This is a genomic window from Cobetia sp. QF-1 (genome assembly GCF_002213105.1).
Taxonomy (GTDB): Bacteria; Pseudomonadota; Gammaproteobacteria; order Pseudomonadales; family Halomonadaceae; genus Cobetia; species Cobetia crustatorum.
The window spans coordinates 402,025-459,695 of sequence record NZ_NBVS01000001.1 but is presented as its reverse complement, the minus strand read 5'-3'; the positions used below and the strand labels follow the sequence as shown (position 1 = coordinate 459,695).

Sequence of the window (57,671 nt, the reverse complement as noted above, 5' to 3'; positions counted from 1 at the left end):
CGCACCAACCAACTGCTGTATCAGGCTGAGCTGTTGTTAGCACAGTCGGCGGTGACGGCGGGAGACGAGCACGACATGGCGCGTCGCATGGCAAATGAGGAGGGCGCGCTGGTGCTGTTGGAGCTGGCGCTGTCCTCGTTGCTGGACGAGTTCGCTGTGGTGGCGCGTTGGCCGCAGGACGGCTGGCGCGAACGTTTGACAGCTCCCCCGACACCCGTTGCCGAGATTGAGCAGCTGCGTATTCTGCTCGAACGTCCCGATAGCTGGCTGAGCCAGCTGGTGAGTGACATTGACCGCTTGCATGCTGAGACGGGTGCTGCGCGCCGAGAAGAAGGGCGTGTACGTGGCGATGGTTTGATTATCGCGGCTGCGGCCAATGCCTCATTGGTTGAGCGTCTCACAGAGGTGCTAGCGGCATTCAAGGCCATATTGCCGGGGCTACGCGAGTCGAGTGTCGAGTGGTAGTGATGTCAAGCGGATGACGCTTCGGTATCGCGGGTGCTAGACTGAGCCCATTGTGGCAAGCCCCGCATTCTCAATAGTACGACCATGGCTCTGGCTGTGGTCGTACTTTTTTCTGCGCTGCGTGAGGCCTGTCCACCGTCAAGCTGACGATCACAACGACGCCGGCATCTCAAGAGATGCCGTGCAGGAGGAATGACGTGTCTGATCCCGCCGTACTTGAAATTGTGCAAATGGAAGATGGTGAAGTGATTCTGCGCGCAGCCGAAAGCGAAGGTGAGCCGCTGCTCAGCATTCGCATCTCGGATGAGGCGGCTGATCTGCTGCGTGACAATCGCTTCGAAGTCGCGCGTGAAATGATTGACCATGCCATCACGCGCACGCGCCTGTGGGATGGTGAGGAAGATGAAGATGAGCAGTCAGAAGGTATGGTGCACTGAAGCACTGGCTGCCCATCATTGTCGCTAGTCTCTTAAGCGTTCAGACACGAAAAAACCGCCAATTGGCGGTTTTTTCGTGTCTGAACGCGAGTGAACATCTCGAGAGGCGTATCAGTGAAGACCGCCGTCGCGGATAACGCCAACGCCAAGGCCTTCAATTTCCAGGCTTTCGCTGCGCAGGTCCACCTTGATGGGGGCGAAGTCGGTATTTTCAGCTTCGAGCCATACGTAATGACCATCGCGACGGAAACGCTTGACGGTCACTTCATCCCCGAGACGTGCCACTACTATCTGGCCATCGCGGACATTGGTGGTGCGGTGTACTGCCAGTAGATCACCTTCCAGGATACCGGCATCCTTCATGGAAACACCGCGAACACGTAACAGGTAATCTGCTGCCGGTGAGAAGTAGTCGCTAGGCAGAGGGCAGTGGCGATCGATGTGCTCACTGGCGAGTATCGGGCTGCCTGCTGCGACTTCACCGATGACTGGTAGACCCGGATTGTCATTTTCCTCAGCGTCGGCCAGCGATGGCACGCGAATGCCGCGTGACGTGCCGGGCACCATTTCAATGGCGCCCTTGCGCTTCAATGCGCGTAGATGCTCTTCGGCAGCATTGGGGGAGCGAAAGCCCAGCGCCTGGGCGATTTCGGCACGCGTCGGCGGATAGCCGGAGGATTTGATGGTCTTGATGATGAAATCAAAGACGTCCTGCTGGCGCGGAGTAAGCGGCTGGGTCATGGGCATTGCCTTTGGCCTGGGCGGCATCTTGAGCTGACGGCACGGGGTGTGCATCCATACAACTGTCATTGTATCCAGTCATGGCGGTCATGCAAGGCATCTTGCGAGGTATTCAGCAGGTGTGTGGCTTGATTATGGTAATGAGCATGCGCTTTTAACGTCTTCTCGTAGACCCTTTCTTTTAGCAAACGTCATTCAATACCCATCGGTATTGCGTTCACTGGAAACGCTTGAGTGGTGGAGGCTTAGTTGACCAGACTGAATATCAGCAAGTCCTGAAGCGTTAGGTGTTTGAAACACGAAGAATTGTCAGTGGTAGCATGGCAGGCTAGAATCATTGTGTTTCAAACGAATGTTCGTCAATGGTGGTGTTCGGGTTATCTTGCCTCTCTTCCGCTATCCCCGCGAACCGGTCGTTTGCAGCATGACATGAGAGAGTCGGCACGAGGGACTATCAATGCTCACGTGACTTACGATTCCAGCATTTCATTACGACCACCTGATTAAGGCTTCCGTCCATGGCCCAGACTGACACTGTCACCCGCATCCTTGATACCGCCGAAGTATTGTTTGCCGAGCGCGGATTCGCCGAAACCTCTCTGCGTAATATTACCAGCAAGGCCAAGGTCAATCTGGCGGCGGTGAATTATCACTTCGGTTCCAAGAAATCGCTGATTCAAGCGGTGTTCGCGCGTTACCTCGACCCCTTCAGTGAGCGTTTCCATGCTGCTCTCGACAGTGTCGAGCAAGAGTATGCTGGTCATCAGGTTCCGCTTGAGGTGCTATTGGAAACCATGGCGCGCACCGTGCTTGAAGTGCCTGCAGAGCGGAATAGCCTGCGTACTTTCATGCGCCTGTTGGGGCTTGCCTATACCCAGGGGCAAGGCCACATGCGCCGTTATATTCGTGAGCACTACGGCACGGTCTTCAGTCGCTTTGCCGATCTATTGAAATTGGCCACGCCGGAACTGCCGGACAACGAGCGCTTCTGGCGTCTGCACTTCATGCTCGGCAGTGTCATCTTCACTTTCTCAGGACTTGATGCCCTGCGGGATATCGAAGAGGCCGAGTATGGCCACCACACCTCGGTGCGCGAACTGATTCAGCACATGCGCCCGGTCGTGGTGGCGGCGATGGCAGCGCCGCTGCCAGCTGCCATCGAGCAAAGTGACATGGTCACCCAGGCGGCTAGCTGATGGTCTGTTGGGTTCGGGTCGATCTGAAGCGGCAGTGGCTCGAGATTCGCAGCGATGCTCCGACGGGAGACCGTCGTTCGCCACCGGCAGAAGCGGTGGGTGATACGTTGATCTACGCTTGCGCGATTTCCAGTGGCCTTAATGGCAGTGGCGAGGTGGAGGGCAGCGGGTGCACCCCCACGGGGTGGCACGTCATCCGTGCCGCCATTGGTGGTGGTCATCCGGAAGGTGCGGTCTATCGTGGTCGTCGCTTCACGAGGGAGGTTTTCTCATCTGAGCTGGCCGCAGAGCATCCAACTCGTGACTGGATTCTGACGCGTATTCTATGGCTCAGCGGACGTGAATCCGGCATCAATCGTGGTCGTAATGCCTCTGGCGAGCGAGTCGATAGCCTACGACGCTACATCTATTTTCACGGTACCCCCGTGTGGGAGCCGATGGGGGTCGCCGCTTCGCATGGTTGCATTCGCCTGCGTGATCCCGACCTTCTCTGCCTGTTTCAGCATGCGTTGCCCGGCACACTGGTGTTACTGCACGATTGACGGCGTCATTATTTGCTGATTGGTTAGCTTTGCAGACCTCTTGAGCGGCGCTGTTATTCACGAGAAAGAGACACGACTGTCTCCGACTGTTCGAGTTGCCTTCAGTCGGCTAGAATTGCGCCTTTCCTCGCGCTGGTAGCCGGTCTTTCTCATTGGTTAATGGCTGCCGTGCTTCGCAAAGACATGAAATCCTGTGTGCTGGTGCTGTGTCTCCTGAGACATGGCTCGCCGCAGGCCATGGATAGGAAGGATGTCATGACACAGCCACTGGGCTCCGTAATGGTCGACGTTGCGGGGCTGACACTCGCCCGCGACGAACGTGAACTACTGGCACGCCCCGCCGTTGGTGGTGTCATCCTGTTTGCGCGTAACTGTGCTTCTCCTGAGCAAGTACAGGAGTTATGCCACGAAATTCGTGGTGTCAATTCGCATTTGCTGATTGCCATTGATCAAGAAGGCGGGCGTGTACAGCGTCTGCGTGAAGGTGTCACCCGGCTACCGCCGATGCGTACTCTCGCGCAATGCTGCCTGGGCCGTGACTGCGCTGGTTGTGGGGATGAAGCACAAGCGGCGGGGCTAGGCTTGGCGCGCGATGCTGGCTGGTTGCTGGGTATGGAAATGGCGGCCATTGGCTGTGATGTCACCTTCGCGCCGGTACTCGACATTGATGTTGCAGGCTCGACCATCATTGGTGATCGCAGCTTTGGCGCGACGCCAGACGAGGTCATTGCGGTCGCGGGTGCCTTTATCGAAGGGCTTCACGAAGCTGGCATGGCAGCGATAGGCAAGCATTACCCCGGTCACGGTGGCATTGCGGCAGATACCCATCGGGAGCGAGTGGTTGATCCACGTCCCTTCCGTGAGCTACGTGAGCACGACCTCAAACCTTTTTCCGCACTTGCCGATCGTCTCGGTGGTGTGATGCCAGCGCATGTGATCTACCCCGACTTTGACGCACGACCGGCAGGCTTTTCGCCCAGCTGGCTGGGTCTGTTACGTGAGGAGTTTGGCTTCAAGGGTGCCATCTTCTCGGATGACCTGGGGATGGCTGCTGCCGTTGCGGAAGGTGCACCGGCCGAACGTGCACGCCTGGCACTGGATGCCGGTTGTGACATGGCGTTGGTCTGCAATGATCATGTCGCGGCTCGCGAAGTGCTCGATAGTCTTGAGGGTGACGAGCAGCGTAATAGCGGCAAGCGCCAGGCGCGTCTGCGCTATGGACGCGCGCGTCCGACGCTCGAAGGGTTGGCTGGACTGTCCCGCTGGCGGCGCACTCATGCACGCCTTGAGGCATTGGCGGCAAGTCAGGCCAGCGAGCAGGCGGCGATGCTCTCTGGTACGCAAGCCCCTGAGTAAGTGACCGCCACGATCGCATGGCCGCTTGCCTGCGATTTTGAGTAGATGACGGGCAAGGAATCAACATGGCTAAGCAATCTGCCACACAGGCCGCCGCAGATAAGCTGGCTGCCCCCGCAGAAGACATGATTCATGACTGGATCGATCCGTTGCGCAGCTGGGTCGAGCAGACGTTCGGCTTGCCATTATGGGGCATCAATCTGGTGCTGGTACTGGTAGCTGTCCTGGTGCTGCATCTGCTCGAGCGCGTCGTGCTGATACGGCTCGCTGCGCATGCCAAGAAGAGTCGCAATCTATGGGACGATGCGCTGACGCACGGCTTGCGCCATTCGCTTTCGTTATGGCTCTACTGCATGGGGATGCTGGTCGCCCTGGATATCATCGCTACCCAGTTCACGCTGGGTGGGGTTGAGGACTATCTTGGGCCGACGCGTCATGTGGTAACGCTATTGGCGCTGGCCTGGGCCTCTATTCGCATGATCAAGCGTTTTGAGGCGCTGCGGACCATGCCGCCACCCGGCACTAACGTCAATGCGATGGATGCCACTACGGCATCCGCCATCAGTAAGCTGTTACGTGCCATGGTGGTCATTCTGGTCGGGCTCGCCATCTTGCAAAACCTTGGCGTTTCCTTGTCCGGGGTGCTGGCGTTCGGGGGGGTGGGTGGTATTGCGGTCGGCTTCGCTGCACGCGATCTACTGGCCAATATCTTCGGTGCCTTGATGATTCATCTTGACCGACCGTTCAAGGTCGGGGACTGGGTACGTTCACCTGATCGTGAGATCGAAGGCATTGTTGAGGATATCGGCTGGCGGCTGACACGTATCCGTACCTTCGACATGCGTCCTCTGTATGTACCCAATGCCATCTTCACCAGTATTTCGGTAGAAAACCCCTCGCGCATGTATAACCGGCGTATCTTCGAGACTATTGGTCTGCGCTATGAAGACGCGGTACAGATTGCCCCGATCATGGCGGCGATACGCGAGATGCTGGAAGGCCATGACGAGGTGGACCAGACCCGCACCCAGATTGTCAATTTCACGCGCTATGGTGAACATTCGCTGGATTTCTTCATCTATCTCTTCACCCGAACGACCGATTGGGTGAAATACCACGGCATCAAGCAGGATGTGCTGTTGCGCGTGCATGACATCATCCACGAGCACGGCGCCCGTGTGGCTCTTCCTGGGCAGCGCCTGCATTTTGCCGATGCGCTGACGCTCGAAGGGCTTGGCGAGATGGCCGATAACGCACCTGCTGCCAGTGAGCAGCCTCGTCAGGACGCCCATCAACAACATGACGAATATGACGCCGAGGCGACTACTGCCGTGGCGTCATCAGAAACGCAGGCGCACACATCCCGTCGTCGCGCTGCTTCACCCTCCGCTGCTACATCCTCTGCCACGCCTGTCCGGCGTGGTGATGAGGCCAGTGATACCCAGGAAACTTCCGATGCTGACTCCGACGCCTGACACCCTGAGCGCTTTGCATGCTGAAATGCGAGATGTGATGGACAACGCCGATTGCCTGATCCCACAGGTAGAGCTTGAAGTGGCACTGGATCGCATGGCTGTTGAGCTGACTCTCAGTCTTGGCGACCGCATGCCGATCTTCTATTGCGTGATGAATGGCGGCCTGATTACTGCGGGGCAACTGTTGACTCGCCTCAGTTTCCCGTTGGAAGTCGATTACCTGCACGCGACTCGTTATCGCGGTGCCATGCGTGGCGGTGAGCTATTCTGGCGGGTCAATCCTGAGCTACCGATGGCAGGTCGTGATGTCGTGATTGTCGACGACATTCTTGACGAGGGTGGCACGCTGGCAGCTATCATCGAGTATTGTCGCGAGGCGGGGGCGCGTAGCGTCTCCAGCTGTGTGCTGGTCGACAAGAAGCATACCCGTAAAGCCTATCCTGGCTTCAAGGCTGACTTCTGTGGTCTTGATGTGGAAGACCGCTTCCTGTTCGGCTTTGGAATGGACTACAAGGGCTTCTGGCGTAACGCGCCGGGGATCTACGCGCCCAAGGGGCTCTGATACCTTTGATGCAGCCTTGAGATGACGTGATCAGCTTGTTGAGTCGAAGTCACGCAACAACGCCCGCCCAGGACACTGGGCGGGCGTTGTCGTTTTTCGCGTGATGCATGTGCCAGTCTTGTGCGTGAGTAGATAGTGCTTGTCGTCTATTACCTGAGAAGAGTAGCGTTCCCATCAGGGCTGATGATGCACTGAGATGGGTATGGCAGTGCAATGGCACCAGGGTGACAAGGGGGCGGGGCAATGCTGGCAATCATTGGTGGAACTGGCTTCGGAAGCTGGCAAGGCATGGATGTGCTCAAGCGTGGCGGGCAGGAAACACCGCTGGGAGCCGCCTCATGTGGCGTAGTAGAAGGGCGGCTCGATGGGCAAGCATTGCTGTTTCTGGCGCGTCACGGTCAACCGCACAAGGTGCCGCCGCATCGTATCAATTATCGGGCGAACCTATGGGCGTTGAAGCAGGCAGGTGCTACGCATATCGTTGGGGTGAACTGCGCGTCGGGCATCGACCCAACTCTGACGCCCGGTACGCTGGTGGTACCGGATCAGTTGATTGATTACACCACTGGCCGTGATGGCACCTTCTTTGATGGCCGCTTCAAGCCATTTCGACATGTCGAGTTCGCCTGGCCTTATCATCGTGTCTGGCGAGAGGAGCTGCATGCTGCTGCCAGCACGGCAAACATGGCCCTTCACGCAGGTGGCGTGTTGGGAATCGTGCAGGGGCCGCGATTGGAGACAGCTGCCGAGATCCGCCTGATGGCGCGCGATGGCAATACGCTGGTCGGGATGACGGGGATGCCGGAAGCTATTCTGGCCCGCGAATTGGAGATGGAGTATGCCAGCCTGTGTTTGGTGATCAGTCATGCTGCCGGGGTAGGTGAAGAGGAGCCGACTCGCGCTGGTACCGAGTCTGTCATCGAGATAGGCATGCCGCGTATTCAGACGCTATTGGCGGCGCTGAATCAACGACACATTGCCAGTCTGTCGTAGCGCTCGATGTGCCGGGCATTCGGCTGGTGGTATGACTTTTAATAGAAACGGCCTGCATCAATTGATGCAGGCCGTTTCTATTTCTCTATTGGGTGTGATCTATGCGACGCGCGCCTTGGCATTGAGCAGATCGAGCAGCGTCTCGCAGAAGCTGAAGCGTGTTTCGGCGTCTTCCATGTCGGTGGCAAAGCGCAGAGTGTCAGCACCTTCCAGTTTGTAGATATCTGATTGACGCTGAATGAGGTTGACCAACGTCAGCGGGTCGACCGGCGTCTGGGCGCCGAAGATGATACGACCTCGTCCTGCACCGGCTTCCAGCTTGGTGATGCCCAGCGCCTGGGCGCGTTGGCGTAGGCGGGTCTGCCGGAACAGGGTCTTGACCGGCTCTGGCAGCAGCCCGAATCGGTCAACCATCTCCACCTGTAACTCTCGCAATCCATCGGCGTCCTCGGCGTTACTGATGCGCTTGTACATCATCAGACGCTGTTGGACATCATGTAGGTAGTCGGCTGGAATCAGTGCTGGCAGATTGAGGCTGACTTCGACTCCGTCGTCTAGTGGCGCTTCGATGTTGGGTGTCTTGCCTGCCTTAATAGCCTTGACCGCACGATCAAGCATTTCCATGTAGAGCGAGTAGCCGATGGTTTCCATCTGACCAGACTGCTCATCACCCAGCAGTTCGCCCGCGCCACGAATCTCCATGTCGTGTGAGGCCAGTGTGAAGCCTGCGCCAAGATCCTCCGCCTCGCTGATGGCTTCCAGACGCTTGACGGCATCACGCGTCATCGACTTGGGATGTGGTGTCAGCAGGTAAGCATAGGCCTGATGATGCGAGCGACCGACACGTCCCCGCAGCTGATGCAGTTGGGCGAGGCCGAACTTGTCGGCACGCTCGATCAAAATGGTATTGGCACTCGGTACATCGATGCCGGTTTCGATGATGGTCGAGCAGACCAGCACGTTGAAGCGCTTGTGATAGAAGTCCGACATGCGTCGCTCAAGGCTACGTTCTGGCAATTGGCCATGAGCAACGCCAATGCTGGCCTCTGGCACCAGCTCGGCAAGGCGAGCTGCCGTTTCTTCGATAGTCTTGACTTCATTATGCAGGAAGTAGACCTGACCACCGCGCAGTAGCTCACGCAGAATGGCTTCCTTGACCACGCCATCGTTGCGTTGCTGAACGAAGGTCTTCACTGACAGGCGGCGCGCCGGGGGCGTGGCAATGATGGATAGGTCGCGAATGCCGCTCATCGCCATGTTCAGCGTGCGCGGAATGGGTGTGGCGGTCAGGGTCAGGATATCTACCTCGGAGCGTAGGCTCTTGAGGCGTTCCTTCTGGGAAACTCCGAAGCGATGCTCCTCATCAATCACCAATAGGCCCATGTTGGGTAACTGGAGAGATTTGGACAGTAACTTGTGGGTGCCAATCACGATATCAGCCTGACCATTCTTGATGCGCTCAAGTGACGCCTCTTGCCCCTTGCCGCTGGTGAAGCGCGACAGCAGTGCAATCTCTACCGCGGTATCGGCGAAGCGATCACGGAAGTTGTCATAATGCTGCTGGGCCAGCAGCGTCGTCGGTACCAGTACGATGACTTGACGTCCGGAATTGACGGCGAGGAAGGCGGCGCGCATGGCGACTTCTGTCTTGCCGAAGCCGACATCGCCACACACTACGCGGTCCATCGGTTGTGGGGAGCACATGTCCTGGATGACCGCGCCGATGGTCTGGGCCTGATCCGGCGTTTCCTCAAACGGGAAGCTGGCGGCGAAGCGGGCGTAATCCTCGGCGGGGAAGTCGCAGGCATGGCCGACGCGCGCTTCGCGGCGTGCATAGACATCCAGCAATTCTGCCGCCGTATCGCGAATCTTCTCGGCGGCCTTGCGCTTGGCCTTCTCCCATTGCTCCGACCCTAGTCGATGCAGCGGAGCCAACTCGTCGCTGGCACCAGAGTAGCGTGAGATCAGGTGCAGGCTATCGACCGGTACATAAAGCTTCGCACCATCAGCATATGCGAGCGCCAGGAACTCGGCTTCTTGACCGCCAGTATCGATGGTCTCAAGTCCCAGATAGCGCCCTACGCCGTGCGTATGATGGACGACCGGTGCGCCATTGCGCAGCTCTGAGAGATGGCGTACAGCCAGCTCGTTATCATCGGTGGCGCGTGCTTGACGGCGGCTCTGGCGGACCACTTCACCGTAGAGCTCTGTCTCGGTAATCACCACCAGTCCTTTGCTGGCGACACCGGTCTCTGTCTGGGCGGTGCTGGTGATCCAGGCGCCCTCGTTCAAGCCGCCCACGACAAGGCCTACAGCTGCGTTACTAGCGAGGAAGGTATCGAAGTTCGCGAAATCATCCAGCGTACGCAGCCCGAAGCCGCGTAACAGTGGAGATAGCTGCTCTTCCACCACCTCGCGGCGGCCCTGAGTTTCCGCCACAAACAGGACACGCTGGGCTTCATCGCCACTTAACCGCTGGCTCAGGAAACTGGCCAGTGCCTTGGTCGGGTCAGTGCTACGTGCATCAATGGCGAGTGTCGGCAGTGGCTGATGACCAAATTCGATGGCGTGCTCGTGGCTATCACGCAGCAGTTCGATGCGCTCATGCTGCTTGATCAGTCCGAACAACTCGTTGACCGGCACGAAGGCACGGTGAGGCGGTAGTAGCGGACGTGTCGGATCGACGCCGAGGTTGGCATGGCGCGTAGTGATGGCGTCCCAGTGATGCTCAGCGGCTTCACGTACGCCAGGCAGCATGGCGATACGCAGGGTCTCACCGAGATGGTCGAACAGTGTCGCGGTTTCTTCGAAGAACAGTGGCAGGTACTGCTCAAGACCCGGTGAGGGAATACCCTTGAGTGCATCGTTGTAGAGGATGCACTGACGCGGATCGATATCAAATAGCGTCTCGAAGCCTTCGCGGAAGCAGGCAATTGCGCCGCGCGTCAGCGGGTATTCGTGTGCAGGCAGAATCTCGATGGATTCCACCTTGTCGCCACTGCGCTGAGTATCAGGATCGAAGGCGCGGAGGGTATCGATCTCCTCATCGAATAGGTCAATGCGTAGCGGCTGCTTGCTGCCCATCGGGAACAGATCAATCAGTGCGCCACGCAGTGCGTACTCGCCGGGTTCGTAGACCGTCTCGACAGCGCGATAGCCGGCACGCGAGAGGCGCGAGCGAAAGTCTTCACGATCCAGGGTGTCGCCACGATTCAGACTGAAGACCTGCCCTGCGATGTAATCCACTGGGGCAAGGCGCTGCATCAGCGTGTTGACGGGTACCGGTACGATGGCTCGACGGCTGATCTGCAACATGCGCAAGGTGCGCAGACGCTCGGAAACGATATCCTGATGCGGCGAGAAGCTGTCATAGGGCAATGTTTCCCAATCAGGGAAGGGTAACAGGCGTTCAGGGTGGCGCGTGTAGAAGCGTAGATCAGCCTCAAGGCGCTGGGCACTGGCGGTATCAGGGGTGATCACCATCAACGGGGCATCATCAGCATCGGCCAGACGTGCCAATGCCAATGCAGCAGCGCTGCCGCCATCCAGTGTCCAGTAAGTGGTTTCGCGGCTAGGGCGCGGCAACGGGGGCGTCAGCGGAGTCTCGAACATGGGCTCTGTATCTTGTGTCCTGGGGCTTGGGCGCTCGTGGCCGGGCGACGGTAGGTGCGAGGAAAAGGGCGCGACCGCCGAAGGTATGCATGATCATAGCAAGTCAGTTGTGTTGATGGGGGCGGGTGGAGCGCTTTTACAGTAATGGGCTGCTGTAGGGCAGAAGATGATGCATGCACGGCGTTGTTATGGGGCATGGCAAGAGTGGGAGAAAATGCTGTCTGCTCTGCAATGGGGTAAACGGTCTTGTAGTCAAATCGTTGATTCTGTAGCACTACTACCCCCAGTGCGACCATCCTTTCATTGTCCCTCACCGGCCCGTTGCGCATACTTGCCTGGCCTTGTCCTGCGTTGCAAGTCTACTTGCTGCGCCCGTTTTCAGATCGTCCGTCAGAGGAAAGCATCCGTGAGCCAAGAGAATCTCGAAGCCTGTTTCAAGCAGTGGCAGGACAATGAAGCCCTCGCCGAACAGATGATTCCGTTGTTGGGTGATCTCTATCGTCGCTTCAATGTCGTGCCCTCCATCTATGGGCGTTCGCTGATCAACCGTTCGATGGTGCGCATCCTCAAGAATCATCGTTGGGTTCGCAAGGCCGAAGGCGTTGAGCTGTCGGTCGAAGATACCTTCCCGCTGGTGCGCGCGATGATTGCGCTTAACCTCGGTCCTGCGCATATCGATATCGGTAAGCTGGCGGTCGCGTTCAAGCGCTCCGGTGAGACGGATATCACTGCTTTCCTCACACGTGAGCTGGCCGAGATCGTCGGTGGTCACGTCGAAGGCGGCATGGGCGGCGAGCCGAAGGATGTCGTGCTGTACGGCTTCGGTCGTATCGGTCGTCTGCTGGCGCGCATCATGATCGAGAAGGCAGGCGGTGGTAATCTGCTGCGTCTGCGCGCCATTGTGGTACGTGGCGATGGTGATGATCTGGAGAAACGTGCCAGCCTGCTGCGTCGTGACTCCGTGCACGGGCCTTTTGAGGGCAGTATCACTGTTGATCAAGAAAACTCGGCGCTGATCGTCAATGGCAACTACATCAAGATCATCTACGCCAGCTCACCGGCCGAGATCGATTACACCGTGCACGGTATTGATAACGCCATCGTGGTGGATAATACCGGTAAGTGGCGTGATGAGGCCGGCCTTGGTCAGCACCTGGAATGTAAAGGTGTCGCCAAGGTACTGCTGACCGCTCCGGGCAAGGGCGATCTGAAGAATATCGTCTATGGCGTCAACCATGCTGACATCAATGACAGTGACCGCATCATTTCTGCGGCGTCCTGTACCACCAATGCCATCGTGCCGCTGCTGAAGGTATTGAACGATGAATACGGTGTCAGTCAGGGGCACGTCGAGACGGTGCATTCCTATACCAACGATCAGAACCTGATCGATAACTTCCACAGTGGTGATCGCCGTGGTCGCGCTGCAGCGCTGAACATGGTGCTGACCGAGACTGGCGCTGCCAAGGCTGTCGCCAAGGCGCTACCGGAACTGGAAGGCAAGCTGACCGGCAACGCCATCCGCGTGCCGACACCGAACGTTTCCATGGCGATCCTCAACCTCACGCTGAACACGGCAAGCGATGCTGAACGCATGAATGACTTCCTGCGTACCGCGTCACTGCACTCTTCACTGCAAAAGCAGATCGACTACGTCGATTCCTGTGAGGTCGTGTCGTCAGACTTCGTCGGTAACCGTCACTCCGGTATCGTCGATGGTCAGGCGACGATCGTCACTGACAAGCAGGCCGTGGTCTACGTCTGGTATGACAACGAGTTCGGCTACAGCTGTCAGGTCGTGCGTATCCTGCAGCACATGTCCAACGTGCGTTTCAGCTACTTCCCGACGCGCTGAGCTTGAAAACCAAGTTTGAAGGCCAAGCTGATGGAAATTGAAGGCTGAACTCGATATCTGACCTTGATCGTTGAGCTTGTGTGTTGGCAAGCGTGCTGCACATTTCCTCAACAGGAATCGTCGGCTATCGCAACGGTCGCCAAAACAGCCTCGAAATGGTCCTCAAGACAATGCCCTCGCCATCCATGATGGTGGGGGCATTGTCATTTTGGCGGATCGCACCACTTTAGTGTCGTATGGTCTTTCCGGCCTCGCATCTTTATAATGAGGCGGATTTTTTGGGCCGGCCCAGTCTCTGGGTCACACCTCCAACCGTCTGATAAGAAAAGCATTCATATATCGTGACGCTAGCTATTCTTGGGGCTGCCTGGCCATTTATCGGCCTCTAGTCGTGTCATCGACGCATGATCTTTCTTTAATAACATCAGATCCGACAATTGGGCGAGTCTATGATCGAAGTCAAACGTGGCCTGGATCTCCCCATCGCTGGGGCTCCGGAGCAGCGTATCGAGGATGCGCAGCCCGTTCGTCGCGTAGCGATCCTGGGTGTTGACTACGTCGGTATGAAACCGACGATGGAAGTCAGCGAAGGGGATAAGGTGAAGCTGGGGCAACTGCTCTTCACCGACAAGAAGACTCCCGGTGTGCGATACACCGCGCCTGCAGCTGGTACTGTGGTAGAGATCAATCGTGGCGAGAAGCGTAAGCTGCTGTCTGTAGTGGTCGAAATTGATGAGCAGGGTGGCGCAGAGGAATTCACGGCGCACGGCGAGACAGCTCTCGCCACGCTCGAACGTCAGGTGATGGTCGACCAATTGGTCGAGTCAGGCCTGTGGACGGCACTGCGTACCCGCCCGTTCTCACGCGTTCCGGCGCTCGATGCCAAGGCGGCGGCTATCTTTGTCACTGCCATCGATACCCATCCGCTGGCTGCTGATCCGGCCGTTGTGCTCAAGGGGCAGGAAGTTGCGTTCCGTCAGGGGCTTGTCGCACTGACACGCTTGACTGAAGGCAAGGTCTTCCTGTGTCAGGCACCGGGTGCTGATATTCCGGGTGGCGACGTTGCAGGTGTGGTCAGCGAGTCCTTCAAGGGTCCGCATCCGGCCGGTTTGCCGGGTACGCATATCCATCATCTGGCACCCGTCAGCCTGAAACGTCAGGTGTGGCATGTCGGTTATCAGGATGTCGTCGCCATCGGTACCCTGCTGGCGGAAGGCCGTCTGGATACCCGTCGTGTGGTCGCTGTTGGTGGCCCGCGTGCGAGCAAGCCGCGCCTGTTGCGTACGCGTCTGGGTGCCAGCACTGTTGACCTGCTCAAGGGTGAAGTGGAGCAGGCCGAAGACACGCGCGTGATTTCCGGTTCGGTGTTCTCCGGGACCACCAGTGAAGGCGCATTGCGTTTTGTTGGCCGCTACCACACTCAGGTGAGTCTGCTCGAAGAAGGTAACAAGCGTGCCTTCATGGGCTGGCTGTCCACGGGCGCCAACCGTCACTCGGTACTGGGTATCTATCTGTCGAAGCTGACAGGGCTGCGTGATTATCGTCCCAACACCTCGACCAATGGTTCCGAGCGAGCCATGGTGCCGGTGGGTGCGTACGAGAAGATCATGCCGCTGGATATCCTGCCGACGCAGTTGCTGCGTTCACTGATTGTCGGCGATATCGAGACTGGGATGCAGCTTGGCTGCCTTGAGCTTGATGAAGAGGACCTCGCGCTGTGCACCTACGTGTGCCCGGGCAAGTATGAGTACGGTCCCATCCTGCGTGACAACCTCACCACGATCGAGAAAGAGGTCTGATGATGGGCATTCGACAGACTCTGGATAATCTGGAGCCGCACTTCCACAAGGGTGGCAAGTACGAGAAGTTCTACGCGCTCTACGAAGCCGTGGACACGATTTTCTATGTACCGGCGAGTGTCACGCGCACCACGGCACACGTGCGTGATGGTATCGATCTGAAGCGGATCATGATCACGGTTTGGATGTGTACCTTCCCGGCCATGTTCTTCGGTATGTACAACGCTGGTCTGCAGGCCAACGACGCGATCGCGGGTGGCTTCAGTTCACTGGGTGGCTGGCGTGAAGCGATCGTCATGCTGCTGGCAGGAAGCCATGATGCCGGTAGTGTATGGGCCAACTTTATCCTTGGTGCCACCTACTTCCTGCCCATCTATCTGGTGACCTTCGCGGTCGGCGGCTTCTGGGAAGTGCTGTTCGCCATGCGTCGTGGCCATGAAGTCAATGAGGGCTTCTTCGTCACTTCCGTGCTGTTCGCATTGACGCTACCGGCGACGATTCCGCTATGGCAGGTCGCGCTCGGTATCACCTTCGGTGTGGTGATCGGCAAGGAAGTCTTCGGCGGTACTGGCAAGAACTTCCTCAACCCGGCGCTGTCTGGTCGTGCCTTCCTGTACTTCGCGTATCCGGCCAGCATTTCCGGTGACGCGGTCTGGGTGCCGGCTGATGGCTATACCGGTGCGACGGCACTGTCTACCGTAGCGCAGGATGGCATGAGTACCCTGATGCAGCAGATGAGCTGGTCCGATGCCTTCCTGGGCTTCATCCCGGGTTCCATGGGTGAGGTCTCGACGCTTGCGATCTTCATTGGTGCGGCCGTTCTGCTCTGGACGCGGATTGCCTCGTGGCGAATCATGCTGGGTGTGTTGTTAGGCATGATCGCGACATCAGCCCTGTTCAATGCCATCGGCAGTGATACCAATGCGATGTTCGAGATGCCGTGGTATTGGCATCTGGTGATCGGTGGCTTCGCCTTCGGTATGGTCTTCATGGCTACCGATCCGGTCTCGGCCTCGATGACCAACAAGGGCAAGCTGATATTCGGTGCGCTGATCGGTGTGATGACCGTCCTGATTCGCGTAGCCAATCCGGCCTTCCCGGAGGGCATCATGCTGGCGATTCTGTTCGCCAACCTGTTCGCCCCGCTGATCGACCACTTCGTCGTGCAGGCCAACATCAAGCGCCGTATCAAGCGCGAGACTGCCGGCATCACGAACGAGGAGACCGTCTGACATGGCCAGCAATAATTCCATCAAGAAAACCCTCGGTGTCGCGCTCGCGCTGTGTATCGTCTGCTCGGTGGTCGTTTCCACCGCAGCGGTCGTGCTGCGTCCGCAGCAGCTGACCAACGCCGAGCTTGACCGCAAGAGCAACATTCTTGCGGTCGCCGAGCTGCTGCAGTCGGGCGAAGATGTCGGCCAGCAGTTCCGTGACAAGGTCACCGCCAAGGTGGTTGACCTCAATACTGGCGACTATGTCGACAATATTGATCCGGAAAAGTATGACCAGGCCAAGATGTCCAAGGATCCGGCGACTTCACGCACACTGTCTGGTGATGAAGACCTACCTGGCATCAAGCGTCGTGAGCAGTATTCCGTGGTCTACCTGGTCGGTGATGCCAAACAGCCTGATCAGATCATTGTCCCGGTGCGCGGCAATGGCCTGTGGTCGATGATGTACGGTTATCTTGCCCTCAAGGGTGACGGCAATACCGTCGTCGGACTGTCCTTCTATCAACAGGGGGAAACTCCTGGGCTTGGCGGCGAAGTCGACAATCCGAAGTGGAAGGCTCAGTGGGATGGCAAGAAGATCTATCCCGAAGACAGCATGGATCCGGAAGTGCGTCTGAAGAAGGGCGGTGTCAATTCGTCCTCTCCGGATGCCCAGTACCAGGTCGATGCTCTGTCTGGTGCTACCCTGACCAGTAACGGTGTGACCAACCTGCTGCAGTTCTGGATGGGTGAAAATGGCTTTGCCAAATACCTGACCCAGTTCCGCGACGTCAAAGGAGCGTAACGATGTCTGCCGAAACTCCTAAAGGTGTCCTGACGACGCCGATCTTCAAGAACAACCCTATCGCGTTACAGATCCTCGGCATCTGTTCCGCGCTGGCGGTGACCAACTCGATGAACACCGCCCTGATCATGGGGATTGCGGTGTCGCTGGTAACAGCGTTCTCCAGCATGTTCATCTCGTTGATTCGCAACCATATCCCGTCGTCTATCCGCATCATCGTGCAGATGACGATCATTGCCTCGCTGGTCATCGTGGTCGATCAGTCGCTGAAGGCTTTCGCCTTCGAGACCTCCAAGCAGCTGTCGGTCTTCGTCGGTCTGATCATCACCAACTGTATCGTCATGGGTCGCGCCGAAGCTTATGCGATGCAGAACGGCCCGGTGATGAGTTTCATCGATGGTATCGGCAATGGCTTGGGCTATACCGTGATCCTGCTGGTGGTTGGCTTCGTGCGTGAACTGTTTGGTTCTGGCTCTCTGTTCGGCATGACCATCCTGCAAACCGTCAATGACGGTGGCTGGTACATCCCGAATGGCCTGATGCTGCTGCCGCCGTCTGCGTTCTTCGTCATCGGTCTGTTCATCTGGATACTGCGTAGCGTCTATCCAGAACAGGTCGAGAAGGCGGAGTACAAGATTACCGCCAATACCAAGATCAAGGAGGCCGTGTAACATGTTCGAACACTATCTGAGCCTGTTCATCAAGGCCGTGTTCGTCGAGAACATGGCACTGGCCTTCTTCCTGGGGATGTGTACATTCCTGGCGGTGTCCAAGAAGATCCAGTCCGCGATCGGTCTTGGTGTGGCGGTTGTCGTGGTGCTGGCGGTGACGGTGCCGGTCAACAACCTGATCCTGAACTACCTGTTGCGTGAAGGCGCGCTGACCTGGACGGGTCTGGAAGGGGCCGAGAGCATCGATCTGTCCTTCCTGGGTTATCTGTCCTACATCGGCGTCATCGCGGCGATCGTGCAGATCCTCGAGATGTTCCTCGACAAGTTCGTGCCTGCGCTCTACAACGCGCTGGGTGTGTTCCTGCCGCTGATCACGGTCAACTGCGCCATCCTCGGTGCTGCACTGTTCATGGTTCAGCGTGACTACACCTTCGGTGAGTCCGTGATCTATGGCGTGGGTGCAGGCTTTGGTTGGGCGCTGGCGATCGCTGCACTTGCCGGTATTCGCGAGAAGCTCAAGTACTCCGACGTGCCAGCTGGCCTGCAGGGTCTTGGCATCACCTTCATTACCGTTGGCCTGATGTCGTTGGGCTTCATGTCCTTCTCCGGCGTCCAGCTGTAACGCAACCGAGCATAAGGAAACCGACATGGTTGATATTTCCATCATCGTGCTCGGCGTTGTCATGTTCACCGTGGTCGTTATCGGCCTGGTGCTCGTGATCCTCGCAGCACGCAGCAAGCTGGTCTCGAGTGGCGACGTCCAGATCGAGATCAATGGCGATCCTGCCAATACCCTGACAACCCAGGCCGGCGGCAAGCTGCTGCAGACCTTGGCAGCCAATGGCATCTTCCTGTCCTCCGCCTGTGGCGGCGGCGGTTCCTGTGCCCAATGCAAGTGCCGGATCTCTGAAGGCGGCGGCTCCATCCTGCCGACAGAAGAGTCCCACTTCACCATGGGTGAGAAGAAGGAAGGCTGGCGTCTGTCGTGTCAGGTCCCGGTCAAGCAGGACATGAAGGTCGAGGTTCCGGAAGAGATCTTCGGCGTCAAGAAGTGGGAAACCACGGTCAGCGCCAACCCGAACGTCGCGACCTTCATCAAGGAGTTGAACCTGGAACTGCCGGAAGGTGAGGAAGTCAACTTCCGCGCCGGTGGTTACGTTCAGCTGGAAGCGCCGGTTTACGATATCAAGTTCTCCGACTTCGACATCGATGAAGAATATCGTGGCGACTGGGAGAAGTTTGGCCTGTTCAACATTCAGCACAAGAATGAAGAGCCGGTGATTCGTGCTTACTCGATGGCGAACTATCCGGAAGAGTACGGCATCCTGAAGTTCAACATTCGTGTCGCGACGCCGCCGCCCAACAGCCAACATCCTCCGGGTCTGATGTCCACCTATGTCTTCTCTCTGAAGCCGGGCGACAAGATCACCGTGATGGGGCCGTTTGGTGAGTTCTTCGCCAAGGACACTGATGCTGAGATGGTCTTCATCGGTGGTGGTGCTGGCATGGCGCCGATGCGCAGCCATATCTTCGATCAGCTCAAGCGTCTGAACTCTACGCGCAAGATCTCGTTCTGGTACGGCGCGCGCTCCATGCGCGAGTCGTTCTATAACGAGGAATACGACCTGCTGGCCGAAGAAAATGATAACTTCGAGTGGCATCTGGCGCTGTCTGATCCGCAGCCAGAGGACGACTGGGAAGGAGCAACAGGCTTCATCCACAATGTTCTCTATGAGAATTATCTCAAGGATCACCCAGCCCCTGAAGATTGCGAGTACTACATGTGCGGTCCGCCCATGATGAACGCCGCGGTCGTCAAGATGCTGACTGACCTGGGCGTGGAGCCGGAGAACATCCTGCTCGATGACTTCGGTGGTTGATCGATGATGTCACGCGTCGCAAGACGACTGGCAGGGCCGGCCCTCATGGGGCTGGCCCTGCTGGTTGCAGGCTGTGAAAATTCCAGCAACCCTGAGTTGCACCGTTTTGCCGGGCCCATCTTCGGCACCGGTTTCCACGTCAGTGTAGTGGGGGATCTGGATGCGGATGAGGTGGCAGACCTCAAACAAGCCAGTGTCGAGGCGCTGAATAAGGTCGATTGGCAGATGTCGACCTACAAGGACACCTCGGAGCTCTCGAAACTGAATCAGGCACCGGTGGATGTGCCCGTCACGCTGTCTGATGATCTGGCGCATGTGCTCAGTGAGGCGCAGGATGTCGGTAACCGTTCGGATGGTGCCTTTGATGTCACGGTAGGTCCTGCGGTCAACCTGTGGGGCTTCGGACCGGATGCACGTCTGGACAAGGCGCCCAGTGATGCGCAGATTGCCGAAGCCTTGGCCAAGGTCGATCACCTGGCACTTGAGCTTGATGGTAATACGGTGATCAAACGCAAGCCGGTGTACACCGATCTATCGGGTATCGCCAAGGGCTTCGGTGTTGATCGAGTGGCCGATGCGCTCGAGGCAAAGGGTATCGAGAATTACCTGGTTGAGGTCGGTGGCGAGATTCGCGTCAAGGGCGAGAAACCTGGTGGTAAACCATGGCGGATCGCTATCGAAGCGCCGAAGTCATTCGAGCGTTCCGTGCAGCGCATCATCAATCCGGGCAATGCGGCGGTGGCCACTTCTGGTGATTATCGCAACTACTTCGAGCAGGATGGTGTGCGTTACTCGCATACCATTGATCCACGTACCGGTCGGCCCATTCAGCATCGTCTGGCCTCCGTTACCGTGATCACGCCGAACTGTTCGACGGCTGATGCCTGGGCCACGGCACTTAACGTGCTGGGCGCTGACAAGGCCATGGCGACGGCAAAACGTGAGAACATTGCGGCCTACTTCATTGTCAAAACCAAAGATGGCTTCGAGCAGTCCTGGAGTCCGGCATTCGCGCCTTACCTGAAGGATGCGCCGGTCGCAGGAGCTGACAAGTCTGCAGGCAAGACGGTTCACTAAGCAGTTCTGAATCGTTGCCTGTGTCTGATGTATGACGGTGCCTATCCTCATGATGCTCTATCACGAGACACAGGCCCGTTCCGTAGGGGGATAACCCCGGGAGAAACTGACATGACTATCTGGTTACTGGTGTTCGCGGCCATGCTGCTGCTGATTGCAGCAATGGCTGTCGGGGTATTGATGGGTGGCAAGCCGATTGCCGGTTCTTGTGGTGGACTCAATAACCTCGGGCTCAAGGATGGCTGTGATATCTGCGGTGGCAAGGACGAGGAGTGCGAGAAAGAACAGGATCGTCAGCGCTTGATGGCACAGAGCGGTGGTAAGCCGGCCAGTGATCTGGCTTACGAAGCTCCGCGTCGCTGATTTGCTATACGTGACTCTACGCATGGCTCAATGCCTGCCGGCCTGACGACTGGCCAGCCGCCGGTTCTGCTATGACGGAGTTGCTCTCAATGAGAGTGACCTGTGGTAGCAGGGCCGGCTCACGAACAATCAAGGAGCAAATCGAGTCTCATGGCAGTCTATAACTACGATGTGGTCGTGATCGGTACCGGTCCGGCGGGGGAAAGTGCTGCCGTCAATGCAGCCAAGCATGGCAAGCGCGTCGCAGTCATCGAGGCGCAGTCTTCGGTGGGTGGCAACTGCACCCACAAGGGCACCATTCCCTCCAAGGCGCTGCGTCACGCGGTCAAGCAGATCATCGAGTTCAACACCAATCGCATGTTCCGCGACATTGGTGAGCCGCGCTGGTTCTCCTTCCCCAAGGTACTGGAGCGCTCGCGCCGTACCATCGAACAGCAGGTCGAGATGCGTACGCGCTTCTACGCCCGCAACCGCATTGATGTCTTCTTCGGGACGGCGCGTTTCAAGGACGAGCACACCGTCGTGGTGCGTGATGCCCATGAGGGTGTCGAGGAGCTACATGCCGAGAAGGTCGTCATCGCGACGGGCTCTCGCCCTTATCGTCCGGCTGACGTCAATTTCCGTCATCCGCGCATCTATTGCTCCGACACCATCCTGGGTCTGTCGCATACGCCACGCACGCTGATCATCTACGGTGCTGGTGTTATTGGCTCTGAATATGCCTCTATTTTCTCGGGTCTTGGCGTCAAGGTTGATCTGATCGATACGCGTGATCGTCTGTTGTCGTTCCTGGATAACGAGATTTCCGATGCGCTGTCCTATCACCTGCGTAATAACGGGGTGCTGGTACGCCACAACGAGGAATATGAGCGCATCGAGGGCGATGAGTCCGGTGTGGTCGTACATCTGAAGTCAGGCAAGAAGCTGCGTGCAGATGCCTTCCTATGGGCCAATGGCCGTACAGGCAATACTGATAGTCTTGGCCTCGAGAATGTTGGCCTGCAGGCCAATGGCCGTGGCCAACTGACAGTGGATGAGCAGTACCGTACCAGCTTGGACCACGTCTATGCTGTGGGTGATGTGATCGGTTGGCCGAGCCTGGCCTCTGCTGCCTATGATCAGGGGCGTTATGCCTCTGCCAATCTGCTGGGCGAAGACTTCAAATTTGTCAGCGAAGTGCCGACCGGCATTTATACCATCCCCGAGATCAGTTCGGTGGGTCGTGGTGAGTCGGAGCTAACGGAAGCACGTATTCCCTATGAAGTCGGGCAGGCGTTCTTCAAGGACACTGCGCGTGCTCAGATCACCGGCGATACCGTCGGCATGCTCAAGATTCTGTTCCACCGGGATACGCTGGAGATCCTGGGCATCCACTGCTTCGGTGATCAGGCCTCCGAGATCGTGCACATCGGTCAGGCCATCATGCAGCAGGAAGGTGAGGCGAATACGCTCAAGTACTTCGTCAATACCACCTTCAACTACCCGACGATGGCGGAAGCCTATCGTGTGGCAGCCATGAATGGATTGAATCGTCTGTTCTGATGATGGCCTGTCAGTGATAACGAGCGATAAAGGCCTCGGCACTTCTGGTGCCGAGGCCTTTTGGTATTGGCACGGTGGTTTGGCAAAGATAGGGGAATAATGCATGAGTCAGCATACGGCGTACGATACGCAAGACACACTTGAAGACGATCCGGCAACGGACTTGACCTTCCGCCTCGGCCGCGAAGAGTTGATTATCCACCGCCGCTATGAACTGGCCAGCATCATCAATGAGCTGGTGTTAGGAATACTGTTCACCGTGGGTAGTGTGTGTTTCTTCTGGGAGCAGTGGATGACACTTGGCGTCTGGCTCTTCGTGATTGGCTCCGTGCAGTTGACCCTCAAGCCAATTATCCGCCTGGCGCGCCGCATGCATCTCAAGCGATTGCCCGAGTCGGCACTGGATCTCTAACACTCTGTCCCATCAGCCTCATCTCGTCTGCCAGCTGGCTTGAGCAACCGTCAGCGGTAACGATGTACACGCAAGCTCTTGAGGAACGGCTCATCCTCAATGCGAACATCGCCACGCCGTGCGCGCGTACGCTCTGTCGGTGGCGTGCTCGGCGGTTGATTGAGGGAGGGCAGGCGCAGGTCATCGTGAGGCAGGAATAGCGGTAACGACACGTTCAATGCACGGCGTGTACGAGGCGCTTCTCCATCGTCACGCAGTACCGGCTCACGATAGAACAGGTTGGCGCGCATCAGCGGTGCCTGTGGCTGTATGCGTGTCAATATCTCATCCGGAGGTAGGCCCGCGAGCAGGCGTAGCTGCAAGCGAACATGCTCGGCCTCAGTATCCAGCTTCATCAGCAGTGCCTCGCAATCTGCCACGCTGATGCGCTGGATGGAGCGTCCAGAACTGTACCAGGCAAAACGTACGCGAGCGACAGAGGCTTCTGCGACTGGCACGCGTCGCCAGCATTGTTTTAGGTGCAGTCGAGCAAGGCCATCACCCCTGAGGTGCTGGTTCAATCCTGGATGGCGGAAAGGCAGAATCGCCTTGAGCTCCGACAGTTGCTCAGGGTACTTCTCGCGAAGTTCAGCGAAAAGTCTAGCGAGACGTTCCTTGGCCAGGTTGAGCTCGGCCACTGCATCTATCACCGCAGATCCAGCTGCTACCACCCCGAGGTAGGGGCGAGTCACGCGGCCATCCTGACCGTCTTGATACCAGACATCTTGCAGAGCCAAGCGCAGCCAATCGATGTCGGCAGTACCACCATCCATTCGCCATAATGGTGAATCTTCCTCGCTGACCGCAGTAATGACCTGTTCTGCAGCGATTATTTGCTCATCAAAGGCCGCTTCGATGCGGGCCATCAACTGGTATTCGGGCATGGTATGCGTCCTGATGTCGGCAGGCCTAAGCTGATTATTGTTATCGCGTTATATTGTTTAGCGTAGCTCGACGCCAATGGCAAGTCACCATAGGTGACAGAGGTGGGTCGACAGGTGAAGTGGCAAAGCGATAAATGATGCAGTGGTCATGTTACTGAGAAACTTGAGTATCAAGCAGCAAGGGCGCCTCGAGAGGCGCCCTTGTGGTGTGTGGTGAGCATGACGCTAGGGACTAGCGGTCGCGATAGCGTTCAGTGAGGTCGCCATAGGCATCGATGCGGCGATCACGTAGATAGGGCCAGATGCGGCGTACGTCTTCACTCCGTGCCAGGTCCACCTCGACCAATAGCTCTTCGGCCGCAACGCCGCCATGCGCGAGCAGCTCTCCCTGCGGCCCGCAGATGAAGCTCCCTCCCCAGAACTGGATGCCATCGCTGACGGCAGAAGGATCTGCCTCATGACCGACGCGATTGGCAACGATCACCGGCACGCCATTGGCGACGCCGTGACTACGCTGGATCAGTGTCCAGGCATCTTTCTGACGTGCCTTCTCGGCCTCGTCATCACGCGGGTCCCAGCCAATCGCGGTGGGATAGAGCAGCAGCTCTGCACCGGCGAGTGCCATCAGGCGTGCGCCTTCCGGATACCACTGGTCCCAGCAGACTTGTACGCCAAGGCGCCCCACGGAGGTATCGATGGGCTCGAAACCACGTCGTGGCACTTGCAGGCTCGGGGCATCGCCCGGCGTGAAGTAGAACTTCTCGTAGAAGCCGGGATCATCCGGGATATGCATCTTGCGGAACGTGCCTACCAGTCCAGAGGCCTTGTCGAGCACGACTGCTGTGTTGTGGTAGACGCCCGCTGCGCGTCGCTCGAAGATCGAGCCGACGATGACCAGCTCAAGTTCAGCAGCAAGGTCTGCCAGACGCTGAGTCGTCGGCCCATCGATGGCCTCGGCGAGGTCGAAGAGGTCAGTGTCTTCGGTCTGGCAGAAGTAGTGACTGGCATGCAGCTCCTGCAGCATTACAAGCTCAGCACCGTCTGCTGCCAGACGGCGGATGGCCGCCTCGCTGGCCGCCAGGCTTTTGGCCTTGTCAGGCCAGGCCTGCTGCTGGACAACACCGACCTTGAGCGTACGGCGAGAAGCAGGCATCAGTAGTCTCCTTGATGAGATGACACGGCGACATCGGCAAGCGTGCCACGCGGCAATTGCATGGTCATGCAGTGCAGGCTGCCATGTTGGCGAATCACGGCGCGACAGTCGACAGGAATGATGTCGCGTTTCGGGAAGGCGCTCGCGAGGGCTTTCAGAGCAGCCATATCGTGACGGTCGGCATAGGTCGGTACCAGTACCGCGCCGTTGATGATCAGGAAGTTGGCATAGGTCGCGGGAAGGCGGTGGCCATCATCGGGATCAAAGCAGGCGTCAGGCCATGGCAGCGGCACCAGGAAGTAGGGGTCGCCATTGGCATCCAGCATGCCTTCAAGCTCGGCTTCCATCGCCTTGAGCGCCGGGTAGTGCGGGTCCCGCGTATCGTTACAGCGCACGTAAGCGATGGTACGTGGGTCGCAGAAACGCGCCAGTGTATCGACATGACTATCCGTGTCATCGCCTTCGAGATGGCCGTGGGTCAGCCACAGAATGCGTTCAACACCGAAGTCGGCCTTGAGCTGGGATTCGACCTCTTCACGACTCAATCCAGCGTTGCGATTGTCGTTGAGCAGGCAGGCTTCAGTGGTCAGCAGTGTACCCTGGCCATCGCTTTCGATCGCGCCGCCTTCGAGAATGAAGTCACGGCTTTCCACTGGGCAGGCAAAGACACCTTGCTTGGCCAGCGTGCGTGTCAGTGCGTTGTCTCGCGCCGCTTTGAACTTGCCGCCCCAGCCGGTAAAGGTGTAGTCGAGCAATACTGGCTTGCCATCACGTTCAATGGCGATCGGACCGTGATCACGCACCCAGGTATCGTCCAATGGCGCGACATACAGATGGAGGCGCTCGGCTGACATGCCAAAACTTGCAAAACGGGACGCCAGGCGCTCGCGTGTTACTTCATCGCAGACGCTGATCAGTACTTTTTGATAGCGACTGATGGCAATCGCCATGGCTTCACAGGTGGCTTCAATGCTCTCGAGCATTTCGTTCCAGTCGCTGTGCGGGCTGGGCCAGCTGAGCTGGATGGCGTCCTGTGGATGCCATTCGGCGAACAGTCGGGTGGCCATGGGCATCTCCCTGATGGCTGAAACATGAATAGGCGAGCGGTTGGACAACGTACGGCGCGCGATGATAGCAGAGCCATGCGCAGGTGCTAGCCTTCTGAGAATTACCTGCCGATTTCTTTATCCTTCATGCCTCCACGTGGTTCATGCTGTCCTCATATGAGGGCTGGCAAACTGCATTCGATTGTGGCCCCATGCGCCGAGCACGCGGAATGCGTATCATGACCCGCGACCCTGACCCAAGGAATCGACTTCGATGCTGCTGGATCGCTTACCCTTTCTTATTGGCCTGCGCTATACCCGCGCCAAGCGCCGTAATCACTTCATTTCGTTCATTTCCCTGACCTCGATGCTGGGCCTGTCGCTGGGCGTCGCCGTGCTGATTCTAGTGTTGTCGGTGATGAACGGCTTCGACCACGAGTTGCGTACGCGTGTATTGGGCATGGTGCCCCATGTACGTGTCGAGGCGCGCGATAGTGTTACTGACTGGAAGACACTTGCCGGTCAGTTGCGTGAAAAGCCGCACGTCGTCGGTGCTGCGCCCTATATCGAGCAGCAGGGCATGTTTACTGCCAATGGCCGCAACAAGGGCGCGCTGGTGACGGGGGTTGATCCGAAGGCGGAAGACCAGGTCTCCATCATCAGTGATCATATGGTACACGGCAGTCTCGCGGATCTGACGCCCGGTAGTTGGGGCATCGTGATGGGAGAGTTACTGGCGCGCAATCTTGGCGTTGGCGTGGGTGATCGCGTCACGTTGTTGGTGCCTGAGGCCTCCATTACGCCAGGCGGTATCTTTCCGCGTCTCAAGCGCTTCACGGTGACCGGTATCTTCAAGGTCGGCGCCGATGTGGATGCCAGTCTGGCCTATACCGATATCAGTGATATGGCCAAGCTTGCACGCTTCAAGGAAGGCGATGTTCAGGGTATTCGCCTCAAGCTGGATGACCTGTTCAGCGCAGATCAGGTGACGCAAGATATTGTCAGTCAGCTTGGGCCGCAATATCGCGGCATGGATTGGAAGCGTACACATGGCAACTTGTTCGCGGCAATCCAGATGGAAAAGAACATGATCGGCCTGTTGCTGATGGTGATCGTTGCTGTCGCGGCCTTCAACATCGTCTCTACACTGGTGATGATGGTGACTGACAAGCATGCCGACATCGCGATACTGCGAACGTTAGGCGCGAAGCCCGGCACCATCATGGGTATCTTTATCGTACAGGGGCTGACTATCGGGGTAATGGGCATCGTGATCGGCGCCATTGCCGGGGTGGCCTTGGCGTTGAGCGTGTCTGACATCATTGCCTGGGTGCAGGCGACCTTCGGTATCCAGTTCCTTGATCCCAATGTCTACTTCATCAGCTATCTGCCTTCGCGCCTTGAGGCCAGTGATATGGGTGTGATCATCGGCTCTGCGCTGGTGCTCAGCTTCCTGTCGACGCTGTACCCGGCCTGGCGTGCCTCGCGCATTCAGCCGGCAGAGGTGCTGCGCTATGAGTAATATGCCTTCTTCCTCTGACGTGACACCCCGTACTGCTGCTGGAGAGATTGCCATGCCTACGCCGGCGACTGACATGCCTGCCTTTGACCGTTCTCAGGGTGAGCCAATGCTGATCTGCGAGAAGCTTAGTCGCAGCTACGATGAAGGCCCGCAGAAAGTGCAGGTGCTGGAGAATCTGGAGCTGTGCGTGCGTGCCGGTGAGCGAGTCGCGGTGGTCGGCAGCTCCGGCTCTGGCAAGACGACATTGCTCAATCTGCTCGGCGGGCTTGACCACCCGAGTCAGGGCGTGGTCAAGGTGGCAGGCCAGCGTCTCTCCACATTGAATGAGGCGGCCCTTGGCAGCTTCCGCAATCAACACATCGGGTTCGTTTATCAGTTTCACCACCTGTTGGCGGAGTTCAGCGCCGAAGAAAACGTGGCGATGCCACTGATTATTCGTGGCCAGAAGCGTGCTGAAGCCGCCATCAAGGCGCGTAAGCTGTTGGAGCGAGTAGGCATGGGGCCGCGTGCCAATCACAAGCCTGGTGAGCTGTCAGGGGGGGAGCGTCAGCGTGTGGCAATTGCACGAGCACTAGTCACTGACCCAAGCCTGGTGCTGATGGACGAGCCGACTGGCAATCTGGACCAGACCACTGCCGCGCGCATTCTGGAGTTGATGGACGATATCGCGCGTGAGGCGCAGGCTGCCTTCATCGTCGTGACTCACGACGTAGGCTTGGCGGCGCACCAGCACCGTGTGCTGCGCCTTGACGGTGGCAAGCTGCACGAGGATTGAGTCGCGCTACCGTAACGCTTGGATAAAAAACGCCCCCGCCATCGAAAGATGGTGGGGGCGTTTTTTGTGCGCGATGGCTGAGCGTGTCGATCAATTATTCAGGCAGTAGTCAGCAGCAATATCAGGTTTTCGATTTTTCGCCACGGCGAGCGGCGGCTCGCGCCTTGCGGCGACTGCGCCAGCTACGTACGACTTGATAACGCCACAGCAATCGCACCAGCAGGTTACCGAGTACGGCGATCACGATAGCGCTGACCAGCGAGCCGAGCGCCAATGCAGGAAGAATATCCTCCAGCTGACTGGCAAACCAGGCCGTGGAGACTTGGTCTGGCATCGCTCGTGTCGGAGTATCCAGCATCCAGGCACCCACGCGATAGGTCGCGTAGAAGACGACCGGCATGGTCAGTGGGTTGGTAATCCACACCAGACCGACCGACAACGCGAGGTTGCAACGCAGAGCCCAGGCGCCAAAAGCCGCCAATACCATTTGAAAGGGTATCGGTAATAACGCACAGAACAGACCCACCATGAAGGCATTGGCCACGGTTCTCCGTGACAACGCCCACAGTGCGGGATCAGCAATCAGGTGATGCATGAAGCGCAGAGACTTCTTGCGCCTGAGGGCATCGGGTTCTGGCATGAACCGTTTGAGTAGACGACGAGGCATGACTTGGCCATTTGGCATTCAACGCCGGCCATTATCCATACATGACTGCAGGACTGCCATGCTGTGTGTGCAGTAAAGCGGTCCGTCATGCGCAACCAGCGTCTTTTAATCCGGCACCGAGCACAAGGAAGAGCCCGCTATGCCCGATGGCACGCGGCATGTGTCACCTCCAAGGGTGTCGAGTGGCATGTCGGAAGTCACCTTGAACAACTCCCATCATTTGCCACTGTTTCGGCTATCGCCAACCTGTCTGGCGCAATGGCTCATCGGTGTCATGGCAGGTCTGTGGTTATCTCGTCATGGTGAATGGGCTGCAGATTGGCAGGCGCGCTCGACGGAGGGGCTGACGCCTGATGTCACGTTGAGCCCCGATGCGTGGCTCACGGATACCATGTTGCTGCCAGGCCTGATGCTTAGCTTCATGTTGCTACTATCGCTGTTCAGCACAGTCAGGTTTGATGTCGGCGGTTCTCGTGAGTCTTTCCGTGGTAGGCGATTGAGGCATGTTCTGAAGCGTTGTCAGTTGAACGGTATGCGAAGTCTTGGTGCGCTGTGGCTGGGCATCATGCTCGGGCTTTTGCATCAGCCGTTGCTGATGCCAGAGGCACTATCGCGCGAGCAGGTCTGGTTGGAAGGGCGCGTTGCGCAGGCGAGTCAGGCAGCGCCTTCGCCGAGGGAATCGGCGCGTATGGTGCTGAAGGTTACGAGTTGCCGACCCTTTGCACCTTCGACGGCCAACGCTCCTGATACTTTTCGTTCAGTAACTTTGGAAAAAAATTCCTCGGCGAAACTGTCGGGCAAGCGCTTCGCTTGTCAGCGTCTTGAAGGACAGCATATTCAACTACGGCGTTATTGGCCGCGCCGAGCGGGGGCCGACCACGCTCCTGAGCGTTGGCAGGTCGGTGAGCGCTGGAAATTAGTGGCGCGGCTAGTGCCGGTAAGTGGTAGCAGCAACCCTGGTGAGCGCGACGCGTTCGATCGTGTCGGCTGGCTGTGGCGCGAAGGCTTGGTCGCCACGGGATATGTGAGGCATGAAGAGAGAGCGCAGCGACTGTCATCGCCTCAAGGGTTATCAGTTCTGCGCTTACGAGCGGAGCAGACGTTATGGCAACGTTGTGAAGGGGATACCGACCGGAGCATTGAGGACAACATCGAGAGGGGAGATGAGAAAGGCGCTGAGATGATTGAATGGGCCACCAGCCCCTGTCGCTGGCTGGCCGCCTTGACGTTGGGGCGTGCGTCGGCGCTGACACGCGAAGACTGGAATACGCTCAATGCCACGGGGCTGACGCATCTGGCGGTAGTGTCTGGCTTGCATGTCGGTTTGATGGTCAGCCTGACGCTACTGCTCGCTTTCGGTAGCTTGCGACTGCTGCGGCCGGCTGATTGGCGTTTTAGTGCAGCGCCTTGGTGGCTAGCGTTCGTGGCAGCCTGGAGCTTCGCGTTACTTGCCGGGCTAGCCCCTCCAGCACTGCGAGCTGCGCTGATGGCAAGTGTCGGGCTATGGATGGCCAGCGGTCGCAGTGGTCTGGGAGTCTGGCAGGTGTGGATGCTGGCCTTGATCACGGTATTGGTACTGGACCCATTAGCGCTGTGGCGACCGGGCACCTGGTTATCTTTTGTGGCGGTGGCTGTGCTGTTGCTGGCATGGCAGGGACGAGCACGCCCACGCGGTTTGATGGGCTGGTGTCTCGCAACCTTGCGCAGCCAGTGGCTGTTGTCGTTGGCAATGGGCGCGGCCTTGCTGGTATGGCGTGGGCAGTTGTCACTGCTCTCGTTACCGATGAATCTGGTCATGGCGCCGCTGGTGACTCTGCTGGTCGTTCCGCTCGGCATGTTGGGCTGGGCGCTGGCAGGCATCGAGTATCTACTGGCGGCGAGTGGATTCATTCCAGAGGAGATGGCAGGTATAAGCGGAGCTGGATTGAGTGGAATGCTGTGGCAGTGGTTAGCACACGGAGTGGCGCTGGGAGTCGCAACACTGACGCCCATCGCCGAGTCGTACGGTATGTGGCCATCCTGGGATGTATCGACAGGATTGGCAGAGTCGTGGGTGTTGGCTGCCGCATTGGTCACGCTGCTATCAGCCTGGTTGGCAAGCGGAGTGCCGGGAATCGATGCGAACATGAGGCGTGTCTGCAGCGTGGTAGCGGTGATATGGGGACTAGCACTTGGAGGCACGCTGCTGATGCCTTCTTCTTTCATTGAGATGAAAAGCTCACGGCCGTATGCATCACGCTCGTCGCATGATCCCGCGCTCAGCGTAACGGTGCATGATGTTGGACAAGGACTGGCCGTCTCGCTGGTGATCGGGGTGAGTTCGGAGGATGCATTGCAGTTCTTGGCCACGCCGTCCGTTCCTCGCCTTTGGCGCTATGATCTCGGCGCTGGCTCAACCTATGGTGCACCGCGGATCGCCTCATTGTTGCCATCGCTATCATCTGAGGGCGCGTCACAAGGTGTCATCATCAGCCATGCCGATGAGGACCATGCGGGAGGCGTCTCGGCGCTATCGGCCGCAGATATTGTTGAACTGTGGGTGCCAGATGGGCAGCGTACCCGACTCCTCAAAAAGGCCGGCGGGCTTGCTTCAGTGCCTCTCAAGGCATGTGTGGCAGGGCGCAAGGTCGTACTCGGTCACGTTGAAGGCAAGTCTCTGATGATGGAAGTACTGTGGCCTTCCCAAGGGCTGAAAACACGCAATGATAATGCGCATTCTTGCGTCGTGTTGATTCAGCACGGAACGCGACCCTTGGCACTGTTGACAGGAGATATCCGCCAACAGGAAGAGCGCCGGATCATTGCGCAGTTGAGGAAACGTCTTGCAGGGAAGTCGCTACCGCTGCTGATCGTCGCGCACCACGGCAGTCGCAGCAGCAGTGGTGATGCATGGCTTGAGGCCCTGTCGCCGCGCCATGCGATCATCAGCGCTGGACGCTACAATCCGCACGGCCATCCTCACGACGATGTGGTGGTTCGTCTGGCGGATCACGCTGAATGTCTATGGCATAGCGGGTTGGATGGTGCGCTGCGTTGGGAGTGGTCGCCCGCGGGTGAACACTTGATACCTGCACGTGGGGCTGCTGGTATCAGTGCGGGGTGCCTTGGGGTAAAATCTGCTGATTGATCAGATGCATGGCGTATTTATGCGCTTTACGCGGCAGGGATGACGCGTACGACATCTGACGACGATAATAATGATTGCCTCCCGGTAATAGAGGCATCGAGACCAAGGGAGAGGTCACATGCTGGAAGCCTTGTACGCTGGGGGAGTCTTGATGCTCCCGATTCTGGGATGTTCGGTCGTTGCACTGGCCATTATCTTCGAGCGCCTGTGGACATTGCGCACGCGACGCATTGCACCGCGTGGGCTAGGGCAAAAAGTGTGTGAACTGATCAGCCAGGGCCAGGTCAATGTCTATTGGCTGGAGAGTCACTCTCCGTTGGGCAACGTGTTGGCGGCCGGATTGCGCAATGCGCGGCTGGGGAATGAGCAGGTACGCGCAAGAATGCAAGAGTCAGCTGTGGCAGTGATTCATGACATGGAGCGCTTCTTGAGCCCGCTGGGCACGATTGCTGCCATCACGCCGTTGCTGGGGTTGCTGGGCACCGTGGTGGGCATGATTGATGTGTTTGCCGTGATCGTGGATGCCGGCAGTGCCGAGCGTGCTCAGGAGCTGGCAGGGGGGATTTCTCAAGCCCTGGTCACTACCGCGTCTGGACTGACGGTCGCGATTCCGGCGCTGATGTTTCACCGCTATTTCCAGCGTCGGGTGGAAGACATCACCGTCAACATGGAAGAGCAGGCTGGGCAGGTAGTGGAATACATTTCCCATCATCAAGGCGAGCTGGGTCTGGCCGAGAGTCACGATGGTATTGATCGCCGTAACGGTCAGGATCGTCGCGAGACGACACCGAGTGACATGCCTGCCTATATGCGGCGCGATGCGGATGACCCGTTCGGTGATGATGGCCGTGCGGATGGCGCCGGTGACAAGGGGGCAGGAATCGGGAGGCCATCATGAGGTTCCCCAGGCGCCAGCGCGAGTCGGTGGAGGTCAATCTCACACCACTGATCGATGTGGTCTTCCTGTTGCTGATTTTCTTCATGGTATCGACCACGTTTGATTCTCGGCGTGCGCTGGATTTGATTCTGCCTCAGTCGAGTCAGGCCAGTGCCGTTGAACAAGCCCCGCTGATCTTGAGTATCGCGGCGGGCGGAGACTTTACGCTCGGGGAGGAGTCCCTCGCCGAGTCTGAGCTAGGAACGCGTCTTGCCGAGTACAAGGATCAGGCTGATCGCTTCGGGTTGATCCTCGAAGCAGATGGCCGCACCCCACATGCCAAGGTGGTGAAGGCATTGGATGCCGCCGCCGCAGTGGGTATTACCCGAGTGCGTATCAGTACGCGTACCGGGACGGATATATCACCACCGGATACCCCCTGAGGGTGCCGCCAAAGTCAATGGAGACCCCGTGAGTCGCGACTCCTCCTGGATTCATTACCGCCGCTTGCTCGGCTATGTTCGTCCGTACTGGAAGATGTTTCTGGCCGCGATTGTGGGCTACATCATCTACGGTGCCTCAAGTACGGCGCTGGCCGAGATGATGAAGCGCCTGATTGACGGCATTCAGAATCCAGATGCTCAGTTCCGACTGTTTCTCCCTCTCTTCGTCATCGGCATGTTTGCGGTGCGTGGTGTGGGTACCTTCCTTGGCACCTACTGCATGAGCGACGTGGCGCGTAACGTCGTGCATACGCTGCGTACCACCGTGTTCAATCACATGCTGCATCTGCCGGGGCGTTATTTTGACGAGAATTCCACTGGCCACCTGATTACCCGTGTGACTTACCATGTCGAGCAGATTACTGGTGCCGCCACCAAGGCGTTAACCATCATCATGCGCGAAGGCTTTTTCGTGCTGGGGCTGCTCAGCTATCTGTTCTGGACCAACTGGAAGCTGACACTGGTCTTCATCGCGGTGACACCGCTGATCGGTTGGGTCGTCAGTTATGCCAGCAAGCGCTTCCGCAAGCTTTCCAAGCGCATCCAGGGTTCCATGGGAGAGGTGACGCATGTCGCCTCAGAGGCCCTTTCCGGGCATCGCGTGGTCCGTACCCACGGTGCGGAAGATTTCGAGAAGGCGCGTTTTGCCGCGGTTAGTGAGTACAACCGTGAGCAGAAGATGAAGGAAGCATTGACCAAGGCCACGGCGACTCCGGTTATCCAGCTATTGATTGCCATCGCGTTGGCAACGTTGGTATGGCTGGCGATGGCCCCGGAGCTGATGGCTGGCATGACGGCAGGCGAATTCGTCGGCTTTATCACCGCCGCTTCGATGATGGCTAAGCCGGTACGTCAGCTGACGGAAGTCAACGGCGAGATCCAGAAAGGCATGGCTGCCTCTGAGGAGCTATTTGGTCTGCTTGATACTCCTCCTGAACCTGACAATGGCACCCTCGTTCCTGACGGACGTCTGGCAGGTCGTGTGCGCTTCGACAACGTGTACTTCCGCTATGCTGCACGCCAACCCGATGTGCTCAAGGGGATTGATCTGGAAGTGAAGGCTGGCCAGATGGTGGCTATCGTTGGGCGTTCCGGATCTGGCAAGTCAACGCTGATGAGCCTGCTGCCGCGCTTCTACGCGCCTACCGAAGGCCGCATTCTGATCGATGATGTCGCGATTGAAGACTACCAGCTGCGTCCGATGCGTCAGCAGATTGCACTGGTTTCGCAAAATGTCACGCTGTTCAATACCAATCTCACTGCCAATATCGCTTACGGCACTGGTGAGGTGGATGTTGAGCGAGTCGAGCAGGCGGCGCGTGCGGCTTACGCACATGAATTTATCGAACGCATGAGCGAAGGTTACAACACCGTTGTTGGCGATAACGGTGTGATGCTTTCCGGTGGTCAGCGGCAGCGCATCGCGATTGCACGTGCTATCTACAAGGATTCGCCGATTCTGGTATTGGATGAGGCAACCTCGGCGCTGGATACTGAATCCGAACGTTATATTCAGCGCGCGCTGGAAGAAGTCTGCCAGGGCCGGACCACCTTCGTGATCGCCCACCGTCTTTCTACCATCGAGAAAGCCGATCGCATCCTCGTGATGGATGACGGCGAGATCATCGAAGACGGTACCCACGAGGAGCTAATTCAGCAGGAGGGCGCTTATGCTGCCCTGCATCGCATTCAGTTCCGGGAGTCAGTCGACGCATGAGTGAACGACTGGTAGACGCCTGGTATCGCGGCGCCACGTGGTTGCATCTATTGCGCCCGCTGGAATATGTCTACAAGGGCGTAGTCGCACGCCGGCGTCAGGCATTCCTCAGCGGCAAGCGTGAGGTATGGAAGGCACCGGTGCCAGTGATCGTGATTGGCAATATTACGGTGGGCGGTACCGGCAAGTCACCGTTGGTGGCTTGGTTGGGCCGCTGGCTGAGTGAGCAAGGCTGGCGGCCGGGCATCATTTCACGCGGCTATGGCGGGCACTCATCGCGTTATCCACTGTTTGTGCAGGCCGATACGGACCCTCAGCACGCTGGCGATGAGCCCGTGATGCTAGCTCAGCAGACCGGCTTGCCGGTGGCGGTCGATCCGGACCGCCCGAGTGCAGCGCGCCGCCTGATTGCGGCGGGCTGTGACATTCTGCTATCCGATGACGGACTCCAGCATCACGCACTGGGGCGCGATATTGAATTGGTCGTCGTGGATGGCGAGCGCGGCTTTGGCAATCAACGTTGCCTGCCTGCCGGACCACTGCGTGAGCCACTGTCGCGTCTGGCCAGTGTTGATGCAGTGATTTCCAATGGCAATATCGACTGCACGTTGCTGCCGGTGGAGTCGCACTGCATGACGCTGACCCCCGTGCATTGGCGTCACCTGATCGACGATGTACGTTATCCGGCCAGCCATCAGCCGTTCAGCGGCTCGGTACATGCATTGGCCGGTATCGGTAATCCTCAGCGCTTCTTCCGTACCTTGACCACGTTGGGGGTGGAGCACATTCCCCATCCACTGGCGGACCATCATCGCTTTACGCCGACGGATCTGCGTTTTTCCGACAACTTGCCGGTGGTGATGACTGCCAAGGACGCCGTGAAATGTCGTCGCTTTGCCAATGAGCGTTGCTGGGCGTTGGACGTTGAGGCGCGCCCGGATCAGGCATTGGTTGAATGGCTCACCAAGCGCCTTGAAGCGCTCTGATACGATAATGATGAGCTGCTCGACACTGTATCGAGCGGCTCGGTCGTCACTTTTTCACGTTATGCTGCTTCTTAATCATTCCCCTGCTATTACCTCGGAGACGTCTCGATGGACAAGGAACTGCTGGCGCTGCTGGTCTGCCCGCTATGTCAGGCCAAGCTGACCTATGATGCAGCAAATGCCGAGCTCAAGTGTTTCTACGATGGCCTTGCCTATCCCGTGCGTGACGGTATTCCCGTCATGTTGGAAGAGGAGGCGCGTGAGATGGATGTCGATGAGAAGCTCAAGGGGAGCCGCGGCTGATGAGTGATCTTCCGCAGGACGTGACACTGTCGTCAGATGCGCTGCTCAACGCCACAACGGATGGCTTTGTGGTGGTGATTCCCGCGCGCTTCAACTCTTCACGCCTCCCGGGCAAGCCGCTGGCGGACATTCACGGCCAGCCGATGATCCAGCATGTCTGGCGTAACGCATGTGCCAGCCAGGCATCGCGTGTCGTGATTGCCACGGATGACGAGCGTATTCGCCAAGTATGCGAAGCCTTCGGGGCGGAAGTGGTGATGACGCAGGCGGAGCATCCCAGCGGTACCGACCGTTTAGCCGAAGTGGTCAGTCTACTTGAGCTGGCGCCCGAGACGCTGGTGGTCAACGTGCAGGGCGATGAGCCACTGCTGCCAGCAGCATTGATCGATCAGGTGGCCGTGCGCTTGGAAGAAGATGCCGGTGCATCAATCGCGACGTTAGCCGAGTCGATCGCGAGTGTCGATAGCCTGTTCAATCCCAATGTGGTCAAGGTCGTGCGTGACCTGCGTGGGCGCGCACTGTACTTCTCGCGTGCGCCGATTCCTTGGGATCGTGAGCAGTTCACCACTCCCCCGACAGTGCTGGCGACTGACTCCTGGCTTCGCCATATCGGCCTCTATGCCTATCGTGCCGGTTTCCTGACCGAGTATGTCGACTGGCTGCCGGCGCCACTTGAACAGCTTGAGCAGCTTGAACAATTGCGTGCGCTGCATCACGGGCATGCCATCCAGGTAGCGATTGCCTGCACTGCGCATCCGGCGGGTGTCGATACCTCAGAGGATCTTGAGCGGGTGCGCGCATGGCTGGCGAGCCATGCAGGAGACGTGTGATGAACGGGGATATTTCTCATGCCTCTCAGACGATTCGTGAGCAACTCGCCGCACGTGACGTGCCGGTTCAGCGCATTCTCATGGTGTGCTTGGGCAATATCTGTCGCTCACCGAGCGCAGAGGGTGTATTGCATGCCGCGTTGGCGCATCACTGGCTAGGTAAATGTATCGAGCTTGATAGCTGCGGTACCAGCGATTGGCACATGGGCGAGCCCCCAGACAGGCGTGCCATCGTGCATGCCGCCAAGCGCGGCCATGATATCAGCGGATTGCGGGCGCGCCAGTTGGCTGTGAGCGACTTCAGTGACTTTGATCTGATTCTGGTGATGGATGATGCCAATCTTGCCAATGTCACGGCGTTGGCACCGGCTGACAGCCCAGCGCTGATCTGTCGTCTGCTGGACTTCTTGCCGTCACCGCTGCCAGCGTTGGCCGAAGGCAGCCGAGAGGTACCTGACCCCTATATTGGCGGTGCTGATGCGTTCGAGCGTGTGCTGGATCTGATTGATAGCGCCTGTGCAGAGCTGATCTTGCTGCTCGCGTCACAGGGTCAGTCACACTCTGGGCACGCGCCACGAGGCCAGATGTGAGCGTTATGCGAGGCGCAAGTATTGGGCGAGGAGAGCCGAGTGGGCCGGCATCCAGTGTGTCGTTGGCCGCGTGCAATACGCTGGGTTTCGCGGCGCGCGCGCGCAGCTTCAGTGAGCCTGACAGCATTGAGGCAGCCCGCCAGCAGGTGCTGGCAGTACAGACAGCCAATGAGCGCCTGATAGTGATTGGCGGCGGTAGTAACCTCGTGCTGCTCCCATGGCTTGATGCACATGTCATGCGGCCTGCCTTCGATGCGTTGACGATAGTGCCGTCGCAGGATGGCCTGTCGGCGACTGTCCATGTCGAAGCCGGTCGGCGTTGGCATGATCTGGTGATGACACTGGCATCTCAAGGATGGTGGGGGCTTGAGAATCTGGCGTTGATCCCCGGTTGTTGCGGCGCTGCCCCCATCCAGAACATCGGTGCCTATGGCGTCGAGTTGGCCGACCACCTGTTGCGTCTTGAAGTGATGTCACTGGAAGATGGTAGCTGTCGCTGGATGAGTCGTGATGAGTGTCAGTTCGGCTATCGCGATAGCATCTTCAAGGGGGCGCTTGAGCATCGTGTGTTGATTACTCGGCTTGAGCTGAGCGTGACGCGTGAAGCGACGCCGCGATTGGGTTACGGAGATCTCGTGCGGCGTGTCAGTGATGCCATGTCAGGCGAATTACCCACTCCGCTGGCAGTGGCTAACGCTGTGATTGCCACGCGCAGCGAAAAACTGCCTGATCCTGCAGTGCTGGGCAATGCAGGGAGTTTCTTCAAGAACCCCCAGCTTCCGGCAGGGCAGGTGGAGGCGTTGTTGCAGCGCTATCCGGCAATGCCACACTTTGTGCAGGCAGATGGTAGCGTCAAGCTGGCAGCGGGGTGGTTGATTGATCAATGCGGCTTGAAGGGGGTGCGGCGTGACCACGTCGGTATTCATTCCCAGCAGGCACTGGTGCTGGTGCACTTTGGCGGTGGGCAGGTGAGTGAGCTTCTGGCACTGGCAGCAGAAGTTCGTGATGCGGTGGTGACGCGCTTTGGCGTGACGCTTGAGCAGGAGCCCCGTCTGCTGGGGGCCATGCCAGACTAGCGTTCATTTAGCTTCCGGTATTCGGCATGAAAAAAACGCTCCGCAGATAACTCTGCGGAGCGTTTTTGTTTTCATCACTACGTTGGCAAACTGCCCTCACCACTGGTGATAGGGTGAGGGCGGCGCAGCTTTTCAGTTTGACGTGTGGCTATTGTCATCCTGAGTTGTCGCATCCTGAGGGCTCGCACCGGCTTGCTCGGCAGCCTCACGCTCACGGCGCTTCACTTCACGCGGATCGTTGTACGCGCGAGCGCCACGACGACGGCGTTGCGCAGAGGCTGAGGCTTCAGTCGTTTCCTCTGCAGGCTCGCTGACAACGCTAGCCTCATCGTTGGTGATGTGTTCATCGACATCATCTTGGTCAGATGTGACTGACTCAGGAGCTGCTTGCTCAGGCACATGCTGCTCAGTGGCCGGTTCGGTAGCAATGGACGTTGCTACCGCCTCGGCAGGCTGAACATCGACGGCCTGAACGGCTTCCACCACTTCCGGCTGATCGAAGGCAGATGACGCCTCGACCGGTGCAGTCTCTTCTGTGGCGACTGGCTCAGCAGTGACGGCCTCTTCTGACGGTGCCACGCTGGCCTTGAGCACTTCATCGTCAGCGGCGGCTTCCGGAGCAACTGCCGCTGCAGTTGTTGCGGGAGTCCCGTCGGAGTCCTGCTGCATGTCAGAAACGTCACTGGCTTGTGCCTGGTGAACACTGTCCTGTTGGGCAGCATGCTGCTCGTCATGCTGGCTGGCATGATGTTCTGTCTGCTGAGGCTGGTGCGCTGTTGGTGTCTCGCTAGCCTGCTCAGCGATCTCTGCAGCTTCTTCCACTGCAGTCTCGGCAATCGGAGCCTCGGCTACCGGTGCTTGCGGCTCGACACTCTCTTTCAGTGTCTCATCGGTCGGTGCCTTCACTTCCGGTGCACTAGCTTCAGCCTCTGTAGAGGCTTCGACAGCGGCTGCGCGCGGTTCATCTGCAACCGCTGGTTCGACGCTTTCGGATTCTGCACTCTCGGTATCAGCAGCTTGCACTTCAGATGTCTGCGTCTCGGCAACACTCACTTCGACAGCGATGGTTTCAGTCTTTGCAGCGGCAACTTCAGCACTCGGTGCTTCAGTTGTTGCAGCTTCCTGAATTGGAGCAGCAGCTTGCACATCGGTTGCCGTCACGGCGCCGTCAGTACCTTCTTCGGTAATCGCCGGAACAGCCACTGTATCGCTGGCATCGTCGGACAGCGCCAGTGCTGCCTGCGGACCTGCGAGTGTCATGGCTTTGAGCGTCTGTTGCTCTTCGATAGCCTGCGGGTTAAGCGCATGGCTGCGACTACGTTCGCGTGGATTGTTGCGGGTCTCTTGCTGAGTTTCAGCGGTAGTCTGTTCGACTTGCTCGGCCTGTTCTGCAGCCTTGATAGACTCACGCGCCTGTCGGCTATCGACCTGCTCTGCTTTATCAGCCTTGCTGGGCTTCTCGCCACGGGCAGGCCTATCACTGCGCTTGCCGGAATCACGCTTTGCGGCAGTCTCGGGCTTGGTAGTGCTGTCAGCTTTTGCGCTTGTATCTGACTTCGGAGCAGCAGAAGTATTAGAGGCCGCTTCGGACTGCGGAGCCGTTACCGGCTCGAGTTTCTGAGACGGCTCAGCCTGCGGCTTGCTTTCATTGGTGAAAACTTCCTGCTGGCTGTCCTGGCGAGACTCGTTTGTCTTGCGACGATTGCCACGATCGTTGCGCTGACGGCGCTTGTTACCGCCATTGCGTCCTTCGGTACGGCCATCACTCTGACTATCGTTACGGCTATCAGTGTCATTGCTCCGCACCGTCTCGTTGGCACGAGTCGTGTCATTGCTACGAGACTCATTGCCGCGGGAATCATTCTCGCCATTGCGACGACGATTATCCTTGCGGTTGTCGTTACGACCCTCGTTACGGCTGTCATTGCGTGAGTCGTTGCGCTCGTTGCTGCGATTGCCACGATTCTCATTGCGTGAAGAGGAAGTGGCAGTGTCGCTGACGCTCTCACGACGCTCGCGTGCTTTGTCCAGTGCCTTGCGGGCTTCACTGGATTTAGTCGGCGCCGCCGGAGCGGCTGCATCATTCCCGAGCAGACGGCTAAAGCCCTTGGCAAGGCGTGACAGAAGGCCGCCACCACTGGCTACAGGGGGCGTTGCCTGAGCGACGACTGCCGGCTTGCTGGAAGAGGTGCGGCTATCTTGACGGCTGTCATTGCGTGAGCTTTGACGAGTGTCCTGACGGTTGTCATTACGCGAGCTTTGACGGTTGTCGTTACGTACGTCTGAGCTGCCTTCCTGGCGAGCATCCTGACGATTACGGCCGTTGCCATTCGTGTTGCGACGACGATTGCTGTTGTTCTTGCCATTATTGCCGCGAGCATCGTTGTCAGCCGTTGAGGCGGTTTCTTTCGGTGCAGCAGGAGCGGCGGCCGGCGCAGGTGTCGGGGCAACTTCCACTTCAACTTCCGGTGTGGCAACTGGTGCTGGCGTAGCGTGAGAAACGCTTTTGACGGCAGCTTCCGTACGGGCCGGCGGCTTATCGAAATTCGGATCTGGCTCCTTGCCCACTTCTGTCTCGACGGACAGTTCGAAGCTGGACTTGTCAGCACCATCTTCATCGACGTGATCATCACGTAGACGAACGACTTCGTAGTGAGGTGTATCGAGTTCCGGATTTGGCAGTAGTACGACATTCACGCCCTGACGACGCTCGATGTCGAACAAGGTGGCGCGCTTTTCGTTGAGCAAATACGTTGCGACCGGCACCGGCAGAATGGCGCGGATCTGAGAGCTACGCTCCTTCATGGCCTCTTCTTCGATGAGACGCATGATGGAGAGTGCCATGGAGCGCACGTCACGGATGGTGCCTTGGCCGTCACAGCGTGGGCAGACCACGCCGCTGGTTTCGCCCAGAGACGGACGCAGGCGCTGGCGTGACATTTCCATCAGGCCGAAGCGCGAAATGCGACCGATCTGGACGCGAGCGCGGTCAATCTTCAGTGCATCACGCACACGATTCTCGACTTCGCGCTGGTTACGAGCCGGCGTCATATCGATGAAATCGATGACGACCAGACCGCCGATGTCGCGCAGACGTAGTTGACGTGCGATTTCGTCGGAGGCTTCCAGGTTGGTCTGCAGCGCGGTTTCCTCGATATCACTGCCGCGCGTCGCGCGCGCTGAGTTGATATCGATGGAGACGAGAGCTTCGGTGTGATCGATAACGATAGCGCCGCCAGACGGCAGCTTCACTTCGCGCTGGTAGGCGGTTTCGATCTGGGATTCAATCTGGAAGCGCGAGAACAGCGGTACGTCATCTTCGTAGAGCTTGATCTTCTGTTGATAACTCGGCATTACCTGGCGCACGAAGGACAGGGCTTCATCCTGAACCTCGGAGGAGTCAATCAGCACTTCACCGATATCGTTGCGCAGGTAATCGCGCATGGCGCGAATGATGACGTTGGATTCACGATAGATCAGGAACGGAGCAGGGCGGCTTTCAGCCGCCTTGGTCACGGCATCCCAGACCTGAGCGAGATAGTCCAGATCCCACTGCAGTTCTTCAGCGCCTTTGCCGATTCCCGCGGTACGCACGATGACGCCCATGCGGTCTGGCAGGGTCAGGCTGTTCATCGCTTCTTTCAGCTGTGCGCGTTCTTCGCCTTCGATGCGGCGTGAGATACCACCGGCACGAGGATTGTTGGGCATCAGTACCAGATAGCGTCCGGCTAGACTGATGAAGGTGGTCAGGGCGGCGCCCTTGTTACCACGTTCTTCCTTGTCGACCTGAACAATGACTTCCTGGCCTTCCTTGAGGACTTCCCGAATGTTGGGGCGGCCTTGGCCGGGGTCCTTGGAGAAGTACTCGCGGGAAATTTCCTTCAGCGGCAAGAAGCCGTGACGCTCAGCGCCGAAATCGACAAAGCACGCCTCGAGGCTGGGCTCGATGCGCGTGATCTTGCCGCGATAGATGTTGGCTTTCTTCTGCTCGCGGGCCCCGGACTCGATGTCGAGATCGTAAAGGCGTTGTCCGTCGACCAGTGCGACGCGCAGCTCTTCCGGCTGGGTCGCGTTGATGAGCATCCGTTTCATGTCGTCTCGCTAGACTGGGCGTGCCGAAGGGCAGCCGCATTATGCGTCGGCGACGAGGAACCGTTTTCAGCTTCGTGTTGTGCTCAGCGCATGTCGTGGGATGCGTCTTTCGCATGCAGGAAAACCCGTAGGCAAGCCACATGCGGCATGATCATGTTGAGTACTTGGAAGAGGCAGGACGTGTTGCGGGGAATGATGCTCCTCCGGCCCTGCGGTCTCTTCCTTACACCTGGCATTCGCCGATTCATCGACGCCGGCCTTCGGCACGGATATCGAATGAGTACTCGGGCATCATGCCCGAGCGGTCTTATATCTTGAGGCTCATAAGGTGCTGAGCAGTTCTGCTGTATTAACTGCGTGCCGAATGCTCAATGCTCTCGCGTAGAGTGACATTGATGGCCGGCTACGCTGCGGCGCGCGGAGATCAGGCTTTCCGCGCCCGCTGATATCGTCATCTCGCCTTGGCAAATGCGGTATCGATGTTTTGCGTCATATCGCTGGCTAACCATTGGCCCCGAGCGACTGTCCTTGAGGCAGCATTCGATACCTACAACCGGCAGGTTCGATGCGCAGGACAGCACGCTACCGACAGGGTAGATGACAACAGGGTGTGCAGAAATCGTACACGGTGCTGATGTCGGTGCGCGTTATTTCGCCGCAGGCCATTTGGCCTTCTTCGCCGACTTGTGGCGCCTCTGAAGAGGTGCATTACAACCCGTTTTTGGCCACTCTGGCCAAGTTGCGAAGCTGGCGGTAGGGCATATAGAGAAGGCCCATCTCACCGCGTTCGAATATACCAGTAAAGGTATGGGCCAGCAATTCAGTTGCCAGATCAAATGCTTCGCCTCCAGCGCCCGTCGGATGAGGCTTGCAAGCACGCCGTGGCCGGTCATCGAGGGAGGGATGATTCCCCATTAGTCACATGACACCGTAGAATGAGCAGTCTGAGTGCGCCACGGCGTACGGCAACATGATGAGAAGGTAGCGCGAAGGCGATGCCGGAAAGGAGCGAGACATGGCCGAAGGCCAAGCAGTCCAGTGGATCGAGATCGCCCCGGAAATGGCTGGGCAGCGCATCGATAACTTCCTGCGCACCCGGCTGAAGGGCGCGCCCAAGGCGTTGATTTATCGCATTGTGCGCAAGGGTGAAGTGCGGGTGAACAAGAAGCGCATCAAGGTGGATTACCGCTTGCAGGCAGGAGATCTGGTGCGAGTGCCGCCATTACGATTGTCGCCGGAAACTGCCGTACAGGAAGTCAGTGACAATTTGCGCAAGGTGCTGGAAGGCTGCGTGGTCCGTGAGACAGCTGATTTCATGGTCATTAACAAGCCGTCCGGACTTGCTGTGCACGGCGGCAGCGGTGTCAAGATCGGCTTGATTGAAGCCATGCGGCAAGTTCGCTCTGAGTTGCCGTTTTTAGAGCTGGTGCATCGTCTGGACCGTGATACGTCCGGATGCATCCTGTTGGCCAAGTCACGAACGGCACTGGTGCAGCTGAATGCTGATCTCAAAGCTCACAAGATGACCAAGCTATATCTTGCGCTGGTCGAAGGGCGTTGGGATGCGCGGCGTGATTACGTCAATGCTCCGCTGGAGCGCTATGACGGGGGGAATGGTGAGCGTCGCGTGCGTGTTGATGAGGCTGGCAAGACGGCCAGTACACGCTATGCGGTGCGTGAAGCATTTTCGAGCATGACGCTGGTTGAAGCGGAGCCTGTTACCGGGCGCACACACCAGATTCGCGTGCACTCGGTGCATGCTGGGCATTCGCTGTTGGGCGATACCAAGTACGGTACCGAGCGAGGTAATGCGTTAGCGCGCAAGGTGGGGCTGGAACGTCTGTTCCTGCATGCCGCTCAACTCAGCTTTCCTGATCCAAGCGATGGGCGCACTGTCACCGTACGTGCGCCGCTGGATGCGCGCATGAAGCGTGTGCTGGCCAATGCTCGTGAGACGGGAGTTCGCCATGAATGATCACAGAATGGTGCTGTCAGTGCCGCGTTATCGACTTGTCATCTTCGATTGGGATGGCACGTTGATGGATTCCGAAGCACGCATTGTTGACTGCTTGCAGGCGGCATCCCGTGAGACGGGCATGGGAGAGCTATCTGCCGCTGCTGCGCGAGACATCATCGGCCTCGGTTTGCCAGAAGCGATGGAGAGACTGTTTCCGGGGATCGATGCAGTGCAGGGCGAAGCACTGGTCGCGGCCTACAAGCGTCACTTTGTAACGGTAGACACGACGCCGTTAGCGTTTTTCCCCGGCGTTGAGGCGGGGTTGGCGCGTCTGCGCGCCCATCCAGACCAGCTACTGGCGGTTGCGACAGGCAAGAGCCGTCGCGGGCTGGATCGCATGTTTGAGCATCACGCCTGTGGAAGTTGGTTTCATGCGTCGCGCACCGCGGACATGACGCTCTCCAAGCCGCATCCACTGATGCTCGAGGAACTGCTGTTGGAGCTGAACGTTGAAGCTCACGAAGCCTTGATGGTCGGCGATACCGAATATGATCTGGAAATGGCGCGCGCGCTGGGAATGCATAGCATTGGCGTCGACTATGGCGTGCACAGTGTGCCGCGCCTTGAGGCCTGCGCACCGCAGCGTGTGGTCTCACACTTCGATGAATTGATGGACTGGCTATACGTTCCGCAGTCGTAACGCAGTGGCATGATGGTTGATCTGGCTGGGAATGCAGACTCCTGAGATGAAAAACAGAACAAGGGACGGGAGCAAGATGCGATGAGTGATCAACCGCAGGATCCGTGGCGAGAAAGGCAAAGCGGACAGGCTCCGGCCGGAGTGACCGCGGATCAGCAGCAGGCACGTAGCACATCTTCGGCTGGGGAGGTGGATTGGCAGGCTCGTGAGCGTACCGCGCAGCTTGAGATGATGGACCGCTGGGTGCAGGGCGTGGTCACTGAGCAGCGTCGTTCGCGTCGCTGGAAGCTATTCTTCCGTTTCCTGTTCGCGTTGCTGTTCATCGCCTCGATCGCGACCTCGGTGTCGATCTTCATGCTGGGCAGCCAGCCGGCAGTGCTGCCCGGTGAGCAGCATCTGGGTGTCGTGCGTGTAAAGGGAGTGATTGAGGCGGATGGTGAGGCCAATGCTGAGCGGATCATCAAGGGATTGCGTGCCGCTTGGGACTCTCCCTCCGCTGTGGCAGTCGTGCTCGATATCAACTCACCTGGTGGTAGTCCAGTGCAGTCCCAGCGCGTTTACGACGAGCTGATGCGAATGCGTGAAAAGGGTGACAAGGCAGTGATTGCCGTGATCGAAGATCTAGGCGCGAGCGGGGCGTACTACATGGCGGCGGGCGCGGGAGAAATCATCGCAGCGCCATCAAGCCTGGTGGGCTCCATTGGTGTGATTTCCTCAAGCTTCGGGCTCAAGGGGCCGATGGAAGAGTTGGGTATCGAGCGTCGAGTATTTACGGCAGGAGATAATAAGGCGTTTCTGGATCCCTTCTCTGATATCTCGTCGGATCAACGTGCCTTCTGGCAAAACGTGCTGGCGACGACACATCAGCAGTTCATCGCAGCGGTCAAGGCAGGTCGGGGAGATAGACTCAAGGATGACCCGAAGCTGTTCTCCGGTCTGATCTGGACTGGCGAGCAGGCGCTTGATCTAGGGCTGGTGGACCGTACGGCGACGCTTGAACAGTTGACGGCAGAGCTGGCACCTAAGGGTGGTATTCACGACTACACGCCACGTCAGGACCCGTTTGAGCGCTTCACGCGTCGCTTCGCTGGGGTGGTGGCCAGCGCCGTAGGCTTGGACGCAACAGTGTCCCCGGTCAGCTATCGTCTTCCGTAGGTGGCCGGACCTGAGGGGGGGGAGGACGTTCAGCGCTCAGATGCATCGAGAAGTGGATCAAGGCCTGCCTCGCGTAGCAGTTCGCACAGGCGAATCAATGGCAGGCCTATCAGAGTGTTGGGATCACGGCCTTCAAGGCGCTCAAACAGTGTGATGCCCAGCCCTTCCATGCGAAAGCTGCCCGCCGAGTCGAGCGGTTGCTCGCGTTCCACGTAACGGGCGATCTCTTCGCTGCTCAAGATGCGAAAGACGACGTCGAAGCTCTCGTGGCAGACCCAATGGCGCGGCCTGGCGGTATCGATCAGGGCAAGCCCGGTCACGAAGCGTACGCGTCGACCTGAGAAACGTGCCAGCTGTGCGCGCGCTGCGTCCAGACTTGCCGGCTTGCCGAGAATCTCGCCTTCGAAAACAGCGACCTGGTCGCTGCCGATGATCAGATGCTGCGCATAGTTCTCGGCTACGGCGTTGGCCTTGCCCAGCGATAAGCGATGCACCAGTGTTTCAGCGTTTTCGCCGATGCGTGGTGTCTCGTCGATGTTGGGTGTGCTGCAGTCGCAGGGCAGGCCGAGGCGATTCAGTAGTGCGCGCCGCCAGCGTGAGCTGGAAGCCAGTACCAGGCGAGTCATTGCAAGTGTCCAGAGTGGCGGCCCTGCTGGTCGCGAGAGGCGTTTCAGGGCATTTGTATGGCAAGTCATTGAAATGAAGAGGGTTGCAGGATGCCGCAAATCCTCTCGGCATTGAAGAGACAGGGGCGTACAATCGCGCGCTGTACATGTTTCCTGTCATGACACCCCTGGTTGTCATTGAAAGAAAGCATGTGTGGAATGAACAAGTTGCTCATGCATTTTGACACCGGGAGGGGGAATCCCTATTATGGCGCGCCTATGTTGACCACAAGACTGCCGACCAAGGTCGAGCCCTACCGGCTGGCGTCATCGGGTAAATGCCTTGAAGGTGTTATCCCGCTGGCGGACATGCCCCGTGTCGTAGAAGCTATTGGTGTGCAGGAAAGCGACGTTCGTATATCGCTCACCTTCGACATTGATAGTCAGCGACGCAGCTTCATCGAAGGATCCATCTCTTTCGAGGCAAGTCTGCTGTGTCAGCGTTGTCTGAGGCCGACTGAGCCGGAGCCGCTTTCCAGCGACTTTCGACTAGGTCTCGTCACCAGCGATGCACTGGCGGCACAGCTGCCCGGTGAGTACGAGCCGGTAGTGGTGGAAAACGAACAGCTGGATCTCCTGTCAGTGATCGAGGATGAAGTGCTCCTGGTCCTGCCGCAGGTGGTCTACCACGAGGAGGCAGATTGTGCCGTCTCGCGCGACCAGCTGGCCAGCGGTGTGGAACCCGAGGCCTCGGACGCACCCGCTGTGAATCCATTCAGTGTGCTTCGCACTCTGAAGGACAAGCACTGAACTCATTTTGTCGACAAGATTGGAGTAATCCCCATGGCAGTTCAGCAGAACCGCAAAACTCGTTCCAAGCGTGGCATGCGTCGTAGCCACGACGCTCTGACAGCACCGACCCTGTCCCAGGACAAGGAAACCGGTACTATCCACCTGCGTCACCACGTTTCTGCCGACGGTTTCTACCGTGGCCGCAAAGTCGTTGATGCATAAAGCATTGATGCAGCGCGCGGTGTAACGCCGTGCGTATAGCCATCGATACGATGGGCGGGGACTTCGGTCCCCGCGCTACGTTACGGGGCACTGCCAGTGCGCTGCTGCGCGATTCGCGGCTATGCGCCACCCTTGTTGGCCCCAAGCATCTTCTGGATGCTGAGCTAGACTCCCTCCCAGCTTCACTCTCTCATGCTCGTGAGCGCCTTCAGACCCTGGCTGTCGACGGCATAGTTGCGTCTGATGCTCGGCCCTCCCGTGTATTGCGAGGCCGTGAACCCAGTAGCATGTCGGAAGCCTTGCGCCTGGTCGCCAGCGGTCATGCAGATGCCTGTGTCAGTGGTGGTAATACTGGTGCGCTGATGGCGCTGGCCATGCGAGAAGTGGGGAGAGTGGTGGGGGTTGAGCGTCCGGCGATCTGTGCGGCAGTGCCCACACGGGGCGCACGCCCTTGTCATCTGCTGGATCTTGGCGCAAACGTGGAGGTGGCGCCTCGCCATCTGCTCGCGTTTGCACGCATGGGGGCACTTCGTTGCCGCCTGCTCGAGGGTGTCGAACGGCCGCGCGTCGGCCTGCTCAATGTGGGTGTCGAGTCGGGTAAGGGCACGACGCAGGTGCGTGAGGCTGATGCACTATTGGCTAGTGCGGGGGAAGATTTCGACTACCTTGGCTTTGTCGAAGGGGGAGAGCTGTTCTCGGGCACGCTTGATGTCGTGGTGTGTGATGGCTTCGTCGGTAACATAGTGCTCAAGAGCAGCGAAGGGCTGGCGCAGATGTTGGCCGCTCAGCTTGGCGACACATTGGCAGCCAGCTGGCGGGCGCGATTGATGGCCTGGCTTGCACGTCCGGCATTGGCGCGGCTCACGCGAGAGATGGACCCGGTACGTTATAACGGGGCCAGTCTGCTGGGGCTTGCTGGCGTGGTAGTGAAGAGCCATGGGGGGGCGACTGGTGATGGTTTTTCCTTCGCGGTGACGCGTGCCGCACATGAGGCGCACCAACAGTTGCCGGTGTACTTGGCAGCAGGCATGACCCACGCAAGTGATATTGAGGGCGCAGTTGAGAGCCCTAAAAAAGAACTAGATAAGTAAATTGGTCTGAAACTTGTCCTCTGGGGTCGAGCTTGAGCGCGCACGGTGCGACAATGCCAGCGCTTGGCAGGAGAGCTGCTCATGCAAGGGCTTCTTCGCGCATTCAGACTGAAGCAGTCATGTGGTCGGTGGCAGGCAAGATAATCGTGCAGAGTGATTCATGGGTCCCAAGTGGGTCATGGGTGTGACGTGAGAAAGAAGCAGGCTTTCCTCTGATAGTTACGTGGTGATGAAAGCGTTTACGGATCAGTGGAAAGCGGGTTTCATGACCCGTGTCAGTCCCACCTGAACAGATGGAAATGGTGACAGCAATGACAGAATCCCTGGCCCTCATCTTCCCGGGACAGGGCTCCCAGCAGGTCGGCATGCTGCGGGAGCTAGCGGAGCGCTATAGCGTCGTCCGCACTACCTTCGAGGAAGCCTCTGACGCGCTGGGGCGCGATCTCTGGCACCTGACACAGGAAGGTCCGGCTGAGGAGCTCAATCGTACCGAGCTGACTCAGCCGGCGCTTCTGACGGCGAGTGTTGCTATCTGGCGTGTCTGGCAGGAGTTGGAAGGCCCGCGTCCTGGCCGCATGGCAGGCCACTCGCTGGGCGAGTACAGCGCCATGGTCTGTGCTGGCGTGATCGGGTTTGCCGAAGGCATCAAGCTGGTCAATCTGCGTGGCGAAGCCATGCAGGCCGCTGTTCCGCAAGGGCAGGGCGCGATGGCGGCCATTCTCGGCCTCGAGAATGCTCAGGTCGAGGCGGCCTGTGCCAGCGCTGCGCAGGGTGAAGTGGTCGCAGCAGTCAACTATAATGCTCCGGGTCAGGTTGTGATCGCAGGTGGTACCGCTGCTGTCGAGCGCGCCATCGCTGCCTGTCAGCAAGCGGGTGCCAAGCGCGCCATGCCACTGCCAGTCTCTGTGCCATCGCATTGTGATCTGATGCGTCCGGCGGCTGACAAGCTGGCCGGAGCCATGAATGCCATCGACTTTCGGACACCGCGCTACACTGTGATCCAGAATGTCGACGCGCAGGCGCATGAAGATGTTGAGACACTGCGTCAGCGCCTGATTGAACAGCTCTATCAGCCGGTACGCTGGACGGATTGCGTCAATGCGATGTTTGATAGTGGTGCGCGGACCTTCATCGAATGTGGTCCTGGCAAGGTGCTAACGGGCCTTGGCAAGCGTATCCAGCGCCAGGCGCGCGGCCTTGCAGTGAATGATCCGGATAGCCTCGAAGTAGCGCTGGAACTTGCCCGTGAAACTGCTGCCGAACAGAATAAGTAAGCTCATGATCAGCCCGTGTGGCTGGTCATATGACTTGGATTAGCCAACTCAGGACTAAAAATGACGACCGAACGCAGAATCGCACTGGTGACCGGTGCCAGTCGTGGCATCGGCCAAGCCATTTCCCGTGAACTGGGCCGTCAGGGCCGCATCGTGATTGGTACTGCCACCAGCGAGAAAGGGGCTCAGGCTATCAGCGCTGACCTCGAAGCTCATGGCATCGAAGGCGCAGGCATGCTGCTCAATGTTACTGACCAGGCAAGCGTAGATGCGGTGGTCAAGGAAATCGGCGAACGCTTTGGCGCACCGACCATCCTTGTCAATAATGCAGGCATCACGCGTGATAATCTGTTGCTGCGTCTGAAAGAAGAAGACTGGGATGCGGTGCTCGACACCAATCTCAAGTCCGTCTTCCGCGTCAGCAAGACCTGCCTGCGTGGCATGACCAAGGCGCGCTTCGGCCGTATCGTCAATATCTCGTCTGTGGTCGCGACCATGGGCAATCTCGGTCAAGCCAACTATGCTGCCGCCAAGGCTGGCATGGAAGGATTTGGCCGCTCGCTGGCGCGTGAAGTCGCGTCGCGGAACATTACCGTCAACTCAGTGGCACCGGGTTTCATTGCCACTGATATGACTGAAGCATTGCCGGAAGCGCAGCATACTGCGCTGCTCGGCAACATCCCGCTGGCGCGTCTTGGCCAGCCGGAAGAGATTGCTGCGGCAGTCGGCTTCCTGACCAGTGATGCAGCAGGCTACATTACCGGTGAGACGTTGCAGGTGAACGGCGGCATGAATATGCGCTGAACCCCGCGCAGGGACGTGGTTGCGTCCCCTTGGGGTGGCCTATAAACTACGCCCAGCTTTTTCGAGCTGCGGATTCCGTACCACTAGGAGTGATTGTTAAATGAGCACCATTGAAGAACGCGTCAAGAAGGTTGTGGCTGAGCGCCTGAATGCCAAAGAAGAAGAAATCCAGAACTCTTCCTCTTTTACTGAAGACCTCGGCGCCGATTCCCTGGACACCGTTGAGCTGGTGATGGCTCTGGAAGAGGAATTCGATACTGAAATTCCTGACGAAGAAGCAGAGAAAATCACCACCGTGCAGGAAGCTATCGATTACATCGTCAACCACCAGTAAGGTGGATTGAAGCGATCGCGGAGTTCATTTTCTCCCGTGGTCGTGATGTAATTGTCTGTACGTTCAAGGGCCGCACTGTTCATCAGTGCGGCCCTTGTCGTTACTGGGTATTGTGTTGGTTATGATATCGGTAATGATGGCGTTCTCCGGCGGTATGGTAGAGGGGCATCGGCGCATCCAGTTGCGCGTCGTCTCGACAGAGGAGTCCTTGTGTGCCAAGTCACGGAAATTACGCATGAAAACCGACTGCCCACGCATGGCAAGGTTTCTGTATAATGCGCTTAATTACGGCCCAGGCGCAGATGGCCCAGGCGTGCCTAATCGATAGTTTTGGAGGAGACACGATGCCTCGCAGAAGGGTAGTGGTGACAGGTCTAGGCCTGGTGACCCCCGTCGGAAATACCGTCGAGGAAAGCTGGAGCAGTATCAAATCGGGCAAGAGTGGCATTGCGGCTATCGAGCATTTCGATGTCAGCGGCTTCAATACCCGTTTTGGTGGTTCCATCAGGAATTTCGATGTGGGTCAGTATCTGAATCCGAAAGAGGCCCGCAAGATGGACCTCTTCATTCAGTACGGTATCGCGGCGGCCCATCAGGCCATCCACGATTCTGGTCTTGAGTGCACTGAAGACAATGCCGATCGAATCGGTGTGGCCATCGGGTCGGGCATCGGCGGACTGCCGATGATCGAGCACAACCACAAGGCCATGGAAAAGGGCGGTGCACGTCGCATCTCGCCTTTCTTCGTGCCCGGCTCCATCATCAACATGATCTCCGGTAATCTGGCGATCATGTTCGGGTATCGCGGTCCGAATATCGCGATCACCACGGCATGTACTACCGGTACCCACAACATCGGCTATAGCGCACGCACCATCGCCTATGGCGATGCTGATGTGATGGTGGCGGGAGGGGCTGAAATGGCGACCACGCCGCTGGGCCTCGGTGGTTTCTCGGCTGCGCGTGCACTGTCGACGCGTAACGATGACCCGCAGTCAGCGAGTCGTCCGTGGGATCGTGATCGTGATGGCTTCGTGCTATCCGATGGCGCGGGTGTTGTCGTGCTCGAGGAATACGAGCATGCCAAGGCGCGTGGTGCGACCATCTACGCTGAGGTACTCGGCTTCGGCATGTCCGATGATGCACACCACATGACGGCGCCGCCCGAAGACGGTCGTGGTGCAGCCGCTGCGATGCGTAATGCCATTCGCGATGCCAAGCTGAACCCGAGCCAGATCGACTACATCAATGCTCACGGCACCTCCACCAATGCCGGTGACAAGGCCGAGAGCCTTGCAGTCGAATCCGTGTTGGGTGATGCGGCGCGCAATGTGGCAGTCAGTTCCACCAAGTCAATGATTGGCCACCTGCTGGGTGCTGCCGGTGCGGTAGAAGCCGTTTTCTGCCTGTTGGCGATGCGCGATCAGGTCGCTCCACCGACTATCAACCTCGACAACCCGGCCGAGGGCTGTAATCTCGATTACGTGCCGCATACCGCACGTGACATGAAGATTGAGTACACCTTGTCCAATTCCTTTGGCTTCGGCGGCACCAACGGTTCGTTGGTGTTCGGCAAGCTCAAGGACTGAGATCACACGGCTATCGTGTGATCTCCTCTCAGACGCGCTCCCATTAGGGGGCGCGTCTGTCTATGGCGCACGGTCAGTTGTCTGTTGCCGCTCTCGTCATCATCCGTACACTCTCGCAGGCATGCCATCATCTGCATGTCATTATCTGTACGCCCTCATGGGAGTTATCGCCATGACTGACATGAATTGCCCGACAACACTGGGGGCTGACCTGCCTCTCGATGATCGTGGGTTGGCTTATGGCGAAGGTGTTTTCGAGACGATTCTGGTCCGTGATGGCGTGCCACAATTGTGGTCACAGCATATGGCGCGACTGACACGTGGCTGTATGCGATTGGGCGTGGCGGTACCCTCTGACGCCGCTCTGATAGCGTGTCTTGAGGTATGTGGTGGTCGGGGGCTTGAGGTGCTCAAGCTGATCGTGACCGGTGGTTCCGGTGGCCGTGGTTACAAGATGCCGGATCAGCCTGTGCCACGCCTGCGCGCTCGCGCGATGCCTTTCGCCGTCGATCATCAGGCACGGCGCGGCATCACGGCACGCGTGTGTGAGTTACGCGTCGCTGAGCAGCCAGCACTGGCCGGTCTCAAGCATCTCAACCGGCTGGAGAACGTCCTGGCGCGCCGCGAGTGGACAGATGCTGCCATCAGCGAGGGGCTATTGCTCAATGTGCGTGGTGAGCTTGTCGAAGCGACCAGCATGAACCTGCTCTGGTATCGTGACGGGCGCTGGTATACGCCATGGCTTGATCGAGCAGGGGTCGAGGGCACGTTATTGACAGCGTTGAGCGCTGAGCAGCCCATTGAAAAAGTTCGATTGGGTATTGAAGCACTGCTCGCCGCTGAGCAGGTCGTGTTGCTTAACTCAGTGCAAGGTATCTGGCCTGTCACGCGCCTGCTGGATAGCGAAGGCGAATGCCTTAATGAATGGAAGCAGGGAAAATCTCCTGCGCTGGATATAGTGAACAAGCGTGTCGCGTGTTTGCTCGGTGAGCGCGTGGACTGACAGAAGCTCTACGGCAGTGGCATGCAGTGTCGCGTGTCGTCTGTGTATCGCCTTCTCTGATACGAAGAATGGATAACTGACTATGCGTGTGTTCAAGGTGCTGTTGATGTTGGTAGTGGTGGCAGTCGCTGCTGGCGTTGTGGGCTTTCGCTATTGGCAGGCGCAGTTACTGTCGCCGCTAGCTATCGAAAAGGAGCAGATCTTTGAGGTACCCCGTGGCGCTAGCCTCACGAAGGTCGTGAGTGATCTGGAAGCTGAAGGCATCATCGAGGCTAGCTGGCCGTACAAGGTGTGGGCACGGCTCGAGCCGACGGCCGTCAACGGCCTGCGTGCAGGTGAATTCCGCCTGACACCGGGCCTGAATGGCCGTGAGCTGGTGGCGCTGCTGTCCAGTGATGAGGTGGTCAGTTACACCCTGACCGTGCCGGAAGGCTGGACCTTTGCCCAACTGCGCACCGCTATCAATGTTGCCCCCAAGCTTGAGCACGCCACGCAAGAAATGAGCACTGCTGATCTGATGACGGCGATCGGGGCGGGTGATGAAAAGCCGGAGGGTCGCTTCTTCCCGGACACCTATCGCTATCATAAGGGCGTGAGCGATATCTCGTTGTTCAAGCGCGCCCACAAGCGCATGGCGATCACGCTTGAAGAAGTGTGGGCGAATCGCGATCAGGGTCTGCCGATTTCAAGTGCCTACGAAGCACTGATTCTGGCCTCGCTGATCGAACGTGAGACTGGTGCTCCCGAAGAGCGCGGCGAGATTGCTGGCGTCTTCAAGCGTCGTCTTGAGCGTGGCATGCGTCTGCAGACAGACCCGACGGTCATCTATGGCTTGGGAGATGACTATGATGGCTCGTTGTCGCGTGCGGATCTGCGCAAGCCGACCCCCTGGAACACCTATGTGATCACCGGCTTGCCGCCAACGCCGATCGCCATGCCGGGGCGCGCTGCGCTTGAAGCTGCTGTGCACCCCAAGCCGGGCGATACCTATTACTTTGTTGCCAAGGGTGAAGGGCGTCATCAGTTCTCGCGTACGCTGCGCGAACACAACAACGCCGTACGCCGCTATATTCTCAATCGCGACTGAGCGATGCCGTGCATCAGTATCACCACGATTCAACCGCTGTCAGGATCAGGAAACACCATGTCTTCACGCCCGCTGTCTTCACGCACGACGCCTTCCTGCTCGACACCTTCCGGCGGTCAGACGGCCGTTGATACCTGCCAGTCGGGGCGTTTCATCACTTTGGAAGGCGGTGAGGGTGTCGGCAAGAGCACCAATGTCGCCTTCGTGGTCGCCGAGCTGGAAGCATGTGGTATCGAGGTGGTGCGCACGCGTGAACCGGGCGGTAGTGAGCGCGCGGAGGCCATTCGCCAGCTGCTGCTGGACCCCGCGCCCGCTGAGTCGCTATGCGATGACGCCGAGCTGTTGTTGATGTTTGCTGCCCGTGCTCAGCATCTGGCGGCGACCATTCGTCCTGCCTTGGCGCGTGGTGCCTGGGTAGTGTGTGATCGTTTCACTGACGCCACCTTTGCTTATCAGGGTGGCGGTCGTGGGCTTCCACAGGCGGATATTGCCGCGCTTGAGACACTGGTGCAGAAGGGGTTGCAGCCGGACCTTACCCTGTTGCTGGACATGCCTGTCGAGGCAGCGCGTGGGCGACTTGCCGCGCGGCGTGCTGAGACAGGTGAAGGGGCCGATCGTATCGAGCAGGAGGCCGAGCAGTTCTTCGAGGCCGTGCGTATTGGCTATCATCAGCGCCGCGATGCAGACCCTGAGCGTTTTGCTACCATCAATGCCGATCAGTCACTGATGGCAGTGCAGGCTGATATTGCCGCGGCACTCGCCACGCGTGTCGCAGATTGGCAGGCTGCCACGTCCGCAGGAGACAAGGCATGAGTGCATCAGATGCCAGCGGTGGTGTCACTCTCTCGAGCTTCTCGCCACTCCCGTGGCAGCATTCACTGTGGCAACACTTCACGCAGGTGCATGATAGCGGTCGCTTGCCACATGCAGTGATGCTGAGCGGGCCAGCAGGCCTTGGCAAGCACGAGTTGGCAGATGCCATGATCGCACGCGTGCTGTGTCGCACGGCACTGGGCAAGTCCGGCGTTGCTGCCTGCGGAGAATGTCATGGTTGTCATATGCTGGCGGCGGGCCATCACCCTGACCTGATGGCGATCGCACCACAGGATGTCGGCAAGATGATCCGCATCGATCCGATTCGCGAGGTCAACCGCTTCGTCTCACAGACCGCGCAGCAGGGCGGCTATCGCGTCATCCGTCTGCAGCCGGCAGAGTCGATGAACATTGCGTCGGCGAATGCGCTGCTCAAGAGCCTCGAGGAACCGGGTGCCAAAACTCTGTTCATCCTGCTCAGTGATATGCCATCACGCGTACTGCCGACGGTCCGCTCGCGTTGTCAGCAATGGCCATTGGTCATTCCGCAGAGCCATGAAAGTCTGCCGTGGCTTCAGGAGCAGTTGGGGGATGATGCCCAAGCCTTGCTACGCATGGCCGGTGGATTACCTCAGTTGGCGGTACGTCTTGGCGTATCGGAGCAGCGTCAGCTGCGTCAGGCGTTGCGAGAGCTTTTCGATGCCCTGGTGCGCGGCGGTGAACCGGTCGCTGAAGCATGGCGGTTGGAGCGACAACCGTTGGCGCAGGTGCTGTGGTACGGTATCGCATGGCTGGAGGATTTGATTCGCATGGGGTTGTCCGGCAATGCAGGGCATCTGCGTGATCCAAGCTTGGAGCCGTTACTGCGTCAGGCGGTCAAAAATGGCCGTACCCAGGACTGGTTCAAGCTGCTGGACTTCGCGCGTGAGCAACGACGGTTGTTGGCCGCCGGAGGCAATCCCAATCCCCAGCTGGTGCTGGAAGCCTGGTTGGTGCGCTGGTCAGCCTTGCTACGCTCCTGATATGGCGTAGCGTGCGTCAGAAGCCAGGTAAGGCGACTGAGC

The 57,671-nt window shown here is 58.3% G+C and carries 51 protein-coding genes and 1 pseudogene (1 of these 52 running past the window's edge); 44 read left to right on the top strand and 8 right to left on the bottom strand.

The genetic code is table 11. The annotated features are described in order from the left end of the window. Positions 1-465, top strand: the 3' portion of a protein-coding gene (locus CFN46_RS02035) for a DUF6586 family protein (RefSeq protein ID WP_024953297.1). It extends 15 nt beyond the left edge of the window; the window shows 465 of its 480 coding nt (coding positions 16-480); its start codon lies off the left edge, out of view; the stop codon is at positions 463-465. Positions 466-662: 197 nt separating this feature from the next. Beyond that, positions 663-902 carry a hypothetical protein gene (locus CFN46_RS02030; protein ID WP_024953296.1) on the top strand — a complete coding sequence of 80 codons (240 nt, stop codon included), beginning with the start codon at positions 663-665 and terminating at the stop codon, positions 900-902. Positions 903-1,013: 111 nt separating this feature from the next. On the opposite strand, the gene lexA is transcribed toward CFN46_RS02030, so the two are convergent. Beyond that, positions 1,014-1,643 carry a transcriptional repressor LexA gene (gene lexA, locus CFN46_RS02025; RefSeq protein WP_088742560.1) on the bottom strand — a complete coding sequence of 210 codons (630 nt, stop codon included), beginning with the start codon at positions 1,641-1,643 and terminating at the stop codon, positions 1,014-1,016. Between the two features lie 518 nt (positions 1,644-2,161). On the opposite strand from lexA, the gene CFN46_RS02020 reads away from it, so the two are divergent. The 6 genes from CFN46_RS02020 to CFN46_RS01995 all read left to right on the top strand — a co-directional run bounded on the left by CFN46_RS02020 (position 2,162) and on the right by CFN46_RS01995 (position 7,767). After that, positions 2,162-2,839 carry a TetR/AcrR family transcriptional regulator gene (locus tag CFN46_RS02020; protein WP_088742559.1) on the top strand — a complete coding sequence of 226 codons (678 nt, stop codon included), beginning with the start codon at positions 2,162-2,164 and terminating at the stop codon, positions 2,837-2,839. Next, a complete protein-coding gene (locus CFN46_RS02015; RefSeq protein WP_088742558.1) occupies positions 2,839-3,381 on the top strand; it encodes a L,D-transpeptidase in 543 nt (180 codons plus the stop codon). The genes CFN46_RS02020 and CFN46_RS02015 overlap by 1 nt, the downstream gene beginning before the upstream one ends. Before the next feature lie 255 nt (positions 3,382-3,636). Continuing rightward, a complete protein-coding gene (gene nagZ, locus CFN46_RS02010; protein ID WP_088742557.1) occupies positions 3,637-4,737 on the top strand; it encodes a beta-N-acetylhexosaminidase in 1,101 nt (366 codons plus the stop codon). Between the two features lie 65 nt (positions 4,738-4,802). Beyond that, entirely contained in the window at positions 4,803-6,212 is a 1,410-nt protein-coding gene (locus tag CFN46_RS02005; RefSeq protein ID WP_246116411.1) for a mechanosensitive ion channel family protein, read from the top strand. Further along, positions 6,193-6,774 (top strand): hypoxanthine-guanine phosphoribosyltransferase, encoded by a 582-nt coding sequence (locus CFN46_RS02000; protein ID WP_246116410.1) that lies wholly within the window; start codon positions 6,193-6,195, stop codon positions 6,772-6,774. The genes CFN46_RS02005 and CFN46_RS02000 overlap by 20 nt, the downstream gene beginning before the upstream one ends. Before the next feature lie 243 nt (positions 6,775-7,017). Further along, a complete protein-coding gene (locus CFN46_RS01995) occupies positions 7,018-7,767 on the top strand; it encodes an S-methyl-5'-thioinosine phosphorylase (RefSeq protein WP_088742556.1) in 750 nt (249 codons plus the stop codon). Positions 7,768-7,866: 99 nt separating this feature from the next. On the opposite strand, the gene mfd is transcribed toward CFN46_RS01995, so the two are convergent. After that, positions 7,867-11,379 carry a transcription-repair coupling factor gene (mfd, locus tag CFN46_RS01990; protein WP_088742555.1) on the bottom strand — a complete coding sequence of 1,171 codons (3,513 nt, stop codon included), beginning with the start codon at positions 11,377-11,379 and terminating at the stop codon, positions 7,867-7,869. Between the two features lie 406 nt (positions 11,380-11,785). Between mfd and CFN46_RS01985 the strand changes: the two genes are divergently transcribed. The 11 genes from CFN46_RS01985 to CFN46_RS01935 all read left to right on the top strand — a co-directional run bounded on the left by CFN46_RS01985 (position 11,786) and on the right by CFN46_RS01935 (position 22,994). After that, positions 11,786-13,234, top strand: a complete 1,449-nt coding sequence (locus tag CFN46_RS01985) for a glyceraldehyde-3-phosphate dehydrogenase (protein ID WP_024950637.1) — start codon at positions 11,786-11,788, stop codon at positions 13,232-13,234. 449 nt (positions 13,235-13,683) lie between these two features. Next, complete coding sequence (locus CFN46_RS01980) at positions 13,684-15,033, top strand: Na(+)-translocating NADH-quinone reductase subunit A (RefSeq protein ID WP_088742554.1); 1,350 nt, start codon at positions 13,684-13,686, stop codon at positions 15,031-15,033. Further along, a complete protein-coding gene (locus CFN46_RS01975; RefSeq protein WP_024950635.1) occupies positions 15,033-16,265 on the top strand; it encodes an NADH:ubiquinone reductase (Na(+)-transporting) subunit B in 1,233 nt (410 codons plus the stop codon). Before CFN46_RS01980 ends, CFN46_RS01975 begins: the two co-directional genes overlap by 1 nt. A 1-nt stretch (position 16,266) precedes the next feature. Then, positions 16,267-17,049 carry a Na(+)-translocating NADH-quinone reductase subunit C gene (locus tag CFN46_RS01970; protein ID WP_024950634.1) on the top strand — a complete coding sequence of 261 codons (783 nt, stop codon included), beginning with the start codon at positions 16,267-16,269 and terminating at the stop codon, positions 17,047-17,049. Positions 17,050-17,051: 2 nt separating this feature from the next. Continuing rightward, positions 17,052-17,720: an NADH:ubiquinone reductase (Na(+)-transporting) subunit D gene (locus tag CFN46_RS01965; RefSeq protein ID WP_088742553.1), complete on the top strand. Its 669-nt coding sequence runs from the start codon at positions 17,052-17,054 to the stop codon at positions 17,718-17,720. Position 17,721: 1 nt separating this feature from the next. After that, entirely contained in the window at positions 17,722-18,342 is a 621-nt protein-coding gene (nqrE, locus tag CFN46_RS01960; protein WP_024950633.1) for an NADH:ubiquinone reductase (Na(+)-transporting) subunit E, read from the top strand. Between the two features lie 25 nt (positions 18,343-18,367). Then, a complete protein-coding gene (nqrF, locus tag CFN46_RS01955; protein ID WP_024950632.1) occupies positions 18,368-19,600 on the top strand; it encodes an NADH:ubiquinone reductase (Na(+)-transporting) subunit F in 1,233 nt (410 codons plus the stop codon). A gap of 3 nt (positions 19,601-19,603) precedes the next feature. Next, positions 19,604-20,677 (top strand): FAD:protein FMN transferase, encoded by a 1,074-nt coding sequence (locus CFN46_RS01950; protein ID WP_254918378.1) that lies wholly within the window; start codon positions 19,604-19,606, stop codon positions 20,675-20,677. 111 nt (positions 20,678-20,788) lie between these two features. After that, positions 20,789-21,040: a (Na+)-NQR maturation NqrM gene (nqrM, locus tag CFN46_RS01945; protein WP_088742552.1), complete on the top strand. Its 252-nt coding sequence runs from the start codon at positions 20,789-20,791 to the stop codon at positions 21,038-21,040. A gap of 102 nt (positions 21,041-21,142) precedes the next feature. Next, positions 21,143-22,582: a Si-specific NAD(P)(+) transhydrogenase gene (gene sthA, locus CFN46_RS01940; RefSeq protein ID WP_254918377.1), complete on the top strand. Its 1,440-nt coding sequence runs from the start codon at positions 21,143-21,145 to the stop codon at positions 22,580-22,582. A 103-nt stretch (positions 22,583-22,685) separates the two neighbouring features. Beyond that, positions 22,686-22,994, top strand: a complete 309-nt coding sequence (locus tag CFN46_RS01935) for a YrhK family protein (RefSeq protein ID WP_024950628.1) — start codon at positions 22,686-22,688, stop codon at positions 22,992-22,994. A gap of 50 nt (positions 22,995-23,044) precedes the next feature. On the opposite strand, the gene CFN46_RS01930 is transcribed toward CFN46_RS01935, so the two are convergent. The 3 genes from CFN46_RS01930 to CFN46_RS01920 all read right to left on the bottom strand — a co-directional run bounded on the left by CFN46_RS01930 (position 23,045) and on the right by CFN46_RS01920 (position 26,137). Next, positions 23,045-23,917 (bottom strand): hypothetical protein, encoded by an 873-nt coding sequence (locus CFN46_RS01930; protein ID WP_024950627.1) that lies wholly within the window; start codon positions 23,915-23,917, stop codon positions 23,045-23,047. Between the two features lie 232 nt (positions 23,918-24,149). After that, entirely contained in the window at positions 24,150-25,070 is a 921-nt protein-coding gene (locus tag CFN46_RS01925) for a carbon-nitrogen hydrolase (protein ID WP_088742551.1), read from the bottom strand. Further along, positions 25,070-26,137: an agmatine/peptidylarginine deiminase gene (locus tag CFN46_RS01920; protein WP_088742550.1), complete on the bottom strand. Its 1,068-nt coding sequence runs from the start codon at positions 26,135-26,137 to the stop codon at positions 25,070-25,072. The genes CFN46_RS01925 and CFN46_RS01920 overlap by 1 nt, the downstream gene beginning before the upstream one ends. Before the next feature lie 256 nt (positions 26,138-26,393). On the opposite strand from CFN46_RS01920, the gene CFN46_RS01915 reads away from it, so the two are divergent. Together CFN46_RS01915 and CFN46_RS01910 are read left to right on the top strand one after the other, a co-directional pair. Continuing rightward, positions 26,394-27,638 (top strand): lipoprotein-releasing ABC transporter permease subunit, encoded by a 1,245-nt coding sequence (locus tag CFN46_RS01915; RefSeq protein WP_024950625.1) that lies wholly within the window; start codon positions 26,394-26,396, stop codon positions 27,636-27,638. A gap of 73 nt (positions 27,639-27,711) precedes the next feature. Further along, a complete protein-coding gene (locus CFN46_RS01910) occupies positions 27,712-28,413 on the top strand; it encodes an ABC transporter ATP-binding protein (RefSeq protein ID WP_088742691.1) in 702 nt (233 codons plus the stop codon). A 121-nt stretch (positions 28,414-28,534) separates the two neighbouring features. On the opposite strand, the gene CFN46_RS01905 is transcribed toward CFN46_RS01910, so the two are convergent. After that, a complete protein-coding gene (locus CFN46_RS01905; protein WP_088742549.1) occupies positions 28,535-29,080 on the bottom strand; it encodes a DUF2062 domain-containing protein in 546 nt (181 codons plus the stop codon). A 187-nt stretch (positions 29,081-29,267) separates the two neighbouring features. On the opposite strand from CFN46_RS01905, the gene CFN46_RS01900 reads away from it, so the two are divergent. The 9 genes and pseudogenes from CFN46_RS01900 to murB all read left to right on the top strand — a co-directional run bounded on the left by CFN46_RS01900 (position 29,268) and on the right by murB (position 39,089). Next, entirely contained in the window at positions 29,268-32,207 is a 2,940-nt protein-coding gene (locus tag CFN46_RS01900; RefSeq protein ID WP_176426395.1) for a DNA internalization-related competence protein ComEC/Rec2, read from the top strand. Positions 32,208-32,325: 118 nt separating this feature from the next. Further along, positions 32,326-32,934: pseudogene (locus CFN46_RS01895) on the top strand (MotA/TolQ/ExbB proton channel family protein); the annotation flags it as partial. A gap of 167 nt (positions 32,935-33,101) precedes the next feature. Further along, positions 33,102-33,527: a biopolymer transporter ExbD gene (locus CFN46_RS01890; RefSeq protein WP_024950619.1), complete on the top strand. Its 426-nt coding sequence runs from the start codon at positions 33,102-33,104 to the stop codon at positions 33,525-33,527. 28 nt (positions 33,528-33,555) lie between these two features. Further along, the gene (gene msbA, locus CFN46_RS01885) at positions 33,556-35,304 is read left to right on the top strand and encodes a lipid A export permease/ATP-binding protein MsbA (protein WP_024950618.1); all 1,749 of its coding nucleotides are present in this window, start codon (positions 33,556-33,558) and stop codon (positions 35,302-35,304) included. Continuing rightward, complete coding sequence (gene lpxK / locus CFN46_RS01880) at positions 35,301-36,290, top strand: tetraacyldisaccharide 4'-kinase (protein ID WP_024950617.1); 990 nt, start codon at positions 35,301-35,303, stop codon at positions 36,288-36,290. Before msbA ends, lpxK begins: the two co-directional genes overlap by 4 nt. Before the next feature lie 108 nt (positions 36,291-36,398). Continuing rightward, on the top strand, positions 36,399-36,593 hold the full coding sequence (locus CFN46_RS01875; protein ID WP_024950616.1) for a Trm112 family protein: 195 nt from the start codon (positions 36,399-36,401) through the stop codon (positions 36,591-36,593). Continuing rightward, entirely contained in the window at positions 36,593-37,423 is an 831-nt protein-coding gene (gene kdsB, locus CFN46_RS01870; protein WP_024950615.1) for a 3-deoxy-manno-octulosonate cytidylyltransferase, read from the top strand. The genes CFN46_RS01875 and kdsB overlap by 1 nt, the downstream gene beginning before the upstream one ends. Continuing rightward, the gene (locus CFN46_RS01865) at positions 37,423-38,013 is read left to right on the top strand and encodes a low molecular weight protein-tyrosine-phosphatase (RefSeq protein ID WP_088742547.1); all 591 of its coding nucleotides are present in this window, start codon (positions 37,423-37,425) and stop codon (positions 38,011-38,013) included. Before kdsB ends, CFN46_RS01865 begins: the two co-directional genes overlap by 1 nt. A gap of 5 nt (positions 38,014-38,018) precedes the next feature. After that, positions 38,019-39,089, top strand: a complete 1,071-nt coding sequence (murB, locus tag CFN46_RS01860; RefSeq protein ID WP_084487909.1) for a UDP-N-acetylmuramate dehydrogenase — start codon at positions 38,019-38,021, stop codon at positions 39,087-39,089. 132 nt (positions 39,090-39,221) lie between these two features. Here murB and rne read toward each other — a convergent pair whose 3' ends face one another. Further along, positions 39,222-43,181, bottom strand: coding sequence for a ribonuclease E (gene rne, locus CFN46_RS01855; RefSeq protein WP_217897769.1), 3,960 nt, complete (start codon positions 43,179-43,181; stop codon positions 39,222-39,224). A 1,015-nt stretch (positions 43,182-44,196) separates the two neighbouring features. Here rne and CFN46_RS01845 point away from each other — a divergent pair. The 3 genes from CFN46_RS01845 to CFN46_RS01835 all read left to right on the top strand — a co-directional run bounded on the left by CFN46_RS01845 (position 44,197) and on the right by CFN46_RS01835 (position 46,993). Continuing rightward, positions 44,197-45,156: an RluA family pseudouridine synthase gene (locus CFN46_RS01845; protein ID WP_024950610.1), complete on the top strand. Its 960-nt coding sequence runs from the start codon at positions 44,197-44,199 to the stop codon at positions 45,154-45,156. Continuing rightward, complete coding sequence (locus tag CFN46_RS01840) at positions 45,149-45,838, top strand: HAD-IA family hydrolase (RefSeq protein WP_024950609.1); 690 nt, start codon at positions 45,149-45,151, stop codon at positions 45,836-45,838. The genes CFN46_RS01845 and CFN46_RS01840 overlap by 8 nt, the downstream gene beginning before the upstream one ends. An 81-nt stretch (positions 45,839-45,919) precedes the next feature. Then, entirely contained in the window at positions 45,920-46,993 is a 1,074-nt protein-coding gene (locus tag CFN46_RS01835; protein WP_024950608.1) for a S49 family peptidase, read from the top strand. Positions 46,994-47,022: 29 nt separating this feature from the next. Here CFN46_RS01835 and CFN46_RS01830 read toward each other — a convergent pair whose 3' ends face one another. Further along, positions 47,023-47,619 carry a nucleoside triphosphate pyrophosphatase gene (locus CFN46_RS01830; protein WP_088742545.1) on the bottom strand — a complete coding sequence of 199 codons (597 nt, stop codon included), beginning with the start codon at positions 47,617-47,619 and terminating at the stop codon, positions 47,023-47,025. 258 nt (positions 47,620-47,877) lie between these two features. On the opposite strand from CFN46_RS01830, the gene CFN46_RS01825 reads away from it, so the two are divergent. From CFN46_RS01825 to CFN46_RS01775, 11 genes are all read left to right on the top strand, one after another. Continuing rightward, the gene (locus CFN46_RS01825) at positions 47,878-48,408 is read left to right on the top strand and encodes a YceD family protein (protein ID WP_024950606.1); all 531 of its coding nucleotides are present in this window, start codon (positions 47,878-47,880) and stop codon (positions 48,406-48,408) included. Positions 48,409-48,441: 33 nt separating this feature from the next. After that, entirely contained in the window at positions 48,442-48,612 is a 171-nt protein-coding gene (gene rpmF / locus CFN46_RS01820) for a 50S ribosomal protein L32 (RefSeq protein ID WP_024950605.1), read from the top strand. Positions 48,613-48,641: 29 nt separating this feature from the next. Beyond that, positions 48,642-49,703 carry a phosphate acyltransferase PlsX gene (gene plsX, locus CFN46_RS01815; protein WP_024950604.1) on the top strand — a complete coding sequence of 354 codons (1,062 nt, stop codon included), beginning with the start codon at positions 48,642-48,644 and terminating at the stop codon, positions 49,701-49,703. Positions 49,704-50,014: 311 nt separating this feature from the next. Beyond that, on the top strand, positions 50,015-50,977 hold the full coding sequence (gene fabD, locus CFN46_RS01810; RefSeq protein ID WP_088742544.1) for an ACP S-malonyltransferase: 963 nt from the start codon (positions 50,015-50,017) through the stop codon (positions 50,975-50,977). Positions 50,978-51,037: 60 nt separating this feature from the next. Then, positions 51,038-51,781 (top strand): 3-oxoacyl-ACP reductase FabG, encoded by a 744-nt coding sequence (fabG, locus tag CFN46_RS01805; protein ID WP_024950602.1) that lies wholly within the window; start codon positions 51,038-51,040, stop codon positions 51,779-51,781. Positions 51,782-51,881: 100 nt separating this feature from the next. Further along, positions 51,882-52,115, top strand: a complete 234-nt coding sequence (acpP, locus tag CFN46_RS01800) for an acyl carrier protein (protein WP_024950601.1) — start codon at positions 51,882-51,884, stop codon at positions 52,113-52,115. Positions 52,116-52,459: 344 nt separating this feature from the next. After that, entirely contained in the window at positions 52,460-53,704 is a 1,245-nt protein-coding gene (fabF, locus tag CFN46_RS01795) for a beta-ketoacyl-ACP synthase II (RefSeq protein WP_024950600.1), read from the top strand. Positions 53,705-53,876: 172 nt separating this feature from the next. Then, positions 53,877-54,707, top strand: coding sequence for an aminodeoxychorismate lyase (pabC, locus tag CFN46_RS01790; RefSeq protein ID WP_176426394.1), 831 nt, complete (start codon positions 53,877-53,879; stop codon positions 54,705-54,707). 82 nt (positions 54,708-54,789) lie between these two features. Further along, on the top strand, positions 54,790-55,794 hold the full coding sequence (gene mltG, locus CFN46_RS01785) for an endolytic transglycosylase MltG (protein WP_088742542.1): 1,005 nt from the start codon (positions 54,790-54,792) through the stop codon (positions 55,792-55,794). Positions 55,795-55,851: 57 nt separating this feature from the next. Next, positions 55,852-56,607, top strand: a complete 756-nt coding sequence (gene tmk, locus CFN46_RS01780) for a dTMP kinase (RefSeq protein ID WP_088742541.1) — start codon at positions 55,852-55,854, stop codon at positions 56,605-56,607. Next, complete coding sequence (locus CFN46_RS01775) at positions 56,604-57,629, top strand: DNA polymerase III subunit delta' (protein WP_088742540.1); 1,026 nt, start codon at positions 56,604-56,606, stop codon at positions 57,627-57,629. The genes tmk and CFN46_RS01775 overlap by 4 nt, the downstream gene beginning before the upstream one ends. The last annotated feature ends 42 nt before the right edge of the window (positions 57,630-57,671 follow it).

Bases quoted from the DNA above. Each gene is read 5' to 3' on its own strand.
- lexA (WP_088742560.1), bottom strand. From the start codon at position 1,643: ATGACCCAGCCGCTTACTCCGCGCCAGCAGGACGTCTTTGATTTCATC.
- CFN46_RS02020 (WP_088742559.1), top strand. From the start codon at position 2,162: ATGGCCCAGACTGACACTGTCACCCGCATCCTTGATACCGCCGAAGTA.
- CFN46_RS02015 (WP_088742558.1), top strand. From the start codon at position 2,839: ATGGTCTGTTGGGTTCGGGTCGATCTGAAGCGGCAGTGGCTCGAGATT.
- nagZ (WP_088742557.1), top strand. From the start codon at position 3,637: ATGACACAGCCACTGGGCTCCGTAATGGTCGACGTTGCGGGGCTGACA.
- CFN46_RS02005 (WP_246116411.1), top strand. From the start codon at position 4,803: ATGGCTAAGCAATCTGCCACACAGGCCGCCGCAGATAAGCTGGCTGCC.
- CFN46_RS02000 (WP_246116410.1), top strand. From the start codon at position 6,193: ATGCTGACTCCGACGCCTGACACCCTGAGCGCTTTGCATGCTGAAATG.
- CFN46_RS01995 (WP_088742556.1), top strand. From the start codon at position 7,018: ATGCTGGCAATCATTGGTGGAACTGGCTTCGGAAGCTGGCAAGGCATG.
- mfd (WP_088742555.1), bottom strand. From the start codon at position 11,379: ATGTTCGAGACTCCGCTGACGCCCCCGTTGCCGCGCCCTAGCCGCGAA.
- CFN46_RS01980 (WP_088742554.1), top strand. From the start codon at position 13,684: ATGATCGAAGTCAAACGTGGCCTGGATCTCCCCATCGCTGGGGCTCCG.
- CFN46_RS01975 (WP_024950635.1), top strand. From the start codon at position 15,033: ATGATGGGCATTCGACAGACTCTGGATAATCTGGAGCCGCACTTCCAC.
- CFN46_RS01970 (WP_024950634.1), top strand. From the start codon at position 16,267: ATGGCCAGCAATAATTCCATCAAGAAAACCCTCGGTGTCGCGCTCGCG.
- CFN46_RS01965 (WP_088742553.1), top strand. From the start codon at position 17,052: ATGTCTGCCGAAACTCCTAAAGGTGTCCTGACGACGCCGATCTTCAAG.
- nqrE (WP_024950633.1), top strand. From the start codon at position 17,722: ATGTTCGAACACTATCTGAGCCTGTTCATCAAGGCCGTGTTCGTCGAG.
- nqrF (WP_024950632.1), top strand. From the start codon at position 18,368: ATGGTTGATATTTCCATCATCGTGCTCGGCGTTGTCATGTTCACCGTG.
- CFN46_RS01950 (WP_254918378.1), top strand. From the start codon at position 19,604: ATGATGTCACGCGTCGCAAGACGACTGGCAGGGCCGGCCCTCATGGGG.
- nqrM (WP_088742552.1), top strand. From the start codon at position 20,789: ATGACTATCTGGTTACTGGTGTTCGCGGCCATGCTGCTGCTGATTGCA.
- CFN46_RS01935 (WP_024950628.1), top strand. From the start codon at position 22,686: ATGAGTCAGCATACGGCGTACGATACGCAAGACACACTTGAAGACGAT.
- CFN46_RS01930 (WP_024950627.1), bottom strand. From the start codon at position 23,917: ATGCCCGAATACCAGTTGATGGCCCGCATCGAAGCGGCCTTTGATGAG.
- CFN46_RS01925 (WP_088742551.1), bottom strand. From the start codon at position 25,070: ATGCCTGCTTCTCGCCGTACGCTCAAGGTCGGTGTTGTCCAGCAGCAG.
- CFN46_RS01920 (WP_088742550.1), bottom strand. From the start codon at position 26,137: ATGGCCACCCGACTGTTCGCCGAATGGCATCCACAGGACGCCATCCAG.
- CFN46_RS01910 (WP_088742691.1), top strand. From the start codon at position 27,712: ATGCCTGCCTTTGACCGTTCTCAGGGTGAGCCAATGCTGATCTGCGAG.
- CFN46_RS01905 (WP_088742549.1), bottom strand. From the start codon at position 29,080: ATGCCTCGTCGTCTACTCAAACGGTTCATGCCAGAACCCGATGCCCTC.
- CFN46_RS01900 (WP_176426395.1), top strand. From the start codon at position 29,268: ATGTCGGAAGTCACCTTGAACAACTCCCATCATTTGCCACTGTTTCGG.
- CFN46_RS01890 (WP_024950619.1), top strand. From the start codon at position 33,102: ATGAGGTTCCCCAGGCGCCAGCGCGAGTCGGTGGAGGTCAATCTCACA.
- lpxK (WP_024950617.1), top strand. From the start codon at position 35,301: ATGAGTGAACGACTGGTAGACGCCTGGTATCGCGGCGCCACGTGGTTG.
- CFN46_RS01875 (WP_024950616.1), top strand. From the start codon at position 36,399: ATGGACAAGGAACTGCTGGCGCTGCTGGTCTGCCCGCTATGTCAGGCC.
- kdsB (WP_024950615.1), top strand. From the start codon at position 36,593: ATGAGTGATCTTCCGCAGGACGTGACACTGTCGTCAGATGCGCTGCTC.
- CFN46_RS01865 (WP_088742547.1), top strand. From the start codon at position 37,423: ATGAACGGGGATATTTCTCATGCCTCTCAGACGATTCGTGAGCAACTC.
- murB (WP_084487909.1), top strand. From the start codon at position 38,019: ATGCGAGGCGCAAGTATTGGGCGAGGAGAGCCGAGTGGGCCGGCATCC.
- rne (WP_217897769.1), bottom strand. From the start codon at position 43,181: ATGAAACGGATGCTCATCAACGCGACCCAGCCGGAAGAGCTGCGCGTC.
- CFN46_RS01845 (WP_024950610.1), top strand. From the start codon at position 44,197: ATGGCCGAAGGCCAAGCAGTCCAGTGGATCGAGATCGCCCCGGAAATG.
- CFN46_RS01840 (WP_024950609.1), top strand. From the start codon at position 45,149: ATGAATGATCACAGAATGGTGCTGTCAGTGCCGCGTTATCGACTTGTC.
- CFN46_RS01835 (WP_024950608.1), top strand. From the start codon at position 45,920: ATGAGTGATCAACCGCAGGATCCGTGGCGAGAAAGGCAAAGCGGACAG.
- CFN46_RS01830 (WP_088742545.1), bottom strand. From the start codon at position 47,619: ATGACTCGCCTGGTACTGGCTTCCAGCTCACGCTGGCGGCGCGCACTA.
- CFN46_RS01825 (WP_024950606.1), top strand. From the start codon at position 47,878: ATGTTGACCACAAGACTGCCGACCAAGGTCGAGCCCTACCGGCTGGCG.
- rpmF (WP_024950605.1), top strand. From the start codon at position 48,442: ATGGCAGTTCAGCAGAACCGCAAAACTCGTTCCAAGCGTGGCATGCGT.
- fabD (WP_088742544.1), top strand. From the start codon at position 50,015: ATGACAGAATCCCTGGCCCTCATCTTCCCGGGACAGGGCTCCCAGCAG.
- fabG (WP_024950602.1), top strand. From the start codon at position 51,038: ATGACGACCGAACGCAGAATCGCACTGGTGACCGGTGCCAGTCGTGGC.
- acpP (WP_024950601.1), top strand. From the start codon at position 51,882: ATGAGCACCATTGAAGAACGCGTCAAGAAGGTTGTGGCTGAGCGCCTG.
- fabF (WP_024950600.1), top strand. From the start codon at position 52,460: ATGCCTCGCAGAAGGGTAGTGGTGACAGGTCTAGGCCTGGTGACCCCC.
- pabC (WP_176426394.1), top strand. From the start codon at position 53,877: ATGACTGACATGAATTGCCCGACAACACTGGGGGCTGACCTGCCTCTC.
- mltG (WP_088742542.1), top strand. From the start codon at position 54,790: ATGCGTGTGTTCAAGGTGCTGTTGATGTTGGTAGTGGTGGCAGTCGCT.
- tmk (WP_088742541.1), top strand. From the start codon at position 55,852: ATGTCTTCACGCCCGCTGTCTTCACGCACGACGCCTTCCTGCTCGACA.
- CFN46_RS01775 (WP_088742540.1), top strand. From the start codon at position 56,604: ATGAGTGCATCAGATGCCAGCGGTGGTGTCACTCTCTCGAGCTTCTCG.